This window comes from Pseudomonas xionganensis, from assembly GCF_009763245.1.
Lineage (GTDB): Bacteria > Pseudomonadota > Gammaproteobacteria > Pseudomonadales > Pseudomonadaceae > Aquipseudomonas > Aquipseudomonas xionganensis.
Map to the genome: position 1 here is coordinate 39855 of NZ_WKJZ01000005.1, position 56861 is coordinate 96715.

The 56861-nt window shown below is 59.1% G+C and carries 55 protein-coding genes and 2 tRNA genes (1 of these 57 only partly in view); 18 read left to right on the forward strand and 39 right to left on the reverse strand.

Features of this window, described 5'->3' with window-relative positions:
• The 5 genes from GJV18_RS18595 to GJV18_RS17960 all read left to right on the forward strand — a co-directional run.
• Window positions 1-295: hypothetical protein (locus GJV18_RS18595; protein ID WP_218572190.1), on the forward strand; the 295-nt coding region annotated here is incomplete at its 5' end.
• Window positions 296-399: 104 nt separating this feature from the next.
• Complete coding sequence (locus tag GJV18_RS17945) at window positions 400-1152, forward strand: LexA family transcriptional regulator (RefSeq protein WP_160347863.1); 753 nt, start codon at window positions 400-402, stop codon at window positions 1150-1152.
• A 78-nt stretch (window positions 1153-1230) separates the two neighbouring features.
• Window positions 1231-1449, forward strand: a complete 219-nt coding sequence (locus tag GJV18_RS17950; protein WP_233280218.1) for a helix-turn-helix transcriptional regulator — start codon at window positions 1231-1233, stop codon at window positions 1447-1449.
• Window positions 1450-1636: 187 nt separating this feature from the next.
• Complete coding sequence (locus GJV18_RS17955; protein ID WP_160347865.1) at window positions 1637-2746, forward strand: tyrosine-type recombinase/integrase; 1110 nt, start codon at window positions 1637-1639, stop codon at window positions 2744-2746.
• Between the two features lie 28 nt (window positions 2747-2774).
• Entirely contained in the window at window positions 2775-3179 is a 405-nt protein-coding gene (locus GJV18_RS17960; RefSeq protein ID WP_147810657.1) for a hypothetical protein, read from the forward strand.
• Window positions 3180-3282: 103 nt separating this feature from the next.
• On the opposite strand, the gene GJV18_RS17965 is transcribed toward GJV18_RS17960, so the two are convergent.
• The 7 genes from GJV18_RS17965 to GJV18_RS17995 all read right to left on the reverse strand — a co-directional run bounded on the left by GJV18_RS17965 (window position 3283) and on the right by GJV18_RS17995 (window position 9130).
• Window positions 3283-4560, reverse strand: a complete 1278-nt coding sequence (locus GJV18_RS17965; RefSeq protein ID WP_160347866.1) for a Y-family DNA polymerase — start codon at window positions 4558-4560, stop codon at window positions 3283-3285.
• A complete protein-coding gene (locus GJV18_RS17970) occupies window positions 4553-4990 on the reverse strand; it encodes a LexA family protein (RefSeq protein WP_160347867.1) in 438 nt (145 codons plus the stop codon). Before GJV18_RS17970 ends, GJV18_RS17965 begins: the two co-directional genes overlap by 8 nt.
• A 120-nt stretch (window positions 4991-5110) precedes the next feature.
• On the reverse strand, window positions 5111-5767 hold the full coding sequence (locus GJV18_RS17975; protein ID WP_160347868.1) for a hypothetical protein: 657 nt from the start codon (window positions 5765-5767) through the stop codon (window positions 5111-5113).
• A 131-nt stretch (window positions 5768-5898) separates the two neighbouring features.
• Entirely contained in the window at window positions 5899-6627 is a 729-nt protein-coding gene (gene nucC / locus GJV18_RS17980) for a CBASS effector endonuclease NucC (RefSeq protein WP_160347869.1), read from the reverse strand.
• Between the two features lie 82 nt (window positions 6628-6709).
• Window positions 6710-7642 (reverse strand): AAA family ATPase, encoded by a 933-nt coding sequence (locus tag GJV18_RS17985; RefSeq protein WP_160347870.1) that lies wholly within the window; start codon window positions 7640-7642, stop codon window positions 6710-6712.
• The gene (locus GJV18_RS17990; protein ID WP_160347871.1) at window positions 7642-8157 is read right to left on the reverse strand and encodes an HORMA-1 domain-containing protein; all 516 of its coding nucleotides are present in this window, start codon (window positions 8155-8157) and stop codon (window positions 7642-7644) included. Before GJV18_RS17990 ends, GJV18_RS17985 begins: the two co-directional genes overlap by 1 nt.
• Before the next feature lie 7 nt (window positions 8158-8164).
• The gene (locus GJV18_RS17995) at window positions 8165-9130 is read right to left on the reverse strand and encodes a CBASS oligonucleotide cyclase (RefSeq protein ID WP_160347872.1); all 966 of its coding nucleotides are present in this window, start codon (window positions 9128-9130) and stop codon (window positions 8165-8167) included.
• Window positions 9131-9317: 187 nt separating this feature from the next.
• On the opposite strand from GJV18_RS17995, the gene GJV18_RS18000 reads away from it, so the two are divergent.
• The gene (locus tag GJV18_RS18000) at window positions 9318-9641 is read left to right on the forward strand and encodes a helix-turn-helix domain-containing protein (RefSeq protein WP_160347873.1); all 324 of its coding nucleotides are present in this window, start codon (window positions 9318-9320) and stop codon (window positions 9639-9641) included.
• Window positions 9642-9643: 2 nt separating this feature from the next.
• Window positions 9644-10528, forward strand: coding sequence for an ImmA/IrrE family metallo-endopeptidase (locus tag GJV18_RS18005; RefSeq protein WP_160347874.1), 885 nt, complete (start codon window positions 9644-9646; stop codon window positions 10526-10528).
• 233 nt (window positions 10529-10761) lie between these two features.
• Here GJV18_RS18005 and GJV18_RS18010 read toward each other — a convergent pair.
• From GJV18_RS18010 to GJV18_RS18055, 10 genes are all read right to left on the reverse strand, one after another.
• Window positions 10762-10838, reverse strand: a tRNA-Pro gene (locus tag GJV18_RS18010).
• Window positions 10839-10922: 84 nt separating this feature from the next.
• Window positions 10923-11279: a MerR family transcriptional regulator gene (locus GJV18_RS18015; protein WP_160347875.1), complete on the reverse strand. Its 357-nt coding sequence runs from the start codon at window positions 11277-11279 to the stop codon at window positions 10923-10925.
• Complete coding sequence (ihfA, locus tag GJV18_RS18020; RefSeq protein WP_003243414.1) at window positions 11260-11562, reverse strand: integration host factor subunit alpha; 303 nt, start codon at window positions 11560-11562, stop codon at window positions 11260-11262. Before ihfA ends, GJV18_RS18015 begins: the two co-directional genes overlap by 20 nt.
• Before the next feature lie 3 nt (window positions 11563-11565).
• The gene (gene pheT / locus GJV18_RS18025) at window positions 11566-13944 is read right to left on the reverse strand and encodes a phenylalanine--tRNA ligase subunit beta (RefSeq protein ID WP_160347876.1); all 2379 of its coding nucleotides are present in this window, start codon (window positions 13942-13944) and stop codon (window positions 11566-11568) included.
• Between the two features lie 45 nt (window positions 13945-13989).
• Window positions 13990-15006 (reverse strand): phenylalanine--tRNA ligase subunit alpha, encoded by a 1017-nt coding sequence (pheS, locus tag GJV18_RS18030; protein ID WP_160347877.1) that lies wholly within the window; start codon window positions 15004-15006, stop codon window positions 13990-13992.
• 93 nt (window positions 15007-15099) lie between these two features.
• Window positions 15100-15456, reverse strand: coding sequence for a 50S ribosomal protein L20 (gene rplT / locus GJV18_RS18035; RefSeq protein ID WP_160080018.1), 357 nt, complete (start codon window positions 15454-15456; stop codon window positions 15100-15102).
• Between the two features lie 25 nt (window positions 15457-15481).
• Complete coding sequence (gene rpmI, locus GJV18_RS18040; protein WP_003461222.1) at window positions 15482-15676, reverse strand: 50S ribosomal protein L35; 195 nt, start codon at window positions 15674-15676, stop codon at window positions 15482-15484.
• Window positions 15677-15736: 60 nt separating this feature from the next.
• Window positions 15737-16288 carry a translation initiation factor IF-3 gene (gene infC / locus GJV18_RS18045; RefSeq protein ID WP_178113472.1) on the reverse strand — a complete coding sequence of 184 codons (552 nt, stop codon included), beginning with the start codon at window positions 16286-16288 and terminating at the stop codon, window positions 15737-15739.
• Window positions 16288-18210, reverse strand: a complete 1923-nt coding sequence (gene thrS, locus GJV18_RS18050; protein ID WP_160347879.1) for a threonine--tRNA ligase — start codon at window positions 18208-18210, stop codon at window positions 16288-16290. The genes infC and thrS overlap by 1 nt, the downstream gene beginning before the upstream one ends.
• 237 nt (window positions 18211-18447) lie before the next feature.
• Window positions 18448-18524, reverse strand: a tRNA-Val gene (locus GJV18_RS18055).
• A gap of 185 nt (window positions 18525-18709) precedes the next feature.
• Between GJV18_RS18055 and GJV18_RS18060 the strand changes: the two genes are divergently transcribed.
• Entirely contained in the window at window positions 18710-19993 is a 1284-nt protein-coding gene (locus GJV18_RS18060) for an NAD(P)/FAD-dependent oxidoreductase (protein WP_160347880.1), read from the forward strand.
• Window positions 19994-20045: 52 nt separating this feature from the next.
• Here the strand turns inward: GJV18_RS18060 and GJV18_RS18065 are convergent, their stop codons facing one another.
• The 5 genes from GJV18_RS18065 to ttcA all read right to left on the reverse strand — a co-directional run bounded on the left by GJV18_RS18065 (window position 20046) and on the right by ttcA (window position 23836).
• On the reverse strand, window positions 20046-20570 hold the full coding sequence (locus GJV18_RS18065) for a C40 family peptidase (protein WP_160347881.1): 525 nt from the start codon (window positions 20568-20570) through the stop codon (window positions 20046-20048).
• 138 nt (window positions 20571-20708) lie between these two features.
• Window positions 20709-21332 (reverse strand): C40 family peptidase, encoded by a 624-nt coding sequence (locus tag GJV18_RS18070; protein ID WP_160347882.1) that lies wholly within the window; start codon window positions 21330-21332, stop codon window positions 20709-20711.
• 75 nt (window positions 21333-21407) lie between these two features.
• Window positions 21408-22166, reverse strand: a complete 759-nt coding sequence (locus tag GJV18_RS18075) for an NAD-dependent deacylase (RefSeq protein ID WP_160347883.1) — start codon at window positions 22164-22166, stop codon at window positions 21408-21410.
• A 111-nt stretch (window positions 22167-22277) separates the two neighbouring features.
• The gene (locus tag GJV18_RS18080; RefSeq protein ID WP_160347884.1) at window positions 22278-22949 is read right to left on the reverse strand and encodes a DNA-3-methyladenine glycosylase I; all 672 of its coding nucleotides are present in this window, start codon (window positions 22947-22949) and stop codon (window positions 22278-22280) included.
• A 62-nt stretch (window positions 22950-23011) separates the two neighbouring features.
• Window positions 23012-23836, reverse strand: a complete 825-nt coding sequence (ttcA, locus tag GJV18_RS18085) for a tRNA 2-thiocytidine(32) synthetase TtcA (RefSeq protein ID WP_160347885.1) — start codon at window positions 23834-23836, stop codon at window positions 23012-23014.
• Window positions 23837-23932: 96 nt separating this feature from the next.
• Here ttcA and GJV18_RS18090 point away from each other — a divergent pair, with 96 nt between their 5' ends.
• From GJV18_RS18090 to GJV18_RS18100, 3 genes are all read left to right on the forward strand, one after another.
• Window positions 23933-24529 carry a DNA-J related domain-containing protein gene (locus GJV18_RS18090; protein WP_160347886.1) on the forward strand — a complete coding sequence of 199 codons (597 nt, stop codon included), beginning with the start codon at window positions 23933-23935 and terminating at the stop codon, window positions 24527-24529.
• Window positions 24530-24696: 167 nt separating this feature from the next.
• A complete protein-coding gene (locus tag GJV18_RS18095) occupies window positions 24697-25296 on the forward strand; it encodes a Yip1 family protein (RefSeq protein WP_160347887.1) in 600 nt (199 codons plus the stop codon).
• A gap of 102 nt (window positions 25297-25398) precedes the next feature.
• Window positions 25399-25914 (forward strand): SprT family zinc-dependent metalloprotease, encoded by a 516-nt coding sequence (locus tag GJV18_RS18100; protein ID WP_267904586.1) that lies wholly within the window; start codon window positions 25399-25401, stop codon window positions 25912-25914.
• Here GJV18_RS18100 and trhA read toward each other — a convergent pair whose 3' ends face one another.
• The 4 genes from trhA to GJV18_RS18120 all read right to left on the reverse strand — a co-directional run bounded on the left by trhA (window position 25915) and on the right by GJV18_RS18120 (window position 30856).
• The gene (trhA, locus tag GJV18_RS18105) at window positions 25915-26532 is read right to left on the reverse strand and encodes a PAQR family membrane homeostasis protein TrhA (protein WP_160347889.1); all 618 of its coding nucleotides are present in this window, start codon (window positions 26530-26532) and stop codon (window positions 25915-25917) included. It lies immediately after the preceding gene.
• A 106-nt stretch (window positions 26533-26638) separates the two neighbouring features.
• On the reverse strand, window positions 26639-27820 hold the full coding sequence (locus GJV18_RS18110) for a CaiB/BaiF CoA transferase family protein (RefSeq protein WP_160347890.1): 1182 nt from the start codon (window positions 27818-27820) through the stop codon (window positions 26639-26641).
• Between the two features lie 73 nt (window positions 27821-27893).
• On the reverse strand, window positions 27894-29531 hold the full coding sequence (locus GJV18_RS18115; protein ID WP_160347891.1) for an AMP-binding protein: 1638 nt from the start codon (window positions 29529-29531) through the stop codon (window positions 27894-27896).
• Between the two features lie 185 nt (window positions 29532-29716).
• A complete protein-coding gene (locus GJV18_RS18120; RefSeq protein WP_160347892.1) occupies window positions 29717-30856 on the reverse strand; it encodes an acyl-CoA dehydrogenase family protein in 1140 nt (379 codons plus the stop codon).
• Window positions 30857-31013: 157 nt separating this feature from the next.
• Between GJV18_RS18120 and GJV18_RS18125 the strand changes: the two genes are divergently transcribed.
• Window positions 31014-32012 (forward strand): AraC family transcriptional regulator, encoded by a 999-nt coding sequence (locus tag GJV18_RS18125; protein ID WP_160347893.1) that lies wholly within the window; start codon window positions 31014-31016, stop codon window positions 32010-32012.
• Window positions 32013-32121: 109 nt separating this feature from the next.
• Here the strand turns inward: GJV18_RS18125 and GJV18_RS18130 are convergent, their stop codons facing one another.
• Both GJV18_RS18130 and GJV18_RS18135 read right to left on the reverse strand, forming a co-directional pair.
• Window positions 32122-34656, reverse strand: coding sequence for an EAL domain-containing protein (locus GJV18_RS18130; protein WP_218572191.1), 2535 nt, complete (start codon window positions 34654-34656; stop codon window positions 32122-32124).
• Between the two features lie 271 nt (window positions 34657-34927).
• A complete protein-coding gene (locus tag GJV18_RS18135; RefSeq protein WP_160347895.1) occupies window positions 34928-36112 on the reverse strand; it encodes an MFS transporter in 1185 nt (394 codons plus the stop codon).
• Window positions 36113-36291: 179 nt separating this feature from the next.
• Here GJV18_RS18135 and GJV18_RS18140 point away from each other — a divergent pair, with 179 nt between their 5' ends.
• The 5 genes from GJV18_RS18140 to GJV18_RS18160 are packed head-to-tail and all read left to right on the forward strand — an operon-like array spanning window position 36292 to window position 40358.
• Window positions 36292-36459 carry a periplasmic nitrate reductase, NapE protein gene (locus tag GJV18_RS18140; protein WP_160347896.1) on the forward strand — a complete coding sequence of 56 codons (168 nt, stop codon included), beginning with the start codon at window positions 36292-36294 and terminating at the stop codon, window positions 36457-36459.
• 40 nt (window positions 36460-36499) lie between these two features.
• Window positions 36500-36760 carry a chaperone NapD gene (locus tag GJV18_RS18145; protein ID WP_160347897.1) on the forward strand — a complete coding sequence of 87 codons (261 nt, stop codon included), beginning with the start codon at window positions 36500-36502 and terminating at the stop codon, window positions 36758-36760.
• Entirely contained in the window at window positions 36757-39261 is a 2505-nt protein-coding gene (gene napA / locus GJV18_RS18150) for a nitrate reductase catalytic subunit NapA (protein ID WP_160347898.1), read from the forward strand. Before GJV18_RS18145 ends, napA begins: the two co-directional genes overlap by 4 nt.
• Window positions 39262-39272: 11 nt before the next feature.
• The gene (locus tag GJV18_RS18155; RefSeq protein WP_160347899.1) at window positions 39273-39752 is read left to right on the forward strand and encodes a nitrate reductase cytochrome c-type subunit; all 480 of its coding nucleotides are present in this window, start codon (window positions 39273-39275) and stop codon (window positions 39750-39752) included.
• A gap of 9 nt (window positions 39753-39761) precedes the next feature.
• The gene (locus tag GJV18_RS18160) at window positions 39762-40358 is read left to right on the forward strand and encodes a cytochrome c3 family protein (protein WP_160347900.1); all 597 of its coding nucleotides are present in this window, start codon (window positions 39762-39764) and stop codon (window positions 40356-40358) included.
• A 233-nt stretch (window positions 40359-40591) separates the two neighbouring features.
• Here GJV18_RS18160 and GJV18_RS18165 read toward each other — a convergent pair whose 3' ends face one another.
• The 10 genes from GJV18_RS18165 to GJV18_RS18210 form a co-directional block, all read right to left on the reverse strand.
• Window positions 40592-42946 (reverse strand): efflux RND transporter permease subunit, encoded by a 2355-nt coding sequence (locus GJV18_RS18165; RefSeq protein WP_160347901.1) that lies wholly within the window; start codon window positions 42944-42946, stop codon window positions 40592-40594.
• 18 nt (window positions 42947-42964) lie between these two features.
• A complete protein-coding gene (locus GJV18_RS18170; RefSeq protein ID WP_407692373.1) occupies window positions 42965-44056 on the reverse strand; it encodes a WD40/YVTN/BNR-like repeat-containing protein in 1092 nt (363 codons plus the stop codon).
• 220 nt (window positions 44057-44276) lie between these two features.
• On the reverse strand, window positions 44277-45647 hold the full coding sequence (locus GJV18_RS18175; RefSeq protein WP_160347902.1) for a DUF1329 domain-containing protein: 1371 nt from the start codon (window positions 45645-45647) through the stop codon (window positions 44277-44279).
• A gap of 67 nt (window positions 45648-45714) precedes the next feature.
• Entirely contained in the window at window positions 45715-47676 is a 1962-nt protein-coding gene (locus tag GJV18_RS18180; protein WP_160347903.1) for a DUF1302 domain-containing protein, read from the reverse strand.
• Between the two features lie 580 nt (window positions 47677-48256).
• Window positions 48257-50917: an aminopeptidase N gene (pepN, locus tag GJV18_RS18185; protein ID WP_160347904.1), complete on the reverse strand. Its 2661-nt coding sequence runs from the start codon at window positions 50915-50917 to the stop codon at window positions 48257-48259.
• A gap of 52 nt (window positions 50918-50969) precedes the next feature.
• A complete protein-coding gene (locus tag GJV18_RS18190; RefSeq protein WP_160347905.1) occupies window positions 50970-51806 on the reverse strand; it encodes a DUF2797 domain-containing protein in 837 nt (278 codons plus the stop codon).
• Window positions 51806-52069, reverse strand: a complete 264-nt coding sequence (locus tag GJV18_RS18195) for a YeaC family protein (protein WP_160347906.1) — start codon at window positions 52067-52069, stop codon at window positions 51806-51808. The genes GJV18_RS18190 and GJV18_RS18195 overlap by 1 nt, the downstream gene beginning before the upstream one ends.
• Before the next feature lie 27 nt (window positions 52070-52096).
• Complete coding sequence (locus GJV18_RS18200) at window positions 52097-52960, reverse strand: rhomboid family intramembrane serine protease (RefSeq protein WP_160347907.1); 864 nt, start codon at window positions 52958-52960, stop codon at window positions 52097-52099.
• On the reverse strand, window positions 52957-53916 hold the full coding sequence (locus GJV18_RS18205; RefSeq protein ID WP_160347908.1) for a metallophosphoesterase: 960 nt from the start codon (window positions 53914-53916) through the stop codon (window positions 52957-52959). The genes GJV18_RS18200 and GJV18_RS18205 overlap by 4 nt, the downstream gene beginning before the upstream one ends.
• On the reverse strand, window positions 53916-54806 hold the full coding sequence (locus tag GJV18_RS18210; protein ID WP_160347909.1) for an NAD(+) kinase: 891 nt from the start codon (window positions 54804-54806) through the stop codon (window positions 53916-53918). The genes GJV18_RS18205 and GJV18_RS18210 overlap by 1 nt, the downstream gene beginning before the upstream one ends.
• Window positions 54807-54927: 121 nt before the next feature.
• Between GJV18_RS18210 and GJV18_RS18215 the strand changes: the two genes are divergently transcribed.
• Entirely contained in the window at window positions 54928-55914 is a 987-nt protein-coding gene (locus GJV18_RS18215; RefSeq protein ID WP_160347910.1) for a DUF1853 family protein, read from the forward strand.
• Here the strand turns inward: GJV18_RS18215 and GJV18_RS18220 are convergent.
• Window positions 55867-56861, reverse strand: the 3' portion of a protein-coding gene (locus GJV18_RS18220) for a cyclic nucleotide-binding domain-containing protein (RefSeq protein WP_160347911.1). 112 nt of this gene lie beyond the right edge of the window; the window shows 995 of its 1107 coding nt (coding positions 113-1107); the start codon falls outside the window, past its right edge; it ends in the stop codon at window positions 55867-55869. The two genes, GJV18_RS18215 and GJV18_RS18220, sit on opposite strands and share 48 nt — an antisense overlap.

The following is a 56861-nucleotide window of genomic DNA, read 5'->3' on the forward strand; positions in this document are numbered from 1 at the left end:
TGGTTCACATGAACCTGCCTCCATTTCCTGTTCAACCTCCGGCTGGCAATCAGCGCGTGACCATGCCGCCGATGTCCTACAGGACATCACTTCACTGTGGGTTTGGGTCTCACCTAACAGAGCGCCTGACGAGTTGGCCGGGGTCATGGTTCACATGAACCTGCCTCCATTTCCTGCTCAACCTCGTGCATGTCAAACCAAGCTGCGGGCTAGGCAACCGAAGACCGACTGGCATGCCAATCTGATTTTTGAGCACGCCAACCGCATTGCGATAAAAATACTTAGCTGCCTATGAAATTCGAAGCTCAATCTCATTGGCGATTATGAAAATTATCACAAATACGTTGACGAGCTACCCTGGGATGCATATGATCCGATCCATCAACCAAGGATTGCACCATGTCCCACAGTCTCGACAGCGTCGGAAAGCGTGTTGCTTATGCTCGGAAATATCGGAGCCTGACACAGCAGGAGCTCGCTGATCGAGCCGGCGTCGCGCAGTCGAGCCTGGCGTCACTGGAAGCGGGACGCAACAAAGGCTCACGCAGCCTAGTGAGCCTTGCCAAAGCATTAGACGTACCTGCCGAGTGGCTCGATAGCGGTCATAACCATGAACAAGCTATGGAGTTGCTTAGCGGTAATCTGCGCAAGATCCCATCGGCTGAAGATCAGAATGTTCAGAGAATGCTCAACAGCGCCGTTCCCGGCGAACAATCCTCAGCTTTCCTTCAATCTGATGTGAACCCTCCAGCAAAAGCACAGCCAATTGGCTTGAAGTTACTGGCATGGACTGTTCGCTCACTGCTTGAGCCCGAGACCGCTTATAAACAAAGCTTAGAATCGCAGCGCCGTTTTGGGTGGGCTTATCCGCATAGCGCGCGCGCATTTTTACTCCGCGCTACAAGGGATTTTGTTATTCCAGAGTTGCGTGAAGATGACCTCCTCTTGATTGAGCCAGATGCTCCCGTTAAGACCGGCTGTGACATTGTAGTCGTATGCTCTGATGATGAAATCCGACTAGGCCGTGTCACGGAAAACGCTCTCGGGAAATTTCTGTTGGTTGTGATCGAACAGGGCAAGGAAGAACTGCAACCTCTAGATGCTAGTGTCCGCATTGTTGGGGTCATTGATAGCCTCTCTCGGAGGAACTAATTTTTTGCCCTAAATAATCGTATTTACGATTTTATTTTATATATAATTATCCCTTTGAGAATTGAAATGCGCCGAATCATGCGACTGAAAGAAGTAATGCACGTGTGCGGAATATCACGCAGCACCGTTTATCTATGGATGATCCAGGGACGATTTCCCCAGAACCGCCAGATAGGTGGCGGCAGAGTTGGCTGGGACAGTAATGAGATCGAGCAGTGGGTGAACCTTCAGCTCGATGGTGAAGAGGTTGGCCGGGAGAAAGGTCATGAGCAGCAGTCAAGAGCTCATCAGCATTAAAGAATTCCAACGTCGGGTCTGGGGTGAGAACGGTACGCCCTTGAGTCGCCAATCAATCCGCAATCACCTCCTCAACTGCAAGTTGCCAGGTAGGCAGGTAGTCGGTAACTGGTACATCGACTGGAGCGAGTACCAAGCGCAAAACGCGGATGACCTCGTTGAAAAAGTGCTAGCAGGACGATGATTAATGGCTCGACCACGGAAAAAAAATAATCGCGAACTGCCCTTGAATCTGTATTACAACAAAGACACCAAGGCCTATCGCTATAAAGACACCATTAAGAACAAATGGCACCACTTCGGCTTTGACCGTCAGAAAGCCATCAAGAGCGCACAATTTTTGAATGCAAAGTTGATGGTCAACACCGATCTGATTGCAGCGGTGATGGCTGATCACACACTGACAGTTTCTTCATTTATTGAAGAGTACAAAGAAAAAGTGATGCCGGGGAGACATCTCAAGAAAAGCACCGAGGAGAACTACTTGATTCGCCTGAAGCAAATTGATAACGCCTTCGGTCGCCTGCCATTGAACATGGTGTCACTCAAACAAATCAGCGATTTCCTAAGCGCAATCGACTCTAACCGCGCCAGTAATCAGGCGAGAGCACGCATCATCGACCTGTTTAACCAAGCCGCTGCGCGTGGTCTGGTAGAAAATAACGTGGCTGAAAAAACCCTCAAACGTAATGAGCGCAAAGTACGAAAGCGTCACACCAAAGAAGGTATCAAGGCCATCCGCGAACATGCACCGATGTGGCTGAAGAATGCCATCGACCTGGCTCTGCTGATTTCGCAACGCCGCTGCGATCTACTGAATCTGCGTTTTGATGGCATCAAAGATGGCTACATGTACGTCATCCAGCAAAAAACCAGCGATCAAACTGACGCATCATGGCTGAAGATGGAGATCACGCCTGCCTTTCAAAAGGTTATTGATCAGTGCCGTGATGAGGTGGAGTCCCCCTTCCTAATTCACCGCCAGCCGGATCGAAAGCGCGACTGCGAAAATAAAGAACATCCCACTCAAATTACAGGCCACTACCTTAGCACCGAGTTTAAAAAGGCCCGAGACGCAGCTCAGTGTTACCCGAATTACACAGCAAAAGAGATGCCCGGCTTGCACGAGATCCGGGGCACCTCTTTGAAGATGTACCAGCTGGCAGGAAAAGACGCTCAGAAGATCGCCGGCCATGCCAGCCCCGACATGACCCTGAATTACCTCAAGGGCCACGAATTTGCCGAATGGGTCGAGGTCTCGCCTGACCTGGACATCAGCGAATTCACCGACGACTAAGCGATCCCCCCAACAAACCGGAGCACGTATGAACAAAGAAACTCGCGACATCATTACTGTCCGAAACAATGGCCCGCTGATCGTACGTACCAACTTTTGGCGCACCGCAACATGCCGCACGGGACTCCCCTTCCTTTGCTGGAATGCAGGCACTGCAAGACTCTTACTGCCAGCAACTCTTGAGCATTGCTTGCTTGACATGGCAGCGGCTAAACACGTGATCATCTCCCTGTGCAGCGCCACTAATAGCAGGAATGAGGTCTTGGAAATTATTTTCGAAGATCTCAGTGGCATGCCACTTACGCTAGTCATTGGCACTGATCAAGCAGGAGGGATTCCAGCGGAGAGCACGCTAGAGAGTTTTCCCCTTACGGTCTGGACAAAAGAGGGACTAGAACAAAGTCATTCTGCGGAGTTTCGACGGGCCAATTAGCAGCCCTGCATCTGCTCATAGGAAGTCTCTTTGCCAACGCAGAACTTCGAGACTGAGTGATTAGCGCGCCACCAACCTCCCGTACGCCCTCACAAGAGTACGGCTACCTGGCGCGCACAACCAGCAACTGGTCAACCTGTGTGGTATACGACCGGCTAATCAACTCGCGCTTCATGCCCCAGCCTGGTGAGGCCGGCACGCTCCCAGGGCGAAGGGTACCTCGCCCCCATCTGTTATTAATCGCATCCAGCACTGCCATGACTTTCTGGGAGTCCGCGGACTGCATGGGCGCAAACAGATCCTCGGTGAACTCCCCTCGCTGGCACAAATCGAGCAGCAGCACTTCAGCTTTTGAGAAGGCAAATCCTGGGCGATATATCTGCTCCAACCCTTCTAGGGCCAAGCGAGTTATCAAACGCGTGTCGTCACTCGGATACGGCAACTCAAGCAGCGCTCCCCTGGCAAACCTTGGCTCATCGGGATTGAACATGCCTGTGCGAATACTGACTCGCACACGCTTACAGACCGAGCCTTGGGCCCGAAGCTTTTCGCAGGCCCGGGCTACGTATGCGGCAACGGCCTCCCGAATTGGCGCCAGCTCGTGTAACCGCACCCCAAACATCCGGCTGCAACAAATCTCCTGCTTGGGCGGAGCAGCATCATCGAGTTCTGCGCAAGGAATGCCTTGGAGCTCTCGCGCAGTTCTCTCCAGAACCACGTTAAAGCGTGCGCGTAATGTGGCCGTGTCTGCATGAGCGAGGTCAGCGGCAGTTTTGATATTCATGTCATGCAGCCGCGCCGCCAATCGAGCCCCTACGCCCCAGACCTCCTCTACGGGAGTCACCGCCAATAGCTTGATCCTTCGGCTCGAATCGGTGATGTCGACTACCCCGCCAGTCTGTTTCTGCCAACGCTTCGCTGCATAGTTAGCAAGCTTTGCCAACGTTTTGGTAGGCCCGATCCCCACCCCTGTTGGGATACCTGTAACAGCCAAAATCTTGGCCCGAATTTCTCGCCCCATCGAATCAAGGTTTTGGAGAACGCCGGTCAACTCAGCAAATGCTTCGTCGATGCTGTACACCTCAAGAGCAGGTACCATGCTCTCGATGACAGTCATCACGCGCTCACTCATGTCACCGTACAGGGCGTAGTTCGAGCTAAAACCAACCCCACCCGCAGCCTCAAAAGCTCGGCGGATTTGAAACCAGGGCGCCCCCATCTTGATACCCAGCGCTTTGGCTTCAGCGGTTCGACTGACTACGCAGCCATCGTTGTTAGACAGCACCACAATGGGTATCCGCGCCAGTGCCGGGCGAAACACGCGCTCACAGCTGCAATAAAAAGCATTGCAGTCGATCAGAGCAAAAACACGATCAGGCATTGGCCCGCCCTGCCCTGCACAACCCCACAAATACCCCCCAAATCTGAAAGTCTTCCGCTTCCAAGACGTAGCGTGGTGGGTACTGAGGATTAGCTGACGCCAAAATGACCTGGTGCTGGTCACCACTGAGTATCTTTAGAAGCAACTCCCCATTGAGACAAGCCACCACAACATCGCCACGGCGAGGCGTCAGGCTTTTGTCTACGAGCACCAGATCGCCATCGAGGATGCCGAGCCCTTGCAGGCTATCGCCTGCTACGCGCACCACGTAGAGCTGAGGGCGGTGCAGCTGAAAAAGCTCATCGAAGGAGATACGCTGCTCAAGATGATCCTGGGCAGGACTAGGGAACCCAGCCGGAACGGACGGGAGGTAGAACGGGAGGGAGGCGGTCGTTCGAGAAACTGAGCCCAGGATAGTGATGCTGCTCACGATAAATGCCGAATACTGTACGCATACACAGTATATCGCACATCTCGAAACTGCATAGCCAGGGTATGAGAACAGGGCCTGTCCTGCCCCACCACGGCGCCTGCTCTCGCACCTGCTAGGTTAGCGCTCAGTGACATCCTTCAGTGCATGAAATCCATGGAGTTCCTTATCCCAGAGGTAGCCGCCGAGCTTCGGGACACTGACAAACCACTCGCGACGCTCACCATCAATGGTCAGAACGATCCGGCGATTGCTGACGAAGTCACCGTCGAAGCTCATTGAGTAGTCATCAACTTGCAGTCTCTCGCCCGGCGCAATCACGGCAGAAACTGCAATCCCATCCTTGAACGCAGAGCCTGCTGCCTGGTACTCATCGACACCATCATCTGTGCTCGCATACGCATACAGTGACCGGCAGATATAGGTGATGGGCTTCGCTGTTCGATTCACCAGCCATACGGGCTGTTTGTCTGAGCACCGCGGGAAAAACGGTATTGCCAAGTACAAGCCAGAGGGCAGTTCCTGCTCGTAGGCGTCGAGGTTAGCCAGCGCGATCAAATCAGCGATCTCTGCGCGACGCTGCGCTAGCACAGCGAAGACATCATCATCCATTCGCGGGCGAGCCCCGAGAAAAGACTCAAGGGCATCGCAGGCAGAGGTCACCCGGACGTAGCGAGCCAGTTCATCTGCGTGACGCTCAGCTACCAGTGGATGGCAGTCACTGGCCAAGCGTGATGCCCGGCTCATGACCTCATCATGAATCGGTCGGTGATACATCTGATCCTCGTAGTGATACGACCTTATCGTATCAGTCGAAAGAAAATTTCCTTGTCAGTTCCCTACTGAAGCCACCAACAGCGAACAAATACTGAGCCTGCCTTCACCGCAGGCCCCGACAATAGGTGTTGTCAGCTTTGAGTCAGCCATTTCCCGTAAGCATCAATGTCAATCATCGGCACTGTGCCACTGAATTGAAGCTGTGCAATCAACCTAAATAAGAACGCGGTCGCCGGCTTATTTTCCTGCACAAACTTGAACGTGTTATCGCTGACATCATGAAAATAATGTCCGTGCGAAGCCACGCAACCGATATCCAATCGGCCATCATGCATATCTACCTTAAGTGCCTTGTCGAACGATGATCCGAGCGCCGGACTCCAGTCGCTCTCGAACGTGAGCAAACCACCCAGGATTGGGATGAGCGGTTTAGCTGGATAGGTACCACCTGCATAGGGGATAGGCAGACTAGTGCGATGAAGCTTGCGAACGCTAGCGACTTTCTGCTGGGCGTAGGCCACAAGTCCTGCTGTGGCGGTTTGCTTCGCTTCGAAAACGGCATAAACGCTTTCTGCCGGAACGATGATCTGCTCATCAAATTTGAAGATGAACGGTGAGTACTGTCGATCAAAAACTACAACATCAATCTGCTCACTGAAATTACCCAGACTGTCCACCACGAAAGCTTTTGCCGCTTGGTAGCGCTTAGGTAGGTATGTTTCGAGCATATCGAGCCATACACCCTCACTGGCATCACCTTTTACCCCAGGGTGTTGGAGCGCTTTGCGGGCTATGCCCAGACGAAGCTGGATATCATCGTGCAGGGACGCAAGCAGAGTTGAAAGTGACCACGCTGACATACAGCCTCCATCAAATAGGTACTGACAGCCGAGATAAGAGTTTGACGAGCAGGAGTGAATCACTTCTGCTCGGCCAAGCTGATTAGCGATCTTGAAAAGCAGGGGTTGGTGACATTGCTTGGGCAGTCTGCAATGCCGTCCTTGCAGCGACAGCAGCGTGGGGGTATGCCCCCAGGATGATCGAAGGGATAAGCCGTTGGTTGATATCGGAGAAGGTAAATCCTGGGCCATTGGCCTCACGTGGGCCGGTCAGCTTAACTAGATCCTCGATCACCTGAGTGCTCAAACCCAGCCCTTCCAACTTGGAGCTCAACAAATACCGCCTCTGTGCATCGTCCGGTCGACCAAACGTTAAAACCTCTGCCGCACGTCGTTGAACGGCAGGATCCAACGCTTTCAACCGGTTCGTGCACATTAAAACTGCCGCCGGCAATTTCTGATTGGCAATACGATCAATGCCGCGAATGAAGGCGTTAACCCCCGCTCGATCCTCATGGTGCATCTGCGCGTTTTCTCGGGACTGAGCCAATGCGTCGGCCTCGTCGATTAACAACAGAACCGCACCACGCGCCTTACCGCTTGTGCTCTTAAGCTTCTCCGCAGCCTCAATGGTGTAGTCGAATGCCGCCGATACCAGCTGAGTCATCTCTCCTACGCGCCCTTGACCGCGAGTCGCAAGGCTCAATGGGTAGAGGGTGATATCGATTCCCTCCTGCCGAGCAACAGCGTCCCCGATAGTCTCTGCCAGCTCAGTTTTACCCGAGCCGACATCACCTGCCAGCACTGCCAAAGGCGGTCGACGCAATACGGTATCTATTGCAGCGCGCGCTTGCGGATGATGTTTCTCGGCCCACTCCTGCAAGCCAAAAGGATTGACCAGCAAGCCCAATACCTTGGCTAGTCGCTCCTTCTGCTCGTCCAAACCAACCAGCCGTGACAAACGCTCCTGAGGCTCAAAGTCTGGGAAACACACACGCCGCTCGAACAGTTCATCCAGTGACGGTTTGACGTTCATCAGAAGCTCCTTACGCTTGCACGATTGAGGGCGCGACCACCTGCCGAGTAGGTCTTGTCGCTTTCGAGATATCCGCTGATTCCCGGTGCTGATGCGCTGCCGCGCTCAAACGGCAAATCTTTAAGAGTGCTCTCTTTGTCAGCCGACGAGGCGTTAAGGTATTTCGCGCTGTAGGTCAGGTAGCTATAGAAAGACGCACCAGATACATCCCGCCCCTGGCGAACGCGCCCAGGGTCATCATCTGTGCCTGACCCAACAAGATCTCCAGCGGTATAACGCAAAGTGGGTTCGATCCAGTCGTCGCCACGTTTGAAGCCGTAAGTCACCTCTCCCAGGTAACCAGCCTTAAGCAGCACAACCAATTCCGCCTCGTACTCTTCGATCCAGGTATCACAGGGGTAGCCATAGAAGCGCTGCATCCGCCGCAGGTCAGTCGCTACCTTTGCTGCCATATGGCGAGCATGCGTAACAGTGAAAGTTTGTGTTTCAGCAACGGTAAAACTGTAGGAAGACATGGCGTACTCACCCCTGGAAAGAAGAACCGAAGACTTTCTGCCAATAGCCCACCGTCAGCTGTTTGGTCGGCGCGTAGAGCGCTGCATCGATGGCATCGCCGGCATCCATCGCCGCATCGATGATCACGTCGACATTGCGCTGGGTGTACAAGCGCGCCACGTTGTTATCGGGGTTGACTGGATCAATGATCTGCACCAAATCGGTCAGAGGGCCGACTTTAGAGGCCGCGTAGTTGTCCTCAAAAACGATGCGCTCGCGCAATTCACTGGTAACCAGGTAGGTGAAGAACGCTTGTAAGGCTTCGGGATAGTTGGAGAAGTCCACGCCGTTGTCGCACAGCTTGGCCATAATCAGCTCGATCATGAAGGACTTGAACCGGAAATCCTGACGCTCCTGTTTCATAAGGCGCGCCCAGTATTTGGCTAGGCGGACAACCTGAGCGAAATGCGTCGGAGCCGCACGCTTACGCGCCTTGGCAAACTCAAGATGCAGCGGAATACTCGTTTCCAGAAAGGAGCCGTCTTCCTGACTGACTAGGTTGCCCCGCCAATGCGGCAAACCGGAGTACAAAACCGGTACGACATCGACATCCAGGCCGGAGCCCCGGAACGACACGGTCACCGAGTAGGTCTGCGGTTTGACTTGATCCGCACTGAAATTCGGGAACGCTTTACGTAGTCGCTCCGCCAGATAATTAAGCAGGTCGCGGATGTCATGAGGGGCATCAGAGCCGCTGATGTAGACCGCAACGTCAATGTCATTCAGCGAGCGAAGAGCCGTACCCTTAGCCAAGCTGCCCGACAGCATCATGCGTTTCAGTGAGAAGTCGGGATGATCCGACAGATACCCCTCCAGCTTGTCCTGCAAACGACCAGCCTGCTCCCGGTACTCCTTCGCTTTCTCCTTGGGCAGGTTCACCTTTTCTTCGGCAAACCGCGCTATATCCTTGTGATCGACATGCTCTTTTGACATCTCATCCCCCTTTGGAGATATGTACAGTGCTGAAGGCCGGGCGATGAGCTCAAGGGGCATGTCGTCTAGCCGGACAAAAAGTTCGGAGTAGCGAACTTTGTGACAGACTGCGCGCGTCTTCCGTCCTTGTCAAACGATTTGTTCGGAATCGTGGTATATTTTCAGAACCTATGAAGGAGATACGACGATGGCTACCCGTCTCGGCGAGAAACTCCGCGACCTGCGCAAGCAGCGAGGGCTGACCCTGGAAAAACTCGCGGACATGGCTGGGTTGAGCAAGAGCTACTTATGGGAGCTGGAGAACCGAGAATCCCAACGCCCCTCGGCAGAGAAGCTCACCGCCTTGGCAGATGTCCTAGGAGTAGGAACAGCCTACTTTTTCGAGGATGATCTACGAGAGCCAGAGGAAAAGCATCTCGATGAGGCTTTCTTCCGCGGATACAAGAATCTTGAGCCGGATGCTAAGGCGCAGCTGAGGAGGATTCTGGATACATTCAAAAAGGACTTTTGATAATGCCTGAGCGCGAGGTGTGGACGCCGCAGAAAGCGGCTATTCGCTTGACCAAGATCTGTGATCGAGTCAGCGAGGTGCATGGAGTTGCACGCTTCCCCGTTGATGTCAGCGAGCTCGCGCTAGGCACAGCGGAGGTTTTCAAATGGCCGGATCCGATTGCCAAGGTGGAATCCGTCGACATTAAAGGATTCGACGGAGCGTTATTCGCTAACGATGCACGCAATCGCTGGATGCTGCTTTATAACAACGGATTAACATCTCCTGGCCGGATCCGCTTTACCCAAGCTCACGAGCTGGGGCATTACATTCTCCATCGCCTGAAGCGTGACGAGTTCAGGTGTAGCAGTGATGACATGCTGTCTTGGGAGGAGAAAAACATTGAGGCAGAAGCCGACCTGTTCGCCTCCTTCCTATTGATGCCGCTCAACGACTTTCGTAGCCAGCTCACAACAGATGTCAATATTGAACTGCTGCGCCACTGTGCAATGCGTTATGGCGTCTCACTGACCGCCGCCGCGCTGAAATGGATTGAATGTACCGAGGAAAGTGCGGTACTCATTTTGTCCCGCGATGGCTTCATGAAATGGGCGTATTCCAGTGCGGCAGCACGCCGAAATGGGGCCTTCTTCCGCACCCGCCAGAAGGTCGTGAAAATCCCTACGGGTTCACTAGCTGCGTGCCCAACGGTTACCCAGGAACGCGCCGGGGTTGAGCTCCCGGCATCACTCTGGTTCCCTCATGCAGAGCGGAATGCCTGCGTGCGAGAAATGAAGATTCAGTCCGAGCAGTACGAGTACGTCATTACCCTGCTCTGTCTTTCTCGGACAGCTTCGTTCTGGCCGCCTTTCACAACAGACTGGCAATCTGACATCCGCCGCAAATGAGCACCATCAGCTGATTTACCATATATCCCCAGCCCTTCGCCTGAGGCCCATCGAGCGACCTCCACATCCTTGATTGACGCTGTCATCACGTCCAGGCCTCGCCACGAGGTAACACGAAGCGACTTCTCCGCCCCCAGCTGCCAGGGGTTTTGCTGGAATTTTGCAGGAATTTTGCAGGAGCCAGAAATAAAAAAATCCAGTCACCGCTAAGTGACTGGATTTTTGGGGTTTTTTGGTCGGGACGGAGTGATTCGAACACTCGACCCCTTGCACCCCATGCAAGTGCGCTACCGGGCTGCGCTACGCCCCGAGATTTACATCTACTCCCAGCACTGCTGAAAGCGGTGAGGACTATACATTAAGCTTTTGAAATAAGGCAACTTTTTCTTTTGTCTTATTTACGCAGAACCTGCAGAACATCCTCAAGCTCGGCAATCATCTGCTTGATCAGCTGGCGATACTGAGTAGTGTCGTCCTTAGCCTCATCTCCAGAGAGACGCTGACGCGCCCCGCCGATGGTAAAGCCCTGATCATAGAGCAACGCGCGAATCTGCCGAATCATCAACACATCCTGGCGCTGATAGTAGCGGCGGTTACCGCGCCGTTTCACCGGATTGAGCTGCGGGAACTCCTGCTCCCAGTAGCGCAGTACATGCGGCTTGACCGCACAGAGCTCACTCACCTCACCTATGGTGAAATAGCGTTTGCCGGGAATCGCCGGTAGTTCGTCGTTATGACTTGGTTCCAGCATATGCCTCAACCCTGGCTTTAAGTTTCTGGCCTGGACGGAAAGTCACCACACGGCGGGCCGTGATCGGAATTTCCTCTCCCGTTTTTGGATTACGACCGGGGCGCTGACGCTTATCGCGCAGATCAAAGTTACCGAACCCCGAGAGCTTGACCTGTTCGTTGAGCTCCAGCGCTTGGCGGATCTCCTCAAAGAACAGCTCCACCAACTCCTTGGCTTCCCGTTTATTCAGGCCCAGCTCTTCATACAGACGTTCGGCCATCTCAGCTTTCGTCAGAGCCCCCATACGCTACTTCCTTAACGTGGCGTTGAACCTTTGTTCCAGGGAGGTGAGGATATTTTGCGTTGTGGTACTCACCTCATCGTCATTAAGAGTGCGCGATGGATGCTGCCAGGTCAAGCCGACCGCCAGGCTTTTTCTATGCGGATCAATGCCTTTACCGTGATAGACATCAAAGAGCTTGAGGTCTGTCAGCCATTCCCCTGCAGTTTCACGAATTGTATCCAACAAAGCCGCAGCCGGAACCCCTTGATCCACCAGCAAGGCAAAGTCGCGACGCACTTCGGGAAAGCGCGAAAGCTCCTTGAATGCAGGCATGCGACCCTGGATAACCTCGGCCAGAATCAATTCAAACAGAAAGACCGGCTGATCCAGATCCAGTGCTTTGCCCAGCTCCGGGTGAATGGCGCCGACGAAGCCAACCAGACGACCTTCACGCTCAATCCGCGCAGTTTGCCCTGGATGCAACGCAGCATGCTCACCAGGTACAAAGCTGAACTCATCACCGGCACCGGCCGCAGCCAACAAGGCCTCAACATCAGCCTTGATGTCATAGAAGTCGATCGCTTCACGGCCATGCGCCCAGCTTTCCGGCAGACGCGAACCGGTGATTACACCGGCCAACATCGGCTCCTGCTTGAGGCTGTCCAGCTGCCCCACGAAACGCAAACCGCTTTCGAACAGACGCACACGGGTCTGCTGACGATTGAGGTTGTGCTGGAGGGACTTGATCAGGCCCGGCCAGAGCGAGGCACGCATGGCAGCCATATCGGCAGAAATGGGATTGGCCAGCATCAGCGGCTCGGCATCTGGACTGAACAGCTCGAACAGCTTGGGATCGATAAAGCTGTAGGTGATGGCTTCCTGATATCCGCGCGCTACCAACAGACGGCGTAAAGCCGGCAACTCGACCACGGCCTCGGCCTTGGCCTGAGGCGCCAGGCGTGCCTGCGGATAACGAACCGGCAGACGGTTGTAGCCATACAGGCGACCCAACTCCTCAATCAGATCGACTTCGATGCTGATATCGAAGCGGTGGCTGGGCACCGCAACCTGCCATTGACCGGTGCCATCGGCACTCACGCCCAACCCCAAACCTGCAAGCAGGCCAACCACCTCTGCATCGTCCAGCTTAAGGCCCAGCATCTGCTCGACACGCTCGGCACGCAGGGTAATAGGCGCCACCGCAGGCAACTGCGCCTGATCGACCACCTCGATAATCGGACCCGCTTCACCACCCACGATATCCAGCATCAACTGCGTGGCGCGCTCCACGGCTTCGCGGGCCAACTGCCAGTCTACGCCACGCTCGAAGCGGTGCGAGGAATCGGTGTGCAGACCATAAGAGCGAGCCTTGCCGGCAATGGCAATGGTGTCGAAGAAGGCGCTTTCCAGGAACAGGTCACAGGTCTTGGCGCTGACACCACTGTGCTCACCACCCATCACGCCAGCAATCGCCAGGGCACGGTTATGATCCGCGATCACCAGGGTGTCGGCACGCAGGCTGACTTCCTGACCATCCAGCAGGACAAGCTTCTCGCCCTCCTCGGCCATGCGCACGCGGATGCCGCCGTTGATTTCGGCGAGATCAAACGCATGCATCGGCTGACCCAGTTCAAGCATCACATAATTGGTGATATCCACCGCTGCATCGATGCTGCGCACATCGGCGCGACGCAGGCGCTCAACCATCCACAGTGGGGTCGGCTTGGACAGATCGACATTGCGTACCACACGACCGAGATAGCGCGGGCAAGCCTGGGGCGCCAGCACTTCAACCGGGCGCACTTCCTCATGGCTCGGCGCCACGGCGGCAACCACCGGACGGGCCACCGGAACGTCGTAGAGCGCCCCCACTTCGCGAGCCAGCCCTGCCAGGGACAAACAGTCACCGCGATTGGGCGTCAGATCGACTTCAATGCTGACATCATCCAGATTGAGGTAGGCACGAATATCCTCACCCACCGGCGCGTCAGCCGACAGCTCCATCAGGCCATCATTTTCTTCGCTGATCTGCAACTCGGCGGCCGAGCAGAGCATGCCATTGGACTCGACCCCGCGCAGCTTGGCCTTCTTGATCTTGAAGTCGCCCGGCAGTTCGGCACCAATCATGGCGAAGGGAATCTTCAGGCCGGGGCGCACATTGGGCGCACCACAGACCACCTGGAAAGTCTCTGTGCCATTGCTGACCTGACAAACCCGCAGCTTGTCGGCATCCGGATGCTGCTCGGTGCTCAGCACCTCACCCACCACTACACCGCTGAAGGCACCGGCCACCGGGGTCACGCTATCGACTTCCAGGCCCGCCATGGACAGGCGCGCCACCAGCTCGTCACGGGAAACTTGCGTGTTTACCCAGCTACGCAGCCATTGTTCACTGAATTTCATACTGTCTGTTCTCCTGAACCAATTCGATTACGGAATGCGAGGGCTCTAGCGAAATTGCGCCAGGAACCGCAGGTCGTTATCGAAGAACAGCCGCAAATCATTGACGCCATAGCGCAACATGGCCAAACGCTCGACACCCATACCAAAGGCAAAGCCCTGGTACTTTTCGGGATCGATACCAGACATGCGCAGTACGTTCGGGTGCACCATGCCGCAGCCCATGACTTCCAGCCAGCCGGTCTGCTTGCACACGCGGCAGCCCTTGCCGCTGCACATCACACACTGCATATCGACTTCAGCCGAAGGCTCGGTGAAGGGGAAGAACGAGGGGCGGAAACGCACACCCAGGGGCTTCTCGAAGAACACCCGGAGAAATTCCTCGATGGTGCCCTTGAGGTCGGCAAAGCTCACCCCTTCGTCGACCAGCAGGCCTTCAACCTGGTGGAACATCGGCGAGTGGGTGATATCGGAATCGCAGCGATAAACGCGGCCAGGACAGACAATGCGGATCGGAGGCTGCTGGGATTCCATGGTGCGCACCTGTACCGGCGAGGTGTGGGTACGCAGCAACATATTCGCGTTGAAATAGAAGGTGTCATGCATCGCCCGCGCCGGATGGTGGCCGGGGATATTGAGCGCTTCAAAGTTGTGGTAATCGTTTTCCACCTCGGGGCCTTCGGCGATGCCGTAGCCAATCCGAGTAAAGAACTGCTCGACACGCTCCAGAGTCCGAGTCACCGGATGCAGCCCACCGGACGCCTGACCACGGCCGGACAGGGTCACGTCAATGCGCTCGGCCGCCAGCTTGGCACTCAAGGCCGCCTCTTCCAGCATGGCCTTGCGACTGTTCAGGGCATCCTGCACCTTGTCTTTGGCGGCGTTGATCAGCGCACCAGCCTGAGGACGCTCCTCGGCAGACAGATTGCCCAGGGTCTTCATCACCTGAGTCAGCTCGCCCTTTTTGCCCAGATAGTGGACCCGCAGTTGCTCCAGGGCACTCACATCGTCGGTGTGGCTAACGGCCTCAAGCGCTTGCGAGACCAGCACATCCAGATTTTCCATTTACAGACTCCAGATACGAAATAGGGGAAGAGCAAAGGCTCTTCCCCTATTGGTGACGTTCAACACCGAGCGAACCCGGTGATTGTCGGGGACTTAAGCCAGTACGGCTTTCGCTTTCTCGACAATCGCAGCAAACGCCGCTTTTTCGTTCACTGCCAGATCAGCCAGAACCTTACGGTCGATCTCGATGGACGCTTTTTTCAGGCCGGCAATGAAACGACTGTAGGACAGACCGTTAACACGAGCACCAGCATTGATACGAGCAATCCACAGAGCACGGAACTGACGCTTGCGCTGACGGCGGTCGCGGTAGGCGTACTGGCCTGCCTTGATCACTGCCTGCTTGGCAACGCGGAATACGCGCGAACGCGCACCGTAGTAGCCCTTAGCGAGTTTCAGAATTTTTTTGTGACGAGCACGAGCGATAACGCCACGCTTAACACGAGCCATGAGTAATTTCCTCTATCTTGACCAATTAACGAACGCGCAGCATGCGCTCGACTTTTGCCTTGTCCGACGGACCGATCAGCGAGCTGCCACGCAGCTGACGCTTACGCTTGGTGGACATCTTGGTCAGGATGTGGCTTTTGAAAGCGTGCTTGTGCTTGAAGCCGGTAGCGGTTTTCAAAAAACGCTTGGCTGCACCACTCTTGGTTTTCATCTTTGGCATGTTCGGATACTCCGCATTCAGTTGATAAACATAACCGCAAGGCCTGCCGTGCCCTGGTGGTTACTTCTTCTTTTTGGGGGCGATGACCATGATCAGCTGGCGTCCTTCCATCTTTGGATGCTGTTCAACGGTGCCGTATTCGGCGAGGTCGGTTTCGACTCGCTTCAACAACTCCATGCCCAGCTCCTGATGTGCCATCTCACGGCCGCGGAATCGTAGCGATACCTTGGCCCTGTCCCCATCACTAAGGAAACGTACCAGGTTGCGTAGTTTTACCTGGTAATCCCCTTCCTCCGTCCCTGGACGAAACTTGATTTCTTTGATCTGGACTTGCTTCTGATTCTTCTTCGCCGCTGCTACCTGTTTCTTCTTTTCGAACAGGTGCTTGCCGTAGTCCATGATACGACATACGGGCGGGACAGCATCAGCAGAAATTTCTACCAGATCCAGCTTGGCCTCTTCAGCCACGCGAAGCGCTTCATCAATAGAGACGATGCCAATCTGCTCGCCTTCAGCGCCAATTAACCGAACCTCGCGAGCCGAGATATTCTCGTTGATCGGGGCTTTCGGTGCAGCTCGTTTATCTTGTCTCATTTCACGCTTAATAATGATTACTCCGAATCTTGGCGACCACGCCGGGAAACCGCCTGCGCAAGGAATTCAGCGAACTGGCTGACCGGCATGGAGCCCAGATCAGCACCTTCGCGAGTGCGCACAGCGACAGTTTGCGTCTCGACCTCACGATCCCCAATAACCAAAAGATAGGGAACCTTGAGCAAAGTATGCTCGCGGATTTTAAAGCCGATCTTTTCATTTCTCAAGTCAGACTTGGCACGGAAACCGCTTTGGTTGAGGTTTTTCTCCACTTCCAGAGCAAAATCGGCCTGCTTGTCGGTGATATTCAGCACCACCGCCTGAGTTGGAGCCAGCCAGGCTGGGAATGCACCCTCATAGTGCTCGATCAGAATCCCGATAAAGCGCTCGAAGGAGCCGAGAATCGCCCGATGCAACATCACCGGGTGTTTGCGGCTGTTGTCCTCACTGACGAACTCCGCCCCCAGGCGCACCGGCAGGTTGAAGTCCAGCTGCAGCGTGCCGCACTGCCAGACCCGGCCCAGGCAATCCTTCAGGGAAAACTCGATCTTCGGGCCGTAAAAGGCACCCTCGCCCGGCTGCAGATCATAGGGCAGCCCGGCACTGTCCAGCGCCGCAGCCAGAGCAGCTTCGGCACGATCCCACAATTCATCGGAACCAACGCGCTTTTCCGGACGAGTGGAAAGCTTGAGCTGGATATCACTGAAACCGAAGTCGGCATAGACCGCCTGGGTCAGCCTGATAAAGTCGGCCGACTCGCTCTGCATCTGCTCTTCGGTGCAGAAGATATGCGCATCATCCTGAGTAAAGCCGCGCACGCGCATGATGCCGTGCAGCGCTCCGGACGGTTCATTGCGGTGACAGGCGCCGAACTCGGCCAGACGCATCGGCAGCTCGCGATAGCTCTTCAAGCCCTGGTTGAACACCTGCACATGGCATGGGCAGTTCATCGGTTTGATCGCGTAGTCGCGGCTTTCCGACTCGGTGGTGAACATGTTCTCGGCATAGTTGGCCCAGTGGCCGGACTTCTCCCATAGCGAACGATCGACCACCTGCGGCGTCTTGATCTCCAGATAGCCATGTTCACGCTGCACCTGGCGCATGTACTGCTCCAGCACCTGGTACAGGGTCCAGCCATTGGGATGCCAGAACACCATGCCTGGCGCTTCTTCCTGGGTATGGAACAGATTCAGGCGCTTGCCGATCTTGCGATGATCGCGCTTCTCGGCCTCTTCGATGCGCTGGATATAGGCCGCCAGCTGCTTTTTGTCAGCCCAGGCCGTGCCATACACACGCTGCAACTGCTCGTTCTTGGCATCGCCGCGCCAGTAGGCACCGGACAGCTTGGTCAGTTTGAAGGCCTTGAGGAAGCGGGTATTGGGCACATGCGGACCACGGCACATGTCGACATATTCTTCGTGGTAGTACAGCCCCATGGCCTGCTCGTCCGGCATATCTTCAACCAGACGCAGCTTGTAGTCCTCGCCACGGGACTTGAACACCTCGATGACTTCGGCCCGCGGCGTCATCTTCTTGATCACGTCGTAGTCTTTTTCGATCAGCTGCTGCATACGCTGCTCGATAGCCGCCACATCCTCCGGCGTGAAGGGACGCTCGGCGGCGATGTCGTAATAGAAGCCTTCCTCGATCACCGGGCCGATCACCATCTTGGCACTCGGGAACAACTGCTTGACCGCATGACCGATCAGGTGCGCACAGGAGTGACGAATAATCTCCAAGCCTTCCTGATCCTTGGGCGTAATGATCTGCAGGGTCGCATCGCCATCGATCAGATCACAGGCATCCACCAGGCGGCCATTGACCTTGCCAGCCACCGCGGCCTTGGCCAGACCAGCACCGATGGACTGCGCCACCTCAAGAACAGAAACAGGATGATCGAACGAACGCTGACTGCCGTCAGGAAGAGTAATAACGGGCATGGCGCCTCCTCTCCTAGTGGTGACCTCTACCAAAGGCCACATGGGTTGGGATGAGCCAGGAAGCGATTCAGCGGCATAACTGCCTTACAGCGGCAGGAGCTTGCGAGCCAAGCCATACTGAACCAGAGTCACTGGAGGTAATAAGCAAAAACAGCCGCCGGATGCTTGCAGAAAGCCGCTGCTGCAGCAAGCCAGGCAATAAAAAAGGGCCGCCTAAGCGACCCTTCTTTACGTATCTGGTAGGCACGATTGGACTCGAACCAACGACCCCCACCATGTCAAGGTGGTGCTCTAACCAACTGAGCTACGTGCCTGCAATGGAGGCGCATTCTACGGAGGCGCCCGCAGGAGTCAACAGTTATTTTCGCTAACTGCCTGAATAATTGAATTTTTTAGCTGAACAGCTGACGTTGGATATTTTGCACAGGGTACTAGCCGGCTAATTTCAACTCGGGTAGCATCCGCTCATTCGTAAAATATAAAGAACAGAGGTTGCAAAATGACGCACACACCCTACCCACAGTCCTACTACGCAGCTTCGGCCAACCCGGCTCCGGCCCGCCCCGAGCTGAACGGTGAGATCGAGACCGATGTGTGCATCATCGGCGCCGGCTACACCGGCCTGTCCACCGCTATTGCCCTGCTGGAAAACGGCTTCAAGGTCAGCATCGTTGAAGCAGCCAAGGTCGGCTTTGGCGCATCCGGGCGCAACGGCGGGCAGATCGTCAACAGCTACAGCCGCGATATCGATGTGATCGAGCGCAGTGTCGGCCCCAAGCAGGCCAAACTGCTCGGTGACATGGCCTTTGAAGGCGGCCGCATTATTCGCGAGCGGATCAAGAAGTACGACATCCAGTGCGACCTGAAAGACGGCGGCGTATTCGCGGCCAACACCGCCAAGCATATGAAGCACCTGGAGTCGCAGAAGAAGCTGTGGGAGCGCTATGGCCACACCCAGCTGGAGCTGATGGACGCCAAGCGCATCCGTGAAGTGGTGGGCACTGATATCTATGCAGGCGGCATGCTGGACATGAGCGGCGGCCATATCCACCCACTCAACCTGGCCCTGGGCGAAGCCGCTGCTGTGGAATCCCTGGGCGGCGTTATTTACGAGCAAAGCCCGGCCACTCGCATCGACCGCGGCGCCAACCCGGTGGTGCACACCCCCAAAGGCCGGATCAAGGCCAAGTTCGTGGTGGTTGCCGGCAACGCCTATCTGGGCAACCTGGTACCGGAACTCTCGGCCAAGTCCATGCCCTGCGGCACCCAGGTGATCACCACCGAGCCATTGTCCGAGGAAATGGCCCGCAGCCTGCTGCCCCAGGACTACTGCGTCGAAGACTGCAACTACCTGCTCGATTACTATCGCCTGTCCGGTGACAACCGCCTGATCTTCGGCGGCGGCGTGGTGTATGGCGCACGTGACCCAGCCAATATCGAGGCCATCATTCGCCCGAAGATGCTCAAGGCCTTCCCTCAGCTCAAGGACGTGAAGATCGATTACGCCTGGACCGGCAACTTCCTGCTGACCCTGTCGCGCCTGCCTCAGGTCGGCCGCCTGGGTGACAACATCTATTATTCCCAGGGCTGCAGCGGCCACGGCGTAACCTATACGCACCTGGCTGGCAAACTGCTGGGTGAAGTGCTGCGCGGACAGGCCGAGCGCTTTGACGCCTTCGCCACCCTGCCCCATTACCCCTTCCCGGGCGGCCGCCTGTTCCAGGTGCCCTTCAGCGCCATGGGCGCCTGGTACTACACCATGCGCGACAAGCTGGGCATATAACCCCATAAACAAAAAACGGCACCCTAGGGTGCCGTTTTTGTTGCTATACCCTTCAAGGGTTACTGGCCAATTCCGCCGGGATAATCCGCTTGGCCTGCAGATAGGTGCGCTGCCAGTACCTGTTGCTGAGGCTGTCCAGTCGCACCGTCCCGCCGGTGGAGGGCGCATGAACGAAACGCCCCTCCCCGACATAGATACCCGCATGACTGACCTGACGCCCGCCATTGGTGGCAAAGAACACCAGGTCACCGCTTTGCAGCGCATCACGCGCCACAGTGGGCTTGCTCATACTGATCAGTTCGCGGGTAGAGCGCGGCAGGCTGATACCCGCAGCATCGCGATAGACATAGCCAATCAGGCCACTGCAATCAAAGCCGCCGTCCGGGGTATTGCCGCCATAGCGATAAGGCGTACCCACCAGCCCCAGGGCGCGAAACAGCACATCACTGGCAGCGGGATTGAACAGAGAGAGAGGGGTTGACTGAGCCGGCGGCGACTCGGGTTGCGGCGCGCGACTGCTGCAGGCGGCCAACATGGCCAGCAGCGCAAGCAGGGAAAAACGGGCGATAACCGTCATGGGCAGAGCCATCCTGAGCGGGAATGCTCCTTACTCTGCCGGCTTGCATACTGCAGCGCAAGCTTTAGCTTTACGGGCCATGGCATTGATATCTATCAAGATAGGCCTGAGCTATAAAGACTCAGACCTCCATAGCGCCTAACGCTCGACCGTCTGCGCCTCATGTGGCGCCAGGGCCAGTGCGCGCTTGGCCTCGATAAAGGTGCGCGACCAGTAACGATCCTCCAGGCTATCGACCCGTACCCCACCGCTGCGGCTGCTGGATGAATGGATAAACTGGTTGTCGCCCATATAGATGCCGGCATGGCTCACGCGATTGCGCCCGGCGGTACTGAAGAACAGCAGATCCCCCGGTTCCAGCTCGTCGCGCGCCACCTTGGGCGCATCGATATTGATCATGTCACGGGAGGAGCGCGGCAGCTGCAGGCCCAGTTCCTCCTTGAACAGATAACCGATAAAACCGCTGCAATCGAAACCCGACTGCACCGAGCTGCCGCCATAGCGATAACGGGTACCCACCAGGGTCAGACCATGATCGAGGATGCTCTCTGCCAGATTCGGCAGTTCATAGTCCTGCTCATCGAGCAGGGTGGCGACCGCTGCATCGTCGGGCTCTTCAACTATTTGCAGGGTTTGCCCGGATTGACTGGGCTGTTCAGTGACAAGCGCAGCAACCGGCTGCGATTGCGGCCCATGAGTGGCGCAGGCGGCCAGAGTCATCAGCAGTGCGAAGGGCACGAGGGGTGCGAGGCATTTGCGCATAAGCACGACCGTGTCGAAAAATTTACAGGCTCGCGACTATGCCCGCAGCGGGATCAATTTGCAAATTCTATTGGGCTAAATGTGACCCACGAGTTTCGGCAAAACATCTAACGCCCGCCCTGGCAGATGGACATCCACCATTTTGCTCAGATCGGTATGGATGGGGTTGATTTCAACGGTAAAGCCACCGGCCTGGCGGGTGCGCAGCAGCGGATCGACTATATAGGGAAAGCTGGCGCTGGTGCCGATGCTGATGACCACTTCGAACCCCTTGTGCAGCTCGTTATAGAGCGCACCGATCGCCGGCTCCGGGAGCATTTCCTCGAACAGCACGACAGGCGGGCGCAACACCCCGCCGCATTTGCGACACAGCGGCGGCAATGGCCGCCCCAGGTGCTCGATCAGTTCCTCATCGATTGCCCCGCAGGATTGGCAATACAGCGGCGCCAGCTCGCCATGGATCTCGATCACCCTGCCCATCGGGCTGCCGGCCGCGCGGTGGTAACCATCGATATTCTGCGTCAACAACCAGCAATCAGGCTTGCGCCGCTGCAGCTCGGCAAGGGCGAAATGGCCAGCGTTGGGCTGAGCGCTCAGACAGGCGCGCCCCAGTTCGGCCAGGTATTTCCAGCACAGCGCCGGATCGCGTTGCAACATGGGCCCGGACAAGGCCGCCTCGATTGGCAAGCCCTCGGCAGTATGGCCGTTATACAGGCCACCCAGACCACGGTAAGTCGGCAAACCTGAATCGGCGGACAGCCCGGCGCCGGTGATCAACAGGATACGCTCAGCCTTCCTGATGACCTGAGCAACCTCACCAATCGCCTCCTGCATTGAGCACCTCCCTGCAGCGCCCGCTCGCCAGTCGAATCATATGTAGGAGCGGGCCATGCCCGCGATGCTTTCAGTTTCGCGGGCATGGCCCGCTCCTACCACGTGAAAATCTCAGTGGTTGACCGTATGGGCCAGCATCACCGACAGCTGGCACAGTGGCCGCCCGCTCTCGGCCTGCCACTGGTTGAACGCCGCCTGCACCGCAGCCAGCTCTTTCAGGCTGGTCGGCGCCTTGTCGATGATCTGCTGAGCCTTGAGGGCGGCGACCATATCGTCGGTGGGCACGAAGCTGTCCTTGCCGACCATGCGCAGAAAACGTGGCGCAGACAGGCCTCCCAGCTGGCAACCGTGCTTGGCCAGGTATTTCCACAGGCCGACTATATCGTTCACCGGCCAGTCAGCGATCAGCGCACCGAAGCTGCCCCTTTCCTTCTGCACATCGAGGATGAACTGGGCATTGCGCGGCACGCTCTTGAGCTTGCCCAGATGGCGAATGATACGGACATTCTGCATCAGGTTCTCCAGACGCTCGGCGCCCATCAGCACGACCTTTTCCGGATCGAAGCCAAAGAACACCTCCTCGAAAGCCGGCCACTTGGCATCCACCAGGCTGTGCTTGAGGCCGGCGCGAAAGATCCGCAGGCTGAGCAACGACAGGTAGCGATCATCGCTGATTGCGCGCAGTTCCTCGGCGCTGCGCGGCTGCGGCAGCATGGCCTCCAGGGCGGCGGCCGAGCCAAAACGGTTCAGACAGTATTCGTGAAGCCACTTGTAGTCGCGCATCAGGCAATCCTTGATCTGCATAACGATGGGTATCGCTGCGCTCAACCCATCCTACGCAAGGGTCACAGATTCATCACATCGACAAAGCGCGGGGTGGCGCTGTCGTCGATTTTCAGGCTCTTGAAGTCGAACAGATTGCCATCGGCCAACTGCGACGGCACCACGTTCTGCAGCGCACGGAACATGATCTCGGTGCGCCCCGGACTCTTGCGCTCCCATTCCTGAAGCATTTCCTTGACCACCTGGCGCTGCAGGTTTTCCTGGGAGCCACACAGATTGCAGGGGATGATGGGGAATTCCTTGAGCGTGCTGTAGGCCTCGATATCGGCCTCGCTGCAATAGGCCAGCGGGCGGATCACCACATTGCGCCCGTCGTCAGACAGCAGCTTGGGCGGCATGGCCTTGAGGGTGCCGCCGTAGAACATATTGAGGAAGAAGGTTTCCAGGATGTCGTCGCGGTGATGCCCCAGGGCCATCTTGGTCGCGCCGATCTCGTCGGCATAGGTGTACAGGGTGCCGCGACGCAGGCGCGAACACAGCGAGCAGGTGGTCTTGCCCTCGGGGATCTTCTCCTTGACCACCGAATAGGTGTCCTTCTCGATGATGTGGTACGGCACACCAATGGATTCCAGATAGGCCGGCAGCACATGCTCGGGGAAGCCGGGCTGCTTCTGGTCCATGTTCACCGCGACGATCTCGAACTGGATCGGTGCCACCTTCTGCAGGTACAGCAGCACATCGAGCATGGTGTAGCTGTCCTTGCCACCGGACAGGCAGACCATGACCTTGTCGCCATCCTCGATCATGTTGAAGTCGGCAATGGCTTCGCCAGCCTGACGGCGCAGGCGTTTTTGCAGTTTGTTCTGGTTGACCGAAAGGGTGCCCATGGTGCGCTGGAATCCGCTAGCTGGAAAAACGCGACATTTTACGCAGAAAGCCCAGAGCGCCCCACCCCAATCACGGCAAAATGCTAGGCTCGGCCGATGAACGACGAACTCGACCCGCGCCAGGACCTGCCCGACCACCTCTATCAGCTGCTCCAGGCGGCGCCTGCCGGGCTGGCCGAGTATCAGTTGATCCAGCAGCTCAAGGCCGGCCACTGCACCCATATCCCCAACCTGCCGCTGGCCGACAAACTGGTGCTGTTTCGCACCCATTTCCTGCTGTTCAACGCCCTCTATCAACTGCGTGACAGGCTCTGGGGCGAACAGCGCGCCTACCTGCAGATCAGCCCTCTGTGCATTCAACTGCTGCCCTACCAGGCAGGCAGCCGCGAGCTCCGCGAACACGACCCGCTGCGCGAGTACTACCTGAACCTCGACCACCTGCGCGATACCGATGAGCGGGATGTGGAGAAGCTGCTGGCCAGCTTCTGGACACGCATGCAGGGCGGTGAAGAAAAGCTCGCGGCACTGGAACTGTTCGAGCTGGCCGATCAGCCGCAAGCGCTCAATCTCGCCACCATCAAGCATCGCTACCGGCAACTGGTAAGCCAACACCACCCCGATCGCGGCGGCAGCACCGCACGCCTGCAATCGATCAACAAAGCGATGGAAATCCTGGAACGCTATTACGGATAGGTTTCAGAGTCCGATTTGCTCTAAGGCCACCCTCCTCCACACCCGGATTCCTTGCCTATACTGCGACATACGGTCGCATAGGTTCGGCCACGTACCCGGTGACGCTGTACACGCGAACCGGGCGCTGCGCTGGGGGGCGACCGCTATAACAAGAGGAGGTGTTTGGCATGATCCATCACGTTTGGGGGCTCTTCACCCATCCCGATCAGGAATGGCAGGAAATCCGTGGCGAGGAAGAAACCATCAGCCACATGTATCTCACCCACGTTCTGTTGCTTGCAGCAATTCCCGCAATTTCGGCCTTTATCGGCACGACCCAGGTGGGCTGGTCGATCGGTGACCGAGCGCCGGTCATGCTCACCGAGGCCAGCGCATTGCAAATGACCATCATGACCTACCTGGCGATGCTCGCCGGCGTGGCGGTGATGGGCGCCTTTATCCACTGGATGGCGCGCACCTATGACGCCAGCCCCAACCTGACCCAGTGCGTGGTGTTCGCCGCCTATACCGCCACACCGCTGTTTATCGGCGGGCTTGCGGCGCTCTACCCACACCTGTGGCTGGCCATGGTAGTGGGCACGGCGGCCATCTGCTACACCGTGTATCTGCTCTATGTCGGCATCCCGACCTTTATGGGCATTCCCGAGGACGAGGGCTTTATGTTCTCCAGTTCGGTACTGGCCGTGGGCCTGGTGGTGCTGGTGGCCATGATCGCCTGCTCGGTGATTCTCTGGGGCTTTGGCGTAGGCCCGGTGTACACCAGCTGACCGGTCAATAAGGAGAAACGAAACCACCTGCGGGTGGTTTCGTCGTTTCAGGGCTGAAGCGCAACACGGGTACGGGCATAATCGCGGGCAAACTCCAGACCGCTGACCGCCATGCCCGAACGACTCTTAAGCCGCGTAGAAGAGTGCTACCAACAAGCCGAACGCTTCTTCAAGCGCGACTTTGCGCGCCCGGAAGTCAGCTTCAAGCTGCGCGGGCAAAAAGCCGGAGTGGCACACCTGACGGAAAACAAACTGCGCTTCAACCCGCAGCTGTACCGGGAAAACCACGAAGACTTTCTCCGCCAGACCGTAGCCCACGAAGTGGCGCACCTGATTGCCCATCAGCTGTTCGGCCTGAAGATCCAGCCCCACGGTGAGGAATGGCAGCTGATCATGCGCGGTGTCTATGAACTGCCGCCCAACCGTTGCCACAGCTATACCGTGCAACGGCGCACCGCCAATCGTTATATCTACCGCTGCAGCTGCCCACAGGGTGAGTTTCCCTTCTCGGCCCAGCGCCACGCCCTGGTCAGCAAGGGACGACGCTACTTCTGCAGGCGCTGCAAGGTGACCTTGAGCTATACCGGCGAACAGCGGGTCGAATCACCCAGCGGGTAGTTAGAGGACGTAACGCAGCACCGCAACAAAGTGCATCAGGCTGCCACCCATGACGAACAGGTGCCAGATGCCATGCCAATGACGGAAGCGGCTGTCATAGGCGAAGAAGATGATGCCCACCGTGTACAGCACCCCGCCGCCGGCCAGCCAGATAAAGCCGTCCCGGCCCAGGGCGGCAATCAATGGTTTGACTGCGATCAGCACAATCCAGCCCATCACGGCATAGATCACGATCGACAGCACCCGCGCCTCGGAACGCGGCTTGATCTCCTGCAGCATGCCGATAATCGCCAGCGCCCAGACGATGCCGAACAGCGTCCAGCCCCACGCCCCTTCGAGGGTCACCAGGCAGAACGGCGTATAACTGCCGGCAATCAACAGATAGATCGACAGGTGGTCGAGCTTGCGCATCAGCACCTTCGCTCGCCCCTGCACGCTGTGATACAGCGTGGAAATGCTGTAGAGCAGCACCAGGGTCAGGCCATAGATCGCCACGCCGATAATCTTGCGCAGCTCGCCATCCAGGCTGGCCAGCACCAGCAGCCATACTGCGCCAGCACAGGCCAGTAGCGCACCGACCAGATGCGTCCAGGCGTTGAAACGTTCCCCGTGATACATAGTTTTTCCATACAGCTCGTTAACGCCAATGCTCAGGCTTATGCCGGAAAAGTCAGCGTTTGACGAGCCCTAGCTATTCGGCGACACGATGTCCAAGGCGGCCCGATCAGACCACTACCCGGGCCGCCTTCAGTTCGGCGATGCGCTCGGGCGCATAGCCCAACTCGGCCAGTACCTCATCGCTATGGGCGCCCAGAGCCGCACCAATATGACGAGGCTCGGGTAATCCTGCAGAAAACTTGATCGGACAGGCGATCTGGCGCTGGGCGGCCTGACCGTCGCGGGGCACCTCGGTGATCAGCTGACGGGCCTTGAGTTGCGGGTGCTCCAGCGCTTCGGACAGTTTCAGCATTGGCTCGACACAGGCATCCAGAGCGGCAAACACCTGGTTCCACTCGGCAAAATCACGTTTCTCGATCTCGATCTCGATCTCGCGCTTGAGTGCACGCTGATCCTCCGGCTTCTGCGACAGGCCGCGGGCAGCCAGTTCCGGGCGGCCCAGGGCCTGGCAGAACTGCTGCATAAACTGTGGCTCCAGACTGCCCACCGACAGCCAGCGGCCATCGCGGGTGCGGTAGTAGTCGTAGAAGCTGCCGCCGTTGAGGGCCTGGTTTTCCATCTCCGGCTCCACCCCGGCCGCCAGGTAACCGGCTCCGGCCATGCCATGCAGGCTGAAGGCGCAGTCGGTCATGCTGATATCCACCTGCTGGCCCTGCCCCGTGGCCTGACGCTGGATCACCGCCGCCAGCAGCCCGATTACTCCATGCAGCGAGCCTCCGGCGATATCCGCCGCCTGAATGCCCAGAGGCAGCGGCCCGGTTTCGCGCCTGCCGGTATAGCTGGCAAGGCCGGCCAGGGCCAGGTAGTTGATGTCGTGCCCGGCGCGATCCTTGTACGGGCCGCTCTGGCCATAACCGGTGATGGAGACGTAGATCAGGCGCGGGTTGATCGCCTTCAGCGCCTCATAGCCCACACCGAGCTTGTCCATGACGCCTGGGCGAAACTGCTCCAGCACGATGTCGTACTCGGCCACCAGTTGCTTGACCAGTTCCACCGCCTCGGGCTTTTTCAGGTCCAGGGCAATGGAGCGCTTGTTGCGGTTGAGATAGGCATGGCTGGCTGAAACGCCGCCATCATGGGGCGGCAGCACGCGCACCAGGTCCATGCGCGATGGCGACTCCACCCGCAGCACCTCGGCGCCCATATCGGCCAACAGCAGGGAGGCAAAGGGCCCCGGCAACAGGGTGGAGAAATCCAGAACTTTCAGTGACGACAGCGGGCCTTGCATAACAGCTCCTTGGGGTAATGGTTAACGCCGATGGGTCTCACGGTGGACAAGCCTGCGGCCTGTCCAGCTACTGTTATTGCCAGTGCAGCGGCTGCCTGGCATCCAGCTCACCCAGCTGGTCGGCAAAACGCGCCTCCAGCACATTGCGGCGTATCTTCATGGTCGGCGTCATGCAGCCGTTATCCACGGTCCAGGCCTCGCGCACCACTACAAAGTGGCTAAGGCGCTCGTGGGCCTCAAGCTTTGCATTGAGCTGCTGCAGGGTCTGGGCCAGATCGGCCGTGACCTGCTCTTGCGACTGCTCCCGGGCCGCAGGCGACAGTTCGATCAACGCCAGGGGCTGATCGAGGTTGCTACCCATCAGGCACACCTGCTCGACCCAGAGGTTCTTGGCGATCTCGCCTTCGATCGGCGCCGGGGCGATGTACTTGCCCTTGCTGGTCTTGAAGATGTCCTTCACCCGCCCGGTGATCTTCAGGTAACCCTCGGCATCCACCTCGCCCTTGTCGCCGGTATGCAGCCAGCCATCGGTGATGGTTTCGGCGGTTTTCTCCGGATCCAGGTAATAGCCCAGCATCAGACTGGGGCAGCGCAGGAGGATTTCACCATTGTCGGCGATGCGCAGCTCGTTTCCCGGCATGGGTTTGCCCACGGTACCGAAGCGCACCTGGCCCGGGCGGTTGAAACAGCCATAGGCCAGGTGCTCGGTCATGCCATAGCCCTCGCAGATGGTGATACCGATGCTCTGGTACCACTCCAGCAAGGCCCGCGGGATGGCTGCCGCGCCGCTGACCAGAATACGCGCGCGGTCCAGGCCCAGGCCCTTGCGGATCTTGCGCGCCACCAGCTTGCCAATCAGCGGAATTCGCAGCAGCCGCGACAATTTGGCCTGGGGCAGCTTTTCCAGCACACCCTGCTGAAAGCGCGTCCACAAACGCGGCACGGAGAAGAATACAGTCGGACGCACATGGCGCAGATCACTGGCAAAGGTTTCCAGGGACTCGACGAAGGCCACCCGCCCGCCGCTGTACAGGGCGTTCATCTCCACCAGAAAGCGCTCGGCGGCATGGGACAGCGGCAGGTAGGAGAAATACTGATCCTGCTCGGTAATCTGCATCTCCCTGACCGACTGGCTACCGGCATAGGCAAAGGCCCCCGCCGAGAGCATCACGCCCTTGGGCTGGCCGGTGGTGCCGGAGGTATAGAGGATGCTGAGCAGCTGCTCGGCTGACTGCCGGTGCACCTCGTGCAGCGGCTGATGCGCCGCCAGCAGCTCGGCCCAGGTGTACTGGGCGGCCATGGTCGGATAGGGCATGGCGATACGCATGACCTCTGCCGGGATACCCGGCGCCAGCTTGTCCGGCTCATCCAGCTTGCCGACAAAGATCGCCTTGCACTGCGAGTGGCGCAGCACATAGTCGATACTCTCGGCCGACTGCAGCGGATACAGCGGCACGCTGACCAGACCGGCGAGCATGATCGCAAGATCGGCGATAAACCACTCGGCGCAGTTCTTCGCCAGCAGCGCGACCCGCTCCCCCGGTGCACAACCCAGGGCCTGCAAGGCGCTGGCCATGCGCCGCGCCTGCTCATCCACCTGGGCCCAGGTGAAGTCATGCCACTGGCCATTCACCGGCTGGCTGAGCCAGACCGCATCCGGGCGTTTCTCGACCCAGAGCGCCAGGCGCTCCAGGGGCAGTTGATCCGTCATCGCAATCCCTCGTTCTTATTGTTTTGCAGACATGAACGTTAGCGTTTGAACAACAACCTTGTACTCGCTCGGATAACACCTGGTCCATTGGGCATTGCACTTTGTAGGAGCCAGCTTGCTGGCGATCCGATCATCGAGAAAGCATCGCCAGCAAGCTGGCTCCTACAGTATTAAAACCCTGGTGCTCAGAGCTTCATGCCCCGGCTGATGATTTCCTTCATGATCTCAGAGGTGCCGGCGAAGATGCGCTGGATGCGCGCGTTCGCGTACATCTTGCAGATCGGGTACTCCCACATATAACCCCAGCCGCCATGCAGCTGCACGCCCTCGTCCACCACCTTGCACAACAGCTCGGTGGTAAACAGCTTGGCCTCGGCGGCCACTTCCGGGGTGAGCTTCTTCTGGTTGTGATCCAGCACGCAGCGGTCGACGAAGACCTGGGCCACATCGATCTGGGTGCGCATCTCGGCGAGCTTGAAGCGGGTGTTCTGAAAGTGCGAGATCGGCCGGTCGAAGGCCTTGCGCTCGCGCACATACTCGATGGTGGTCTGCAGCGCTGCTTCGGCGCCGGCCACCGCGCCACAGGCGTTGGTCAGGCGTTCCTGGGCGAGCATGTTCATCAGGTAGAAGAAACCGCCCTTGGCATCGCCCAGCAGGTTTTCCTTGGGCACCTTGACGTTATTGAAGAACAGCTCGGCAGTGTCCTGGCTCTTCATGCCAAGCTTTTCCAGGTTCTTGCCACGCTCGAAACCTGGCATGCCGCGTTCCACCAGAAACAGACCCATGGCGTGTTTGTTATTGGGGTCGGTCTTGGCCGCGACTATCACCACATCGGCCAGCAGGCCGTTGGAGATAAACACCTTGGAGCCGTTCAGCTCAAAATGGTCGCCCTTGTCCACCGCTGTGGTGCGCATGCCGGCCAGATCCGAGCCGGCGCCCGGTTCGGTCATGGCCACCGCGAGAATCAGCTCGCCGCTGATAATGCCCGGCATAAAGCGCGCTTTTTGCTCCGCGTTGCCATACTCGGCGATATAGGGGCCGCACAGCGCCGAGTGCAGCGGCAGCATAAAGCCCGGCTCGTTGATCCTGGCCAGCTCCTCGCACATGATCTGCTCGTAGCGGAAGTCCTTGAGCCCGGCGCCGCCGTACTCCTCATCCGCCCAGGGCAACAGAAAGCCCATGTCACCGGCCTTCTTCCACACCTCGCGGCTGACCACCCCGGCCGCCTCCCATTCGTCCTGATACGGCACCACCTCTTTCTTCAGAAAGGCGGCAAAGGCGTCGCGGAACATGTTGTGCTCGGTATCGAAGAGTGTGCGCTGCATGGGGGCTTCCCTGTTGTGAGGTCGTGCTGCAGGTTAGGCCCCGCATGGCTGCCGCCTCAATGACCCATGCGCTCAGGCTCGATTGACCCAATCGCTCGGCTGGCTTGTCCTCAGCGGTGCACGCCGCCTACCATCGGCCGATCAACCAGGAGTCGTTATGCGCGAACGCACCATCGCCAGCCATTTTGTCCGCGCCGCCCTGCGCGGTGCCGAGCGCCAGGGCCATGACGCGACCCCGCTACTGCGCCAGCTGGGGATCCAACCGGCGCTACTGGATGAACCCCGGGCGCGCATCGCCCCCGAGCAGTTCGCCCGCCTGATGCAACTGCTGTGGGAAACCCTGGACGACGAATACCTGGGCTTTGGTCGCCTGCCGAGCAAGCGCGGCACCTTCGCCATGATGGGACATGCCATCATCCATTGCCGCACCCTGGAGCGCGCCCTGAGCCGTGGCGCGCTGTTCTACAGCCTGTTCCCCGAGGCACCGAGTATCAGCCTGGAACGGGAAGGTGACTGGGCGCGCCTGAGCGTGGATGACTCGACCCTGTGGGACCCGGATCACTTTCTGGTGGAGAGCCTGCTGGTGATCTGGCATCGCCTGGGCAGCTGGCTGATCGGCCAGCGCATCCGCCTGGAGGAAGCCACCTTCACCTACCCGCAGCCGGTCCATGTGGGCGAATACGAGCTGTTGTTTCCCTGCCCCCGGCGCTTCTCGGCCGGGCGCACCAGCCTGCTGTTCCACGCCCGCTACCTGGCCATGCCGCTGCTGCAGGACGAACGCACCCTCAAGCAATTCCTCCAGCACTCCCCCGCCGACCTGCTGGCCCGCCCGGATGGTGGCGACAGCCTGATCAGCCAGATCCGCCGCCTGCTCGGCCGTGACTGTCGCAACTGGCCGGATCTGGAGGCGGTGGCGCAGCAGCTGCATATCAGCCCCCAGACCCTGCGCCGCCATCTACGCGAAGAAGGCTCAAGCTTTCAGGAGCTGAAGGATCATCTGCGCCGCGACCTGGCCATCTACCACCTGGGCCGCGATGAGCTGGCCATTCAGAATATTGCCGAACAGCTGGGCTTCTCCGAGCCCTCGGCCTTTCACCGGGCGTTCAAGAAATGGACGGGGCTGACGCCTGGGGCCTACCGGGCGCAGGAGGGATAGAGCCCCTAGCCTGGATCGAGCGCGACGATCGCCATCAGCTCGCCCTGGCGGAAGACGCTGCGCGGTTGCCCACCCTGCCATGCAAGGGCGTTGCCTTGGCTGAAGCGGCTTATAGCCCCAGGGAGCGCGCCGCGCGCCCGTCAGTCTCATAATCCTTGAGCCACTGTTTGAGCTCATGGATCGGCTTGGGCTTGCACAGCCAGAAGCCCTGGAGCAGGTCGCACCCCTTGGCCTTCAGGCGCTCGGCCGTTTCGGCATCTTCAATCCCCTCCACCACGACCCGGTAACCGAGGCTGCGCGCCATCTGGATGGCGGTGGAGACGATCACGTCGGCGCTTTCACTGATGCAGATATCCTCGATCAGCGAGCGATCCAGCTTCAGCTCCGAAGCCGGCAGTTGCTTGAGGTAGGACAGCGAGGAGTAGCCGCTGCCAAAATCATCGATGGAAATCTGGTAGCCCTGCTCAGCCAGGACATTCAGCGCCTTCAGACTGCGGGCGGGGTCGCGCATGGCGGCGGTTTCGGTGATTTCCAGGGTTAGCGCGTGTGCCTGCAGACCGTTGTCCTGCAAGGCCAGGTCCAGCGCATCCTTGAGCTCGCTGGACTCCAGATCGCGGGCGGAAATATTGATGGCGACACTCAACCGCTGGCGTTCGTTGTGCAGGTCAGCCAGATCGCTGGTGGCCTGGCCGATCACCCAGCGGGTCAGCTGGGTGATCACGCCTGTCTCTTCGGCCAGGGGGATGAAATCGGCCGGATTTACCCAACCGCGCTCGGCATGGTGCCAGCGGATCAAGGCCTCTACCCCGACAATCTGTCCGCTTTCGAGGTCCTGCTTGGGCTGGTAGTAGAGCATCATCTGATTCTGCTGCAGGGCATTGCGCAGATCCGCCATCAGCGTCAGCCGGCTCTCGTTGTAAATATCGTACTTGGGCGAATAGACGCCGGTTTCGTTACCGCCCCGGGGCGCGATTTCCATGCCCACGTGGGCATTGCGGATCAGCTCGGCAGCCGATCGACCGTGTTCGGGGTAACTGGCCGCGCCAAAGCGGGGGTGCAGCTCGATTGCCAGGTGATCCAGCCATATGGGCTCGGCCAGGCGCCTGAGGGCAATATTCAGAGCCGAGAAATCGCTGCCCGCCTTGTCCACATCAACCAGCAGGCAGAAACAGTCCCCGGACAGGTGATAAACACGCTCCTCGCGGCCTTGGTCGTCACGAATGCTGTGCACAAAGGGCAACGCGGCGGCCAGCTCGACCATTTGCTCGGCCACACGCTTCATGATCCATTCACTCCTGGCCAGCCCCAGGGTGCGGTTGATTTCATCCAGACGCGAGATCCGCGCCAGCCCCACCATGTATCGGCGCTCGGGCGCCTGTTGCAGTTGCTGCTCCACCATCCACTCGAACCGGTTGCGGTTGGGCAGCCCGGTCACGGGGTCGTGGGTCAGCGCCTCGGTAAGCAGGTGCTGCGCGATATTGCGCGATTGCGCCTCCTTGAGGCTGGCGGCCTGGGCGCTGATCTTGTCTTCGCGCTCTCGGTAAAGTCGATCCGCCAGGGCCAGGGTCAGAATAAAGGCCTCCAGTCCGGAGCCTATCTGCATGGCGTGCTCGGTAAAAAAGCTCTCGGGAAAGACCCCGAGCGCCCTGCCGGCCGTTGCCAGCACCCCGATCGTCAGCGGCGACCAGGCCAGGGTAAAGAAGGCCCCGGAACGCTCCCCCGCCATCCAGACCACGGGCCCGGCCACCAGCAGCAGGGAAAAGAACAGCAGCGCGGAAAACGAGGCCAGCTGGATACCCAGGTGATAGTCGAGAAACGGCGCCGAGCACAGGTACAGCAGCTCAAACACCATCATGCCGATCAGCACTTTATCCAGCCGCGGGCTGTTGACTCGGGTATTCAGAAACTCCCGGCAGAACAACAGGGAAAACAGCGCCAGGCCGGGGATCGACACCAGCAGCGCCTTGGCGTGCAGGAGTGGCGCCTGGGGATAGAGGTGCTGAAAACTGAAACCTTTGATGGAGGCGAAAAACAGCAAATAGCCAAACAGCGCGAGGGCGTAGTAGAGGTACAGCTTCTCGCGCAGGCTCAGGTACACCGCCAGGTTGATCAGGATGATGACAAAAATGCAGCCGTAGTAGAAAAAATGCAGCTTCAGCTCATAGGCGGCGCTTTCAAAAAACGCCTGCTCGCGCCAGACCCGCAGCGGCACGATCATGGAGCCGGCGGTGGCGACCCGGACAAACACGGTCTGCGTTTCTTCCGGCGCCAGGGACAGGCGCAACAGCATGCTCGGATGGTCCACGTCACGCGGATAAAAAGGCCGGCCGTCACCGGTTTTCAGTTCCTTGATTCGGGCGCCATCGGCATAGAGGTAAAACACCACATCGTCCAACTGGGAGTAGCCCAGTTCGGCAATCAGGTTGAGGTTGAACGAAGTCTGGTTGCGCAGGGCAAAGCGCAACCAGTACGCCGACGGTGTGATACCGAAGGTGGCGCTGCCATTGCCAACCAGGGACCAGTGTTCCTCGGGCAGGACGGCCACCTGATCAATCAGCGCGTGGCCTGAGGTGTCTTCCCAGAACTGGAAGTGGGTCTGGATATCTGCCGCTGGTGTGATCGCTATCGGATCGGGTTGAGCCAAAGCCCTGAGACTCAGACAGGCAACTATAACAGCGACCAGGATGCTTAAAGCCCGGTTCAGATGCACGGATGATGTCTCCGTTTGCGGCCAGTGACTGGCACTTTATTTTTTCTTATTGCTCGCAGTGTAGTCCTTTGCGGCCTCAAGAGAAGCCAAGTGCAGGCATATCTATGTAGCGATTTGTATGATCTGCGCCCAGGGCGATCCATGGCCAGGCTCAGGCCGCAAACCAGCGCATCGATAGACGGACACGAGATATCTCCCAGCTGGCCTACAGCTTGCGCACGCTCATTGCGGCCAGAACGAACAGCACTGCCAGCACCGCCAGCAGCGGCAACCAACCGGCGTGTTCCCAGATATAGCCGGCGACGTAGCCAATTACGCTGGAGCCCAGGTAATAGGCGCACAGGTACAGCGCCGAGGCCTGCGCCTTGGCGCCATGCGCGCGCTGCCCCACCTGACCGCTGGCCACCGCATGGGCGGCAAAGAAGCCCAGGGTAAACAAGGCCAGTCCCGTCACCGCCGCACTCAACCAGGGCGTGGTACAGAGCGCCACACCCAGCAGCATGATGGCAATGCCGCCCAGCATCACCTGGCGCGCGCCCAAGCGGGGCACCAGTCGCCCCGCCCAGCCGGCGCTGACGATGCCCAGCAGATAGACCGTAAACAACAGACCGATGAGGCTGGAAGACAGGCTGAATGGCGCCGCCGCCAGGCGAAAACCGACATAGTTGAACAAGGCTACAAAGCCCCCCATCAGCAGAAACGCCAGGAGGAACAGACGGCGCAATTCACCGTTACCCAGGTGCAGGGCAAAGTTACGCAGCAGCCCGCGTAGCGACAACGACTGTGCCTGGAAATGCCGCGATGGCGGCAACAGCCAGATAAACAGCCCCAGCGCCAGCACCCCCATAGCGGCGACTCCGGCCAGGGCCAGCGGCCAGCCGCCGAGATCACTGAGCAAACCGGCGAGCAGTCGCCCCAGCAGGCCACCCAGTGCGGTGCCGCCGATATACAGGCCCATCGCCGCCGGCAAGGCTTCGGGGTCGAACTCCTCACCGACATAGGCCATGGCCAGGGCCGGCAAACCGCTCAGAGCCAGGCCGAGCAAGGCGCGCAGCCAGAGCAGATGGTCCCAGCTGTCGACCAGCGCACAGGCCCCGCCGAGCAGCGACGCCAAACCCAGGGCTGCCGTCATCACCGGCTTGCGCCCCCAGCTCTCGGCTAGCGCGCCGGCTACCAGCAGACAAACGGCCAGGCTCAGGGTGGTCAGCGATAACGCCAGGCTGCTGTCGGCCGCCGATACGGAAAAATGTGCGGCCAACAACGGCAACAACGGCTGCACGCAGTAGAGCAAGGCAAAGGTGGCAAACCCGGCGCAGAACAGCGCCAGCGTGGCGCGGCGATAAGCGCTGCTGCCACGGTGCAAATGGGTTGAAGCAGTGTTGGCGGGCATCAGTGCTCTCGGAAAAACAGCTCTGGAACGGCTGTCTGGGCAGGTTAGCACGGCACCAGGCCCATGGTTTTGCGTGCGCGGCACAGAGGCTTTGCCCGATCAGTCATGCCCTCTTATCGGTTTGCCCCTGCAGATTTCCGGGTCTAGGCTGATCCGGGTAGAGCAATGGAGCGCGTCCCATGTCTGCCGAACACAACGCCCCCAGGACAAAGGCCAAGGAAACCCGCCTGTTTCTGTTTCTGGTGATCTGCTTTTTCCCCCTTCTGTCTGTAGCCCTGGTCGGTGGTTACGGCTTCCTGATCTGGTTTATGCAGATGCTCCTGGGCCCACCCGGCCCACCCAGCTGACCCTCTCCCCTGTCCCGCAACCACTCTGGAGCCAAGGAATATGGCCGAAGCCCTGCATATCGCCAGCCTGCTGGTACACGTTCGCCCGGAGTTGCTCGACGCGGTGAAGGCCAATCTGCGCCTGCTGGACGGGCTGGAACTGCACCAGGAAAGCCCCCTGGGCAAGCTGGTGGTGGTGCTGGAAACCGAGCATGAGCGGCAGATACTCGAACGTATCGAACAGATCAACCAGCTACCTGGCGTGCTCAATGCCGCCCTGGTTTATCACGAAGTGCTGAGCCCAGAAGGAGCTGCACAATGAAGCTGACTCGCCGCCAATTCGCCAAAGCCAATGCTGCAGCCATCGCCGCCGCGGCGGCTGGCCTGCCCATCGCCACCAGCGCCAGCAACCTGATCACCGAGGCGGACCTGACCAACCTCAATTGGAACAAGGCGCCCTGCCGTTTCTGCGGCACGGGTTGCAGCGTGATGGTGGCGACCCGGGACAACCGGGTGGTGGCCACCCACGGCGACGTCAAGGCCGAGGTCAATCGCGGCCTGAACTGCGTCAAGGGCTACTTTCTGTCGAAAATCATGTATGGCGTCGACCGCCTGACCCAGCCGCTGCTGCGGATGAAGAACGGCGCCTACGACAAGCAGGGCGAGTTCCAGCCGGTCAGCTGGGATCAGGCCTTCGACATCATGGCCCTAAAGATCAAGGAAGCGATGCGCGAACAGGGCCCCGAGGCCGTGGGCATGTTCGGCTCCGGGCAGTGGACGGTGTGGGAAGGCTATGCGGCCAACAAGCTGATGAAGGCGGGCCTGCGCAGCAACAATATCGACCCCAATGCCCGCCACTGTATGGCTTCGGCGGTGATGGGATTTATGCGCACCTTCGGCATGGATGAGCCCATGGGCTGCTATGACGATATCGAAGCCGCCGACGCCTTCGTGCTGTGGGGCTCGAATATGGCCGAGATGCACCCCATCCTCTGGAGCCGGGTCACCGATCGGCGTCTGAGCTACCCCCACGTCAAGGTAGCGGTGCTGTCCACCTTCGAGCATCGCAGCTTCGAGCTGGCCGATATGCCGATGATCTTCAAGCCGCAAAGCGACCTGATGATCCTCAACTACATCGCCAACCACATCATCGAATCCGGCGCGGTCAACCAGGATTTCGTGCGCAAGCACACCAAGTTCGCCCTGGGCGCCGACGATATCGGCTACGGCCTGCGCGGCGATCATCCGCTGGAAATGCAAGCCAAGAACGCAGACAAGGCCAATACCTGGACGGATATGTCCTTCGAGGCCTTCGCCGCCTTCGTCAAACCCTACACCCTGGAGCGCACCGCCACGGAAACCGGGGTGCCGGCCGAACGGCTCAAGGCCCTGGCCGAGCTGTATGCCGACCCCAAGCGCAAGGTCATGTCGTTCTGGACCATGGGTTTCAACCAGCACACCCGCGGGGTGTGGGCCAACAACCTGATCTACAACATCCATCTGCTCACCGGCAAGATCAGCGAACCGGGCAACAGCCCCTTCTCCCTGACCGGGCAACCCTCGGCCTGCGGCACTGCCCGGGAAGTCGGCACCTTCTCCCACCGCCTGCCGGCCGACATGCTGGTGGCCAACCCCAAGCACCGGGCAACCGCGGAAAAGATCTGGAAACTGCCCCCCGGCACCATTCAGGAAAAGCCCGGCTTCCATGCGGTGCAGCAGAGCCGCATGCTCAAGGATGGGGTGCTGAGGTTCTACTGGACCCAGGCCAGCAACAATATGCAGGCCGGCCCCAATATCATGCAGGAGATTCTTCCCGGCTGGCGCAACCCCCAGACCTTTGTCGTGGTGTCCGACGTTTACCCCACGGTGTCGGCCCAGGCCGCCGACCTGATCCTGCCCAGCGCCATGTGGGTGGAAAAGGAAGGCGCCTACGGCAACGCCGAACGCCGCACCCAGTTCTGGCATCAGCTGGTCAAGGCGCCGGGGGAGGCCAAATCCGACTTGTGGCAACTGGTGGAACTGTCCAAGCGCTTCACCACCGATGAGGTCTGGCCGGCCGAGCTGCTGGCCAAGGCGTCCGCCTACAAGGGCAAGACCCTTTACCAGGTGCTGTTCGCCAATGGTCAGGTCGACCAGTTCCCGGTCGAGCAGATCGAGGCCGGTCATCTCAACGATGAAGCAACAGCCTTCGGCTTCTACCTGCAGAAGGGCCTGTTCGAGGAGTACGCCCAGTTTGGTCGCGGCCATGCCCACGACCTGGCCCCCTTCGAGACCTACCACACCGCGCGCGGCCTGCGCTGGCCGGTGGTGGACGGCAATGAAACCCGCTGGCGCTACCGCGAAGGCCTCGACCCCTATGTGGAGAAAGGCAGCGGCGTGCAGTTCTATGGCCATGCCGACAAGAAGGCAATCATCTTCGCCCTGCCCTATGAGCCGGCTGCAGAAGCGCCGGATGCCGACTACCCGTTCTGGCTCAGCACCGGCCGCGTGCTGGAGCACTGGCACACCGGCAGCATGACCCAGCGAGTCGAGGAACTGCATGGAGCGGTTCCCGATGCCCTGGTCTATATGCACCCGGACGATGCCAGTGCCCTCAAGGCCCGGCGTGGCAGCGAAGTGAAGATCATCAGCCGGCGCGGCGAGATGCGCGCCCGCATCGAAACCCGTGGGCGCAACAAGCCGCCCCAGGGCCTGGTGTTCGTGCCCTTCTTCGATGCCAACAAGCTGATCAACAAGGTCACCCTGGACGCCACCGATCCGATCTCCAAACAGACCGACTACAAGAAGTGTGCGGTGAAGATCGAACTGATCAGCCTGGCCTGAGGAGCGCTGCCATGAAGCTTTCTGTCCTGCCCCTGTTACTGCTTGGCGTGTTCGGTCTGGCCGTGGCCACCGATTACCCCCTGGACGCCCCGGCCCCGGATGGCCGCCGCGCTGGCGGCACCATCAGCCAGAGCCTGCCGACGCCCGCCATCGCCAACGAGGAAAACAAGGACCTCAAGCGCGAACGCAACTACCCGGAACAACCCCCCACCATTCCCCACAGCATCAGTGGCTATCAGGTCGATGCCAACGGCAATAAGTGCCTGACCTGCCACAGCCGCGCCGGCAGCGCCCGCAGCCAGGCGCCGATGATCAGCATCACCCATTACATGGATCGCGACGGCCAGCCCCTGGCTGCCGTGGCGCCACTGCGCTACTTCTGCACCCAGTGCCACGTGTCGCAGCATGAGGTCAAACCCCTGGTGGAGAACGACTTCCAGAACATCGACCAGTTGCTGCAAGGCGAAGCCGCCAATGCGGCCAAGCCCTGAGGAGGCCTTATGAAGTCATTGCTGGCCCTGCTCAAGGATTACTGGGGCATCCTGCGTCGCCCGAGCGTGCACTACAGCCTGGGCTTTCTCACCCTGGGCGGTTTCGTCGCCGGGATCATCTTCTGGGGTGGCTTCAACACCGCACTGGAAGCCACCAACACCGAGCAGTTCTGCATTTCCTGCCATGAGATGCGCGATAACGTCTATGTCGAGCTGCAGGCCACCATTCACTACAGCAACCGCTCCGGCGTGCGTGCCACCTGCCCGGACTGCCATGTACCGCACCAGTGGACCGACAAGATCGCGCGTAAGATGCAGGCCTCCAAGGAGGTCTGGGGCAAGATCTTCGGCACCATCAGCACCCGCGAGAAGTTTCTGGAGAAGCGCCGCGAGCTGGCCGAACACGAATGGCATCGGCTGAAAACCAACGACTCCCTTGAGTGCCGCAACTGCCACAACTTCGACTATATGGACTTCACCAAACAGAGCCCACGGGCCCGGCAGATGCACTCCACCTCATTGGCCGAAGGCAAGGCCACCTGCATCGACTGCCACAAGGGCATCGCCCACAAGCTGCCGGATATGAGTGGCGTACCGGGCTGGTAACCCGGCCAACCGCCCGCTTGAGTTGAACGCCACAGCAACACGTGCCCGCCCCACTCTCAGGATGGCGAGATCGCCGCTCGCTGTTGCGCTCCTGCAGAAACGGATTGATCCGCGAGGTGCGCGGCTGAAGTTCCTGCACAAGCAGGGCTCATCAACACCTGATGGGATATAGCCAACAAAAAACCGCGGCAAGGGCCGCGGTTTTTTTGTATTGCATCTGCAAGAACGGGTTGTTAGCCCTTCAGGCGCAGCTTCTCCGGATTGATCAGGAAGCGAGCCAGGGCCGGCAGCAGCCAGATCGCGCCGATCATGTTCCACAGGAACATAAAGGTCAGCATCAGGCCCATGTCGGCCTGGAACTTGATCGCCGAGAAGATCCAGGTCGCCACACCGATGGCCAGGCAGACGCCGGTGAACAGCACCGCCTTACCGGTGGACTTGAGGGTTTCGTAGTAGGCTTCCTGCAGGGACAGGCCCTGACGCAGGAAGCTTTCCAGTCGGCTGTAGATATAGATGCCGTAGTCGACACCGATACCCACGCCCAGCGCGATCACCGGCAGGGTTGCCACCTTCACCCCAATGCCCATGTAGGCCATCAGCGCGTTGCCCAGTACCGAAGTCAGTACCAGCGGCAGGATTACGCAGAGGGTGGCCGCCAGAGAGCGGAAGGTCAGCAGACACATGATGCTCACGGCGGCATACACCGCAATCAGCATGGTGCGCTCGGACGCCGCGATCACCTCGTTGGTGGCCGCCTCGATACCGGCGTTACCCGCGGCCAGGATGAACTGCAGGTCTTCGCTGTTGTACTGCTTGGCGAAGTCCTCGGCGACATCCACGGCGCGGGTCAGGGTTTCCGCCTTGTGATCTTCCAGGAAGATCAGCACCGGTGCCACCGAGCAGTCCCCGTTGTACAGGCCATCGGCCCGGGCAATGGAGTTGTTCAGCACGTCCTGGTTACGCGACAGGGTTTCCCATTTCAGGTTGCCCTCGTTCATGCCCTTGATCACCTGACGCGACACCGTGACCATGGAAATGGCCGACTGTACACCTTCGGTGTTTTCCATCTTCCACATCAGCTCGTCCATGGCCGACAGGGTCGGGTAGGTCGAGCAGCCTTCCGGCGGGGTCTTGACCATCACCACCAGCACGTCGGAGCTGGTCGAGTAGTTGCGGATAACGAAATCGTTGTCCAGGTTGTAGCGCGAATCCGGATGCAGCTCCGGCGCGCCCTGATCGAGGTCTCCGATTTTCAGGTTCTGGCCATACCAGACGCCACCCGCCAGAGCAGCCACGGCCACGACCACGGAGATCGGCGCCACCATGGGGTGGGCAAAGTTGGAAATGCCGCGCCACAGCGGATGATCCTTGGCGGCGTTTTCGCGGCTGATGCGTACCGAACGCTTGCTGACGCCGATATAGGAAATCATCACCGGCAGCAGGATCAGGTTGGTCAGGATGATCACCGCCACACCCATGGAGGCGCCAATGGCCAGCTCACGGATCACGCCGATATCGATCAGCAGCAGGGTGATAAAGCCCACGGCATCCGACAGCAGCGCCACCAGACCCGGGATAAACAGCTGACGGAACGCCATGCGCGCGGCGGTCAGGGCATCGGGAGCATCCCCCGAAGCCATGGCGATGCCGTTGATCTTCTGCACCCCGTGGGAAATACCGATGGCAAAGACCAGGAAGGGCACCAGCATCGAATAAGGGTCGAGACCGAAGCCCAGGGTGTGCAACAGGCCCAGCTGCCAGATCACCGCTACCAGGGTGGTGACCACCACGGCCAGGGTGCTCTTGAAGCAGTTGGTAAACCACAGCAACAGCACGAAGGTGATGCCGATGGCCACGGCAAAGAACATCGCCACACCGATCAGACCGTCGATCAGGTCACCGACCTTCTTGGCAAAGCCGATGATATGAACTTTGACGTTGGGGTTCTGCGCCTGGTACTTCTCGCGGATCTTCTCTTCCAGCTCGTGGGAGAACTTCTGGTAGTCGAGAGGGATCTGCTTGCTCTGATCATTGGGGTCGGCATAGGTTTCCAGCAACGGCAAATCGACAATGCTCGATTTGAAGTTGTTGGCCACCAGGCGGCCGATCTGACCGGACTTGAGGATATTGCTGCGCAGCTCTTCCAGGCTTTCTGGAGAGCCGTCGTAGGTCTGCGGGATCACTTCGCCACCGGCAAAGCCTTCCTCGGTCACCTCGGTCCAGCGCACGCTGGGGCTCCACAGCGACTTCATGCCGGAACGGTCGACACCATTGATATAGAACGCCTCGTCATGGATCTGACGCAGGGTCTCCATATATTCCTTGCTGAAGATGTCGCCATCCACCGCTTCCACGGAAATACGCACGGTATTGCCGAGGTTAGCCAGATCGTTGCGATGCTCAAGCATCTTCTGGATATAGGGATGCCCCAGGGGGATCATCTTCTCGAAGCTGGTTTGCGGACGAACCTGGGCCGCCTGGAAGAACAGGAAAATACTGATCAACAGGCACAGCAGAATCACGGCCGGGCGATTATTGAAGATCAACCGCTCCAGAAACGAAGCTGGTTGTTGTTGGTGCTTAGTCATGCAAAGGCTCCCGGCTTGTTATTGTTGGCCCAGATCGGCGCCAGTGGGCGATGCGAGGTGCACGCCGCCCTGCCCCACCAGAATCAGGTTGCCGTTATCCATTGCCGCAATGCCGGCCAGCGAAAGGCGATCGGCACGGTTGGTGACCCTGAAGCTCTGGCCACTGTCGCGGCTGGTCAGCACCGTTCCGCCATGACCGACCACCACCACCGAGCCATCGGCCAGCAGACTGCCATCGGACAGGCCGAACTCCAGCGGGCCATTGTTTTCGGTATTGAGGCTGATCGCCTCCCAGGTGCTGCCAAAATCGGTGGAGCGGAACAGGTGACCACGCAGGCCATAGACCAGCAGGGTATTGGCCTGGTCTGTACCCAGGGCACCGAACAGGGAACCTTCATATGGGCTTTCCAGGGTTTCCCAGGTCTGCCCCCAATCGGCGGAGCGGAACATCACACCCTGCTCACCGACAATAAACAGGCCGGCATCCTTGACCGAGACAATGGCATTGAGGTGATAGCCGTCCTCGTTGTCCATGCGATCGCTAACGCTTTCCCAGTTCGCACCACCATCGGTGGTTTCCAGCAGCGCGCCATAGGCTCCGATGGCATAGCCGGTGTTGCGATCACGGAACCAGATATCCAGTAGCGGCGCTTCCATCTCCAGGTCTTCATACTGCTTGACCCATGTGGCACCAGCATCACGGGTCGCGAGAATCTGCGCATCGTGCCCCACAGCCCAGCCATGCTGTTCATCAATAAAGAACACGGCGGCCAGTAGCTGCTTGGTGGGCACCTTGGCCTGAACCCAGCGCGAGCCATTATCGTCGGAGTAGAGGATATGACCACGATCACCCACCGCGACCAGACGCTTGCCGACCTTGGCAACATCCAACAACAGGCTTTGTTGGGCCTTGGCAGATTCAACGGCGTATTGACTGGCAGCATCACTGCCGGTCTGCGCATAGGCAGGCAGGGCTGCAAAAGTCAGCATGGATAGCACACTGCACAGCGAGAGCGCTTTAGCCAGCGGCGAGTGGACGCGGAACGCCGACATGCGGGACAAACCCATTGCATGACCGGTCTGGGTGCGCCGCATGACGGGCTCACTCATATACCTTCCCCCTTGTTCTTATAGGTAGCACTACCGTTATAGCAGAGCCGTGTATCCTACTGAGCTTTGAAAAGGCCTGACAATCGGCGCGACGTTATCTTTTGTTAAGCCAGCACGCGCGATAGAGGCATTGATTGAGTGTAGAGCAGCTTTTGTCCAAGCCTCTGACGGAAAAAGGCCGCTACTTGCGTAGCGGCCTTCGCCTCAACAATCGAGCAAATTAGCGAGTGCCGCGGCGACGCAAGGCAGCCGGCTTGAAGTAGCCGTCATCCGGTACCGGCTGGCTGAAGTCGATGGTGCTCGACTCCTCGTTATCCAGGTTCTGCACGTGGTAACGACGAGCCTGCAGGTCATGGAAGCTGTCCAGTGCGGACCAGGTGGTCGGCAGATCGTAGTAGTTCTTCAGGTAGGCGATGGATACACGCCACAGCTCGCCACGACCGTCATACTGATCCACCACAGCGGCCTGCCAGCTGTCCTCGTCGAGGAACAGGGTGCGCTTGGAATAGATGTGGCGGGCGCCTGACTTCAAGGTACCCTCGACCACCCACACCCGGTGCAACTCGTTACGGGTGAAGGCCGGGTTCATATGGCCGACCTGCAGCAGGTCCTTGTACTTCACGCTCGGGCTGGTGATCTTGTAGTTGTTGTAGGGAATGTAGATTTCCTTCTTGCCTACCAGTTTCCAGTCGTAACGATCCGGTGCACCGTTGAACATATCGGTGTCATCGGCGGTACGCAGGCCATCGGCGGCAGCGATCGGGGTGTCGTAAGCCAGATTCGGCGCGCGACGTACACGGCGCTGACCGGCGTTATAGCCCCAGGCCTGACGCGGCTCTTTCACTTGATCCAGGGTCTCATGCACCAGCACCGCACCACCAGCCAGACGCGCCGGGCTCTTGGTGAAGGACAGGTAGTAGAACATGATGTTGCCCAGATCGGCAGCCGAGCCTTTCGGGTTGTAGAACTTGAACATGGCTTCCTGCTGCGAGGTCACCAAGGAATAGCTGCCGTTACGCTGTACCGCCACTTCCGAAGCGCGACGCACGATGTAGGTACCACGGTAGCGAGCGATATGGTTCCACAGAGCCTCGACACCGCTCTGCGGGATTGGAAACGGGATACCACCGTAGGCGTCGGTAAAGCCGTTACCACCGTCGACCAACTTGGCAGTGCTGGCATTCTTGATGCTGTTGTCATACACCCATTGCGGCGCCGAACCGGAACGGCGGGTCTGGTAGACCGGCATCTGGTAGGTCGTCGGGTAGGCATTGAACATGGCAATCTGACCTGGGGTCAGGTTGTCCTTGTACTGATCCAGATTGGCCTGGGTGATGGTGAACAGCGGCTTGTCATCAGCAAAGGGATCGGGATGGTGCTGCCCGGCACCTTTATAGGCGGCCGGCGGCTGAGTGATGCCGCCGGTCCACTCGGGAATGGTGCCCGCAGCATTACCGGCCTTCTCGGCACCGAAGGGGGTCAGGCTGGCGCCCAGCTTGGCGGCTTCCTGAGGCGATACGGCAGCCAGCGCGCTACCAGCAGACAGTGCCAGGGCAATGGCAGCACCGATCAGCGTGTGCTTTTTCAGCATCTTGATTCTCCGTGAGAGCTTACAGACCAGGCGCCTGTCGGCGCCCGGCATTGTTCTGGTTTTATATTTAGAAGGAGTACTTGACGTTCAGACCGATATTGTCGCGGTCGCGACCCGAGTTGCTCTGGCCAGCGCCCATAAATTCGGTGTACTGAATCTCGGCTTCCAGGCTGTTCAGGTAGCTGGCACGCAGGCCTACGGTGTAAGCCTTGCGGTCTTCGATAAAGTTACCGGTCTGATGGCCATTGCCTTGGAAGTCATGTTTAAAGACGGCGAACGGCGACAAATTGACGCCTGCGTAAACATCGTTCCAGGTACCGGACATCAGCAGGGTATAACCATAAGCATCACTGCTGGCGCAATCCTGTTTGGCCATTGCAGCGTCGGTCGAATAGGACGTATTGGCACGACCAGCAATGCAGCGCTCGCCATTCACAGCGTTGTACTTCAGGCTATCGCCTCGCAGGTGCTCGGATGCCAGTTCGGCTACACCAAAGAGCGAATCAAAACTCAAGATATTGCCAAAGTTGTGGATGGCACCAATCGAGGCGTTAAATGCCTCAACACGACGATAATTGCTGACGGAACCATCGCGAGTGATCTGCTGACCAGCAATCAATGCGGTGCCCGCGCCCGGCAACGTACCCGAGTTATCAGCCAGTTGAGCCCCCTGCAGCACCAGATCACCCAGCAGGTCATTGGTTGCAGCAATACCTACAGGCAGATTCGGGCGATAGGCCAACTCACCGAAGACCGAAGTCTCATTGACGGTGGTGTTGAAGCTAAAACCATACATACGAATATCTTCGGCATATTCACGCTTGGCTTGGGTCGAACCTAGGAGATCTACAGTAGCCAACCCACTGGCAGTAGCAAACCCAAGCGCGCCCGTACCCGGATCAAAACCAGCCAGGCTAAGAATATCGACACCCTGATACCCGTTCAGATCAGCATAAATAGTTGGCTCTTTGGCGTGATAATTAACCATATAGAGGCCGAACTCTGTCGAATTCAACTCTTCAGCAATATATTTAAAAGAAAAGCCGTACTGACCGTCATTTTTGGCATTGAGATCACTGGTTACATCTGCAACCTTCAGAATATTCCCAAATGAAGTATTAACACCGCTTGCATACAATCCTGTAGCTGCAGAGAGAGGCCCAGCGAATGCGGACAACCCGTTATAGCCCGCAATAGCAGGAGCAAGCACAGTACCGTCAAAGTTGTTATAGGCAGTATTGCCACCCTCACCAAACAAGTCTGTTTCAGAGAAGAAGGTGCCCACCGGATCAATCGCCGTTTCTTTCCAGTTCCACTGGTAGAAGGCATCCATCGACAGATTGTCGGTCAGGCCGATATTGAAGCTAATGGCCTCAACTGGCACCAGAACTTCCTTGATTTCTGCACCTGGCAGACGGAATTTGCCTGCATCTACAGGGTTGGTGGTATTGACCCCCCCGCGATAGAAAATACCTTCACCCCAGTTAAACACCTGCTTACCGAAACGAACCCCTATCGGCATATCGCCGATATCCCAGTTGCCGTAGATGTAGGCATCGAGAATCTGCGCATCGCGACCAGCCGAGTGACGGGTTGCACGGGTAAAGCTGGTGTCATTCGGGACATTCTGGCTCGGCTGATAGGCCAGACTGGTATCCAGATAGTTATTGCGCTTATCCATGATCTGAGTGTCATAGAACGCAGTGCCGCGGACAAAAGCGCCGTAGTTCTCATAGGTCACTTCCAGATCGGAAGTGATCTTGAACACTTCGGAAACCAGGCCGGTATCGAAGTTGCGATTGCCGTCGTTGGTATTGATATCGTTGTTGCTCTTGTCCTGACCCTGCACACGCCACAGCTGGCCGTAGGAAATGGTGGTGTCGAGGGCGCCAGTGATCTGGTCGTCAGCGAAGCTGAACTCCACCGCCTGGGCATGGACAGCCACCAGCAGTGGCAGCAGGCCGACAAAGGCGAAACCCGCCTTGGCCGGGGCAAAACGCAAAACGGGTTTACGGGACTTAATTTGCATCGAGACTTCACTCCGCGGACAGATCATTTTTAAGCCCCCGAATACCGGGAGCGAATGGCCATACTGATGACGACCTTGATAAACGACTGGCAACCTTCTCAGGTGGTGCAGACAGGCTGCACCCTACCCGAATGGTCAAATCAGCCTGACAAAAGCAACCATAGTGCCAATTCAAACAACCGTATAAAAATATCGATCAGACAAGAACTAAACCATACATTCAATTTATGACCGATCATTCACTGATCAACAAATCAGCCCTACAGCATTGACTGTCTTATTTTGTCCTACATTCTGTCGCTTAATGTCACAAGCCCCATAAACGCTAAAAACCACAGCCTCAGACCAGAGCGAAAGAGTCAAGCCGCACAGGATATTTCTTCCACTGAAAACCCTGTTTACATTTTAATCAGGTAACAAAAAAGTGTTACCGAACAACATCGGTAACACTTTTTGTCATTTCCGTCAGTGCTCAGAAAGCCCTCTTATTACAAGGGCAAGCATAAGTCGGGCGTGTTATTCACAGCCTCAACCCAGGTGCAGGTACACAGCGACTGCGCAACGCACAATCTGCGTCGGATCAGCCCGCCAGGCTTTTGCTGACCACCTCAAACACATCACTGGACAGCTCACCCGACGCCAGAATGCGCTGCAGTTCAGCTTTCATCAGTCCCTGGCGGTTACTGTCGTACTTGGCCCAGCGGGTCAGGGGCGCCAGCAGGCGAGCGGCGATCTGCGGGTTGAGGGCGTTGAGGATGATCACCTGGTCGGAGAGAAAGCGGTAGCCGCTGCCATCGACGGCATGGAAGTTGACCGGATTCTGCCCGGCAAAGGCGCCGATCAGGGCGCGTACCTTGTTCGGATTTTTCAGGGTGAAGGCCGGGTGCTGCATCAGCTGCTGCACCCGGGCCAAGCCACCCGGCAGGGTGCAGGCCGCCTGCACGCTGAACCACTGGTCCATGACCAGGGGGTTGTCCTTGAAGTGTTCGGCAAAGGCCGTGAGCGCCTCGGCCTTTTCCGTGTCGAAGTTCGACCCCACCAGCACCGCCAAGGCAGTCAGGCGTTCGGTCATGTTGTCGCAGACCTCGTACTGTTCCAGGCAGGCAGCCAAGACTTCCGCGCGTTCGGTCAGCATCAGATAAGACAGGGCGATATTCTGCAGGCTGCGACGGGCGAAATGCGCCGCCTCGGCCACATAGGGTGTATTGCGCGACAGCTTGCGATTGGCCTGGTAACGCTGCCAGAGCGGCTCGAACAGGGCCTCGGCCAGCTGCTGGCGGGCAAACTCGCGGGCGCTGTGGATGGCATCGACATCGGCCACTTCGCTGATCTCGGTCAGGTAGCCCTCCCCCGGCAGCGACAGCATCTCGGCCACCATGGCCTGATCCAGGCGGTCATTCTCCAGCAGGCTGCGCAGCGCCGTGACCAGACGCTGATCCAGTTGCATGGTTTCGCCACGTTGCTGCTGACCGATCAGCTCCTGCAACACCTGCACGGACAGCTGCTGCCCGGCTTCCCAGCGGTTGAAACCGTCGCTGTCATGCTGCATCAGGAACATCAGCTGATCACGGCTGTAAGGGAAGCTCAGCTTGACCGGCGCGCTAAAGCCGCGCAGCAGCGACGGCAGGGGCTTGGCCGGCATATCGACGAAGGTAAAGGTCTGCTCGGCCTCGGTGACCGACAACACACGACTGCGGCCAACGGCCGCGCGCTCGCCCTGCAGGCGCAGCGGCAGGTCCTGACCCTGAGCATCCAGCAGGCCCAGTTCGACCGGAATGACAAAGGGCAGCTTGTCGTTCTGCCCTGGCGTCGCCGGACAGCTCTGACGGAAGGTCAGGCTGTAGGTCCGGGTAGCCGCATCAAAGGCCTCGCTCACCGCCAGGCGCGGGGTGCCGGCCTGGGTGTACCAGCGTTTGAACTGACTCAGATCCCGGCCACTGGCATCTTCCATGGCCTGGATAAAGTCGTCACAGGTCACGGCCTGGCCGTCGTGACGTTCGAAGTAAAGATCCGAGCCCTTGCGGAAGGTCTCACTGCCGAGCAGGGTGTGGATCATGCGCAGCACTTCCGAACCCTTCTCGTAGACGGTCAGGGTGTAGAAGTTGGAAATCTCGATAAAGGCATCCGGGCGTACCGGGTGGGCCATGGGGCCGGCGTCTTCGGCGAACTGGTGGGTGCGCAGATAGGCCACATCCTCGATGCGCTTGACCGTGCGCGAGTTCATATCGGCGGAAAACTCCGCATCGCGAAATACGGTAAAGCCTTCCTTGAGCGACAGCTGGAACCAGTCGCGGCAGGTCACGCGGTTGCCCGACCAGTTGTGGAAGTACTCATGGGCCACCACCGCCTCGACCCGCTGGTGCGCCGCGTCGGTGGCGGTGTCGGCCTTGGCCAGCACGCAGCTGGAGTTGAAGATATTGAGGCCCTTGTTCTCCATGGCGCCCATGTTGAAGTCGTTGACCGCGACGATCATAAAGATGTCCAGGTCGTACTCGCGGCCGTACACCTCCTCGTCCCACTTCATGGATTTTTTCAGACTGTCCATGGCGTGCTGGCACTTGTCGATATTCTCCGGCTCGACATAGATGCGCAGCGCCACCTCGCGGCCGCTCATGGTGGTGAAGCTGTCTTCCACGCACCAGAGGTCACCGGCGACCAGGGCAAACAGGTAAGCCGGTTTCTTGAACGGGTCTTCCCAGGTGGCCCAGTGCCGGCCGCCCTCTTCAACACCGCTGGCAATCGGGTTGCCGTTGGACAGCAGCACCGGGTAGGCATGCTGCTCGGCGCTGACCGTGGTGGTGAACTTGCTCATCACATCCGGACGGTCGAGGTAGTAGGTGATCTTGCGAAAGCCCTCGGCCTCGCACTGGGTGCAGAACATGCTGCCGGACTTGTACAGGCCTTCAAGGGCGGTGTTGCTTTCCGGGTGGATGCGCACACTGCTGTCGATCACGAAGCGCTCTTGGGTCGGCTGCAGGGTCAGGTGGCTGTCGCTCAGCTGGTAGTCCCCGGCGCCCAGGGGCCGATCGTCCAGCTTCAGCTCCAGCAGTTCCAGCTGCTGGCCGTCGAGCACCAGCGGCGGCAGACCGGCACCGGCGTCGGGATTACGCCGCATCACCAGCTGGGCGTGCACCAGGCTGTGGTCCTCATACAGTTCGAAGGTCAGGTGGGTCTCGTCGATCAGGTAGTCGGGAACCTGATAGTCCTTGAGGTAGATCATCTTCGGCTGTTCGGTACGCATGAGCTCTGGCCCCTGTTTGACGGCGCAACTGCGCCAGATGGCATTCGGTGGTTCAGGCGGCAATCTCGTGGATCGCCAGCTGGTAAGCGGTGTATTTGCGGATATTGATCACCCCGCTGTCGAACATCAGGTACTGGCCCTTGATGCCCAGCAGGGTGCCTTCGGCAATGGGGTTCTTGTCCAGATTGAAGCTGTTGATCTTGGCCGGGTAGGCGTCGATGGGATAGCTGATCTGCACCACGGCCTGTTCACTGAGCGGCTGAATGGCCTGGATACCAAAGCGCTGCTGCAGCTCGACAAGGCCGCTGGCGCAGCTGTCGAACAGCTGTTCACGCACGGCCAGCAGATCCACCGGCGCAGCATCACCCTTGAGCAGGGCGCGCCAGTTGGTCTTGTCCGCCACCTGGCTGCGCAGCAGGTCTTCGACAAAGCCGGACTGCTGCCGGGTGGCCACGCGCAGAATTGGCAGGGCCTGACTCGCACCCTGGTCGATCCAGCGCGTGGGAATCTGGCTGGCGCGGGTAATGCCCACTTTTACGCCGCTGGAGTTGGCCAGGTAGACCACGTGATCGGTCATGCAGAACTGCTCGCCCCAACTCGGCTCGCGGCAAGTGCCGGCCTCATAGTGGCAACGCTCCGGGCTCATGATGCAGATATCGCACTGGGCCAGCTTCTGCATGCAGGGGTAGCAGTAGCCCTGGCTGTAGCTGCTCTTGGTCTTGCGCCCGCAATGGCTGCAGTGAATGGCGCCCAGGTATTCCAGGCGCAGCGTCTTGCCCAGCAGCGGGTTGACCGACACCTGCTCATCACCCAGGCGAAAGCTGTATTGCACCGGCGCATCGAGCTGCACCGCCATCTTGCTCAGGGAACCGCGTCCAAGCTCAATCATCAGTGCAGGCTATCCGAGGACTTGAACAGCAGATTGGGGATCGGCTCAGACTTGGACTCGCATTCCTGGGGGCCCATATAGCCGGTGCGCTCTTCCTCCGGCAGGTTCTGCATTTCCCAGGCAATCATGGCCTGCAGGGTCAGCTCCTTCTGCTCCTGGGTCAGCTTGCGACCATCAGGCCATTTGCCGATTTCCACCGCGAGCTTGAGGCTGGCATAGATTTCCGGGGTGATATTTTCAATGGCTTCAAGAAAGGACGACATAAGCGCCTCCAAATACAAAGTATGAGTTTAACGGCCACGGCGGGCCAGCGCACCGCCCAGCAGCCCGCTCAGGCAGCCGGCGAGCAGGCCACCGACATGGGCGGCATTGGCGATGGCGCCGAATTGCAGCAACTCGAAGATGCCGGTCATGCAGATCAGCAGCCAAGCCAACATCATCACCAGTACCCCAGGCGGCAGACGATAGGCCGGGTTCGGCGCCAGGCGCTGATAGATCCAGCAATGCCCGAGCAACCCGTAAAGCACCCCGGACAGGCCGCCAAACAGCGACGGCCCGACCCACCAGTACTGGGCGAAGTTGGCCGCCAGGCCGAATAGCAGGCTCAGCGCCAGCAGCATCAGGGCACCTTCGTAGGCCTCGATGCGCCGCCCCAGCTCCCAGTACCACAGGCAATTCATCGCCAGGTGCAGCCAGCCGAAGTGGATCAGCATGGGACTGAGCAGACGCCACCACTGGCCACTGTTCCAGGTTTCGGCCAGGTAGCTGAAATAGATGTAGTCACCCTGCAGGCGGAAATCGACAAAGCTTAGCCAGCGGATCGCCGCGTAATTATCACCGCCGCCGATCAAGGCGAAGATGACCAGGGTCAGGATCAGCACACTGGCCGTCAGCCGGCTGCCCAGCAGCTGCTGCAGCACGCCCGGCCCCTGCTGCGCCAGCAGCGCCGGTTGACCTTGAGCAAGGGCATCGCCCTGGGGGTAGCGGGCATAGAGCTCGCGCACCTGTTCGGCCAACTGCTCGCCGGGCACCCAGAGCACCTGCTCGCCGGCCTCTTCGGCCACCCGATGGGGCACCTGCAGGCGCTGCAGCAAGGCGACAAAGCCGCTGAGATCGACCTGCTCCGGCAGGCGCATGGCCTCCACCGCGCTCATGGCTGCACCTCTACCCAGACAAACTTGTGCGGGTCCAGACGGCTTTCCTGATCCAGCCGATAAGCCACCAGTTTGCCATTCAGCACCGCGCTGTAATCCAGGCAGGCCAGGTTGGGACGGATCGGCGCCGGCTTACCGCTGCGCCAGTAATGGCCGACAAACAGCAGGGGTTGGTCGGCGCCGTACTTGAGCAACTCGGTCTTCTGCATTTCCGACAGCGGCATCTGCGCCGCCAACTCGGGCAGGGCATCGGGCTGGAAGACGATATCGCCGTAGGTCTGCGGGTCTTCTTCCCAGAACTTGGTGCGAAAATGCGAACGGGTAAAGCCATCGCCACTGGTCAGGGTCATGCCGTGGGGCAGGCGCATATCGGTGCCGCGCAGCAGGCGATCGAGAGCCATATTGGCAAAGCTGCCGGGGGTGGCCGAGGCCTGGAGAAAATGCTCGTCGATGCAGGCGCCATCGAGCAGCCCGCGCAGCGACTCGATCATCCCTGCATCCCAGCAGGCGTGTACCACGCGAAAATGCCCGGCATCGATAAACAGCGGCAAGTCGTAGAACCAGGCGAGAAACTCGCGCCACTCGGCCGGATAGGCATCGAACTGTTCCAGGGTTTCCCGGATCAGACGGGCGTGCCGGGGCGTGTGCTCGCGGACAAACTGGCGACCACTGCCCGGCGCCGCCGGGGTGCTCCAGCCTAGGGCGTTGAACTCGTGGTTGCCCATGATGCACAGGGCCTGGCCGGCCTCGACCATATCGCGCACCAGGTGCAGGGTTTCGCGGATACGCGGGCCACGGTCGACCAGATCGCCAAGGAAGATCGCCATGCGCTGCGGATGGCGCCAGACGCCCTGCTGCTGACGATAGCCCAGCCTATCGAGCAGACGCTCCAGGGTCCTGGCGCAGCCATGGATATCGCCGATCAGGTCGTAGCCACGGGCGGGGTCGAGGTGCATCAGTCACCTCCACCACCGAGGCGGCTGCCCCATCCCAGCTTGGTGCGGCACACCTCGTAGTAGTTGTGATCCAGCGGGTGGATCAGGCGCAGCTTCTGCGGTTTCTTGCTCACCGTAATGGTGTCACCGGGGGCGCAGGTGAAATGGTTCTGCCCATCGCAGGAAACCTGAGGGTAGATCTGCAAGTCCTGGGACACCACGATCTTCAGCTCACTGTTGCCATCCACCACGATGGGGCGGCTGGACAGGGTGTGCGGGTACATGGGCACGATAACGATGGCATCCAGCTTGGGGTGCATGATCGGCCCGCCAGCGGACAAGGCGTAGGCGGTGGAGCCGGTGGGGGTAGCGACGATCAGGCCATCGGCCTTCTGGCTGCAGACGAACTGACCGTCGATATACAGCTCGAACTCGATCATCCGCGTCGACTTGCCCGGGTGCAGGATCACATCGTTGAGGGCATCCCCCTGGCCAATGGCCTCGCCATGGCGGCGCACCTCGGCCTCCAGCAGAAAGCGGTTTTCGCTGGTGTACTGACCTTCCAGCACCTGGGCCACCTTGACTTCCAGTTCGTCAGGCCGGATGTCGGTCAGAAAGCCCAGGCTGCCACGGTTGATCCCCAGCACCGGCACCTTGTGCCGGGCCAGGGCGCGGGCGGCGCCCAGCAGGCTGCCGTCACCACCCACCACTATGACCAAGTCACAGACCTCGCCGAGGATCTTGCGCGAGGAGGTCTGCAGGCCATGGCCCGGCAGCAGCTCGGCAATGGTGTCTTCGAGAATCACATGCAGATGGCGGTCGAGCAGAAAGCGCTTGAGCCGGCGGATGGTCTCCAGCACCCGGCTGCTGCCCATGCGGCCGATGATGCCGATATTGCGAAACTGATCCATGGTGCTCCCGCCGACTGCTCGATTTAGACAGGCTCGATTATGGGTGAAAGGCGCCGATGGCAGCAAACCCACCAGCGCCCGACAGGCACCAGCACGCGGCAGAACAGCTATGCTCGCTGACATGACGCCGTTGATTGAACTGTGCGACCTGCCCGAGCGGCTGCACCACCCCCTGGTGCGTGATCTGGCCTGGGTCGTCCTATCGCCCCCCTTGCTGAGCAGCCCACCCTGCCCACAGCGCCACCCGCTCAGCGCCAGTCGCTGGTGGCGCCAGCCAGCGCTGCTTGGCGACTGGCTGCTGCGTCAGGATCAGGACCAGCATGCCCTGCAAGCCTGGCTGGCCCAGAGTTCGGTACGCCGCCTGGGGCTTTACTACGAACGGCTCTGGCAGTTCATCCTGCAGGCCGCCCCCGATGTCGAGGTGCTGGCGGCCAATCTGCCGATCCGCCAGCACTGCCATACCCTGGGCGAGCTGGACCTGCTGCTGCGCGATGAGCAGGGAGTGCATCATCTGGAACTGGCGATCAAGCTCTACCTGGGCCTGGACACCGACAAGGGTCGCGCAGCAAACAACTGGCTGGGACCAGGCAGCCATGATCGTCTGGATATCAAGCTCGATCACCTGAGCCGTCATCAGCTACCCCTGTCCGGCCGGACTGAAGCCCTGCCGAGCCTCAACCCCTTGAATATCAGTCAGCCCCAGGCCGCACTCTGGCTCAGTGGCTACCTGTTCTACCCCTGGCAAGCACCCATCGATAGCCCACAAGGCAGCAATCCCGCGCACCTACGCGGGCGCTGGGTCCATCAGCGGCACTGGGATGAGTTTGTCGACAAACAATCGGACGGGCGCTGGCAAGCCCTGGTCCGCCACCGCTGGTTAAGCCCGGCGCATATCGACGCGAATGAACTGTGGACGACGGAGCATTTTCGCCAATGGCGCCAGGCCCTGCCCGAGGATGCCCAGGCCCAGCTGCTGGTACGCCTGGAAGCAGATACAGAGGGCCTGTGGCGGGAAGCCGAACGCATCTTTCTGGTCAACGACGCCTGGCCGCAGACAGCGTCAAAGACTGCGTTCGGTACGCCCACCGGAGCGCGCCAGATAACCTGAGCCGCTTTCGCACAGCAGAGCATCGCGCTGCACCGGTGGCAAGGCATCCACCCCGTCGCGCAGGGCATAGGCACTAAAGCCCAGCTGGGTAAGCAGAAAGACTGCACTCACACTGCGCTTGCCACTGTCGCAGTAGCACAGATAGGTTCGATTCTTATCCAGCAGACGCGCTTTCAACCGCAACAGCTGCAAAGGCATATTCAGCGACTGCAGGGCATGGGCCCGCTCATACTCCTTCTGCAGGCGCACATCCAGCCACTGCGCCCCGGCCGCCAGCAGGCGCGAAGCCTCGCCCAGGGACACTTCATTGACCACCGGCGCCTTGAGCAGGGCGAAGAAGTCCTGGCGATCCAGACGCAGCACCACGCCATCATCCAGCATGGTCACCGTGGCATTGCGCGGGCTGTCCGCAAGCAGCGCTTCCTCGCCAAAGCAGGCACCGATTTCCAGTTCGGCCAGTACCTGTTGCTCACTGCCGGCCCCGCGCATCACCTCGGCTCGGCCAGTTTTGAGGAAATAACAGCAGTCGCCCGCCTCACCCTCGGCCAGCACCGTGCTGCCGGCGGCCAGTTCGACACGCTGCAAACGCTCAAGCATGGCACGCACATTGGACGGCGGCACCTTGGCAAATAGCGGGTTCTCCAGCAGGCGTTCCAGCCACTCCAGCTCATCCTCGCCCTGCCCCAGTTCCAGCAGCAGGTCATGGTAGGCCAGGCGCCAGGTCAGCATACGGTTGAGCGTGGCGGTATCCAGCGCCAGTACGCTGGCATCGGTCAGGGCGCGGGCTTCATGCAGACGCGGCAGGCTCGGCGACAGCGGATGACAACTGAGCTCGCTGCCGGCCTGTACCCGCTGCACCCCTTCGGCCGACTGCAGCAACAATTCACCCGCCAACAGGTAATAGGTGACCCGGGCCTGATCGCCCGGGCGAAACAACACCTGCCCCT

Coding starts and splice junctions, on each gene's coding strand:
- GJV18_RS18005 (WP_160347874.1), top strand. CDS start 9,644: ATGCCTGAGCGCGAGGTGTGGACGCCGCAGAAAGCGGCTATTCGCTTG.
- trhA (WP_160347889.1), bottom strand. CDS start 26,532: ATGTATCACGGGGAACGTTTCAACGCCTGGACGCATCTGGTCGGTGCG.
- GJV18_RS18095 (WP_160347887.1), top strand. CDS start 24,697: ATGATCCATCACGTTTGGGGGCTCTTCACCCATCCCGATCAGGAATGG.
- GJV18_RS18015 (WP_160347875.1), bottom strand. CDS start 11,279: ATGCTGGAACCAAGTCATAACGACGAACTACCGGCGATTCCCGGCAAA.
- GJV18_RS17995 (WP_160347872.1), bottom strand. CDS start 9,130: ATGTCAAAAGAGCATGTCGATCACAAGGATATAGCGCGGTTTGCCGAA.
- GJV18_RS17955 (WP_160347865.1), top strand. CDS start 1,637: ATGGCTCGACCACGGAAAAAAAATAATCGCGAACTGCCCTTGAATCTG.
- thrS (WP_160347879.1), bottom strand. CDS start 18,210: ATGCCCGTTATTACTCTTCCTGACGGCAGTCAGCGTTCGTTCGATCAT.
- GJV18_RS18090 (WP_160347886.1), top strand. CDS start 23,933: ATGAACGACGAACTCGACCCGCGCCAGGACCTGCCCGACCACCTCTAT.
- GJV18_RS18200 (WP_160347907.1), bottom strand. CDS start 52,960: ATGAGCGCGGTGGAGGCCATGCGCCTGCCGGAGCAGGTCGATCTCAGC.
- GJV18_RS18135 (WP_160347895.1), bottom strand. CDS start 36,112: ATGCCCGCCAACACTGCTTCAACCCATTTGCACCGTGGCAGCAGCGCT.
- GJV18_RS18115 (WP_160347891.1), bottom strand. CDS start 29,531: ATGACGGATCAACTGCCCCTGGAGCGCCTGGCGCTCTGGGTCGAGAAA.
- GJV18_RS18215 (WP_160347910.1), top strand. CDS start 54,928: ATGACGCCGTTGATTGAACTGTGCGACCTGCCCGAGCGGCTGCACCAC.
- GJV18_RS18110 (WP_160347890.1), bottom strand. CDS start 27,820: ATGCAAGGCCCGCTGTCGTCACTGAAAGTTCTGGATTTCTCCACCCTG.
- GJV18_RS18145 (WP_160347897.1), top strand. CDS start 36,500: ATGGCCGAAGCCCTGCATATCGCCAGCCTGCTGGTACACGTTCGCCCG.
- GJV18_RS17985 (WP_160347870.1), bottom strand. CDS start 7,642: ATGAACGTCAAACCGTCACTGGATGAACTGTTCGAGCGGCGTGTGTGT.
- rplT (WP_160080018.1), bottom strand. CDS start 15,456: ATGGCTCGTGTTAAGCGTGGCGTTATCGCTCGTGCTCGTCACAAAAAA.
- pheS (WP_160347877.1), bottom strand. CDS start 15,006: ATGGAAAATCTGGATGTGCTGGTCTCGCAAGCGCTTGAGGCCGTTAGC.
- GJV18_RS18210 (WP_160347909.1), bottom strand. CDS start 54,806: ATGGATCAGTTTCGCAATATCGGCATCATCGGCCGCATGGGCAGCAGC.
- GJV18_RS18075 (WP_160347883.1), bottom strand. CDS start 22,166: ATGCAGGAGGCGATTGGTGAGGTTGCTCAGGTCATCAGGAAGGCTGAG.
- GJV18_RS18170 (WP_407692373.1), bottom strand. CDS start 44,056: ATGAGTGAGCCCGTCATGCGGCGCACCCAGACCGGTCATGCAATGGGT.
- GJV18_RS17950 (WP_233280218.1), top strand. CDS start 1,231: ATGCGACTGAAAGAAGTAATGCACGTGTGCGGAATATCACGCAGCACC.
- GJV18_RS17990 (WP_160347871.1), bottom strand. CDS start 8,157: ATGTCTTCCTACAGTTTTACCGTTGCTGAAACACAAACTTTCACTGTT.
- ttcA (WP_160347885.1), bottom strand. CDS start 23,836: ATGGGCACCCTTTCGGTCAACCAGAACAAACTGCAAAAACGCCTGCGC.
- GJV18_RS18175 (WP_160347902.1), bottom strand. CDS start 45,647: ATGCTGAAAAAGCACACGCTGATCGGTGCTGCCATTGCCCTGGCACTG.
- pepN (WP_160347904.1), bottom strand. CDS start 50,917: ATGCGTACCGAACAGCCGAAGATGATCTACCTCAAGGACTATCAGGTT.
- GJV18_RS18180 (WP_160347903.1), bottom strand. CDS start 47,676: ATGCAAATTAAGTCCCGTAAACCCGTTTTGCGTTTTGCCCCGGCCAAG.
- GJV18_RS18070 (WP_160347882.1), bottom strand. CDS start 21,332: ATGCGCAAATGCCTCGCACCCCTCGTGCCCTTCGCACTGCTGATGACT.
- GJV18_RS18140 (WP_160347896.1), top strand. CDS start 36,292: ATGTCTGCCGAACACAACGCCCCCAGGACAAAGGCCAAGGAAACCCGC.
- GJV18_RS18065 (WP_160347881.1), bottom strand. CDS start 20,570: ATGACGGTTATCGCCCGTTTTTCCCTGCTTGCGCTGCTGGCCATGTTG.
- GJV18_RS18205 (WP_160347908.1), bottom strand. CDS start 53,916: ATGCACCTCGACCCCGCCCGTGGCTACGACCTGATCGGCGATATCCAT.
- GJV18_RS18165 (WP_160347901.1), bottom strand. CDS start 42,946: ATGACTAAGCACCAACAACAACCAGCTTCGTTTCTGGAGCGGTTGATC.
- GJV18_RS18190 (WP_160347905.1), bottom strand. CDS start 51,806: ATGATTGAGCTTGGACGCGGTTCCCTGAGCAAGATGGCGGTGCAGCTC.
- nucC (WP_160347869.1), bottom strand. CDS start 6,627: ATGTCAGCGTGGTCACTTTCAACTCTGCTTGCGTCCCTGCACGATGAT.
- GJV18_RS18125 (WP_160347893.1), top strand. CDS start 31,014: ATGCGCGAACGCACCATCGCCAGCCATTTTGTCCGCGCCGCCCTGCGC.
- GJV18_RS17965 (WP_160347866.1), bottom strand. CDS start 4,560: ATGCCTGATCGTGTTTTTGCTCTGATCGACTGCAATGCTTTTTATTGC.
- napA (WP_160347898.1), top strand. CDS start 36,757: ATGAAGCTGACTCGCCGCCAATTCGCCAAAGCCAATGCTGCAGCCATC.
- GJV18_RS18080 (WP_160347884.1), bottom strand. CDS start 22,949: ATGCGCGACTACAAGTGGCTTCACGAATACTGTCTGAACCGTTTTGGC.
- GJV18_RS17945 (WP_160347863.1), top strand. CDS start 400: ATGTCCCACAGTCTCGACAGCGTCGGAAAGCGTGTTGCTTATGCTCGG.
- GJV18_RS17975 (WP_160347868.1), bottom strand. CDS start 5,767: ATGTATCACCGACCGATTCATGATGAGGTCATGAGCCGGGCATCACGC.
- pheT (WP_160347876.1), bottom strand. CDS start 13,944: ATGAAATTCAGTGAACAATGGCTGCGTAGCTGGGTAAACACGCAAGTT.
- ihfA (WP_003243414.1), bottom strand. CDS start 11,562: ATGGGGGCTCTGACGAAAGCTGAGATGGCCGAACGTCTGTATGAAGAG.
- GJV18_RS17960 (WP_147810657.1), top strand. CDS start 2,775: ATGAACAAAGAAACTCGCGACATCATTACTGTCCGAAACAATGGCCCG.
- GJV18_RS18120 (WP_160347892.1), bottom strand. CDS start 30,856: ATGCAGCGCACACTCTTCGATACCGAGCACAACATGTTCCGCGACGCC.
- GJV18_RS18000 (WP_160347873.1), top strand. CDS start 9,318: ATGGCTACCCGTCTCGGCGAGAAACTCCGCGACCTGCGCAAGCAGCGA.
- GJV18_RS18060 (WP_160347880.1), top strand. CDS start 18,710: ATGACGCACACACCCTACCCACAGTCCTACTACGCAGCTTCGGCCAAC.
- GJV18_RS18195 (WP_160347906.1), bottom strand. CDS start 52,069: ATGTCGTCCTTTCTTGAAGCCATTGAAAATATCACCCCGGAAATCTAT.
- GJV18_RS18155 (WP_160347899.1), top strand. CDS start 39,273: ATGAAGCTTTCTGTCCTGCCCCTGTTACTGCTTGGCGTGTTCGGTCTG.
- GJV18_RS18160 (WP_160347900.1), top strand. CDS start 39,762: ATGAAGTCATTGCTGGCCCTGCTCAAGGATTACTGGGGCATCCTGCGT.
- rpmI (WP_003461222.1), bottom strand. CDS start 15,676: ATGCCAAAGATGAAAACCAAGAGTGGTGCAGCCAAGCGTTTTTTGAAA.